This is a genomic window from Leucobacter sp. gxy201, from assembly GCF_051043335.1.
Lineage (GTDB): Bacteria > Actinomycetota > Actinomycetes > Actinomycetales > Microbacteriaceae > Leucobacter.
This window is the reverse complement of the sequence record NZ_JAMXWS010000002.1, coordinates 228,483-285,742: the sequence shown is the minus strand read 5'-3', so window position 1 is coordinate 285,742 and position 57,260 is coordinate 228,483. Positions and strand designations below refer to the sequence as shown.

Sequence of the window (57,260 nt, the reverse complement as noted above, 5' to 3'; positions counted from 1 at the left end):
ACCGGTGATGGGCGGCGCGGGTGAAAGCTACGCGCCAGGGATCGCCGCTTCGATCTCGTCGAGCACGCGCAACGAGGCGATGCTGTCGGCCGGGGTCAGCAGCTCCGACTGCGTGAGACCCGCGTCGATCGCCCGCGCGACTGCAGCGGCCTCGTAGCAAAGCCCGGCGGTCTGCGACTGCGGCTCGAAGCTGCGCGTCACGCTCTCGGAGCCGTCGGCGGCCGTGAGGGTGAGCTCGCTCGGCGCGTAGAACGGCGAGCCCACCGCGAGGGTCGCGCGCGAGCCGGCGATGAACGCCGCCGTGGGCGTGCGGGTCTCGAGCGTGGTGTAGAGCTGCGCGCTGCCCGTCGGGTACTCGAGCGCAAAGGCGGCGTCGGCGACCACGCCGGTGAAGGCGCGGCGGCCGGTCGCGGTCACCGAGCACGGGGCTCCGCCGAAGACGAACGACGAGAACGCGGTGAGGTAGACGCCGAGGTCGAGCGGCGAGCCGCCGCCGAGCGCCGGGTCGAAGAGCCGCCCCGCGGGGTCGGGAGCGAAGTATTCGCCGAGGTCGGCGCGCAGGTGGCGCACTTCGCCGAGCGCCCCTGTCTCGAGCAGCTGCCTGATCGAGTCGGCGACGGGCAGAAAGCGCGGCCACATCGCCTCCATCGCGAAGAGGCCGGCATCCTGGGCGGCGCGCGCGATCTCTTCGGCTTCGGCGGCGTTCATCGCGAGCGGCTTCTCGACGAGCACGTGCTTGCCGGCGTTCAGCGCGGCCAGCGCTCCCTCGCGGTGGAAGACGTGGGGCGTCGCGACGTACACGACGTCGATGCCGGGGGAGGCGAGCATGGCCTCGGTGCTGCCGTAGGCGCGGTCGATACCGTGCTTGTCGGCGAAGGTACGAGCGCGGGCCTCGTCGCGCGACGCGATCGCGGCGACCCGCTGCGTCGAGTGCCGGGTGAGCGAGCTCACGAACTGCTCGGCGATGCGGCCCGGCCCGATGACGCCCCAGTTCAGCACCGGCGCCGTCTCGGGCGCGGGCGTGCGCGGGTCGGGAATGCGCAGTGCATCGGCGGTCGTGGGCGCTGCTGCGGTCATGGGGCTCCTTCTCGGGCGCGTGCGGCACCTCGACAGGGATCGCCGAGCGTGTGGATCCCTGTCGGGAATCGCGGCGGCGACGAGTTCGGTGCTCCCTCTTGCATCCAGGTTAGAGCGCTCTAAACTGGAGTGTCAACACACCTCGCGCAGAAGGAGCGGATCCATGCACATCGGCGTTCTGACGGACAGCCTGGCCGAACTCGGCCTTGACGCGGCGCTGGCGCACTCGCGCGACGTCGGTGCCACGACCGTCGAGTTCGGCGCGGGCACCTGGTCGCCCAAGCCGCACATCGACGCACCCGCACTGCTCGCTTCGCCTGCCGCGCAGGGCGAGCTGCTGCGCAAGGTCGAAGACCACGGGCTCGCGATCTCGGCGATCAACGCGAGCGGCAATCAGCTGCACCCGACCGAGGCAGGCGCCGACGGCATGACTCGCGACGCCGTGCGCCTCGCGGGCGAGCTCGGCCTCGACACCGTCGTGCTCATGTCGGGGCTCCCGGCCGGAACCCCGGGCGACCGTATGCCGAACTGGATCACCACCTCGTGGCCGCCCGAGACGACGCAGATGCTCGAGCACCAGTGGAACGACATCGCCCTGCCGTACTGGGCGGAGTTCGCCGACTTCGCGCGCGCCCAGGGCGTCACAAAGCTCGCCGTCGAGATGCACGCCAACCAGCTCGTCTACAACGTGCCCTCGGCACTGCGGCTGCGCGAGGCGGTCGGCGACATCGTCGGCGTGAACTTCGACCCGAGCCACCTCTTCTGGATGGGCGCCGACCCGCTCGCCGCGATCGCCGAACTCGGCGGCGCGATCCAGCACGTGCACGCGAAAGACACCCGCATCGAGGAGTCGGTCGCCGTGCGCAGCCGCCTCGAGGGGCTCACGGTGCACCACCCGGCTGAGCGCTCCTGGAACTACGTGACCGTCGGGCGGGGCCACGATGCAGCCTACTGGCGCTCGTTCGTCGCGGCGCTGCGCGCGGCCGGCTACGACGGCGCGCTCTCGATCGAGCACGAGGACGTCGCGGTCGGCGGCGCCGACGGCGTGGCCGAGGCGGCCGCGGTGCTGCGCGAAGCGCTGGCGTAGGGGCGCCGGCGGCGGCTCGGGTCGCCGGCAGTGCTCCACCGGCGACAAGGGGGCGCGAATTGGGGTGACTCCCGCGAAAACACCCCAATTCGCGACCCCTTGTCGCGCGCGCCGATCCCGAGAAACAGCGGCGGAAGAGGGATCGGGCCGAATCCGGCCTAGAGCTCGACCGAGCAGCCGAGTTCGTCGCTCTCGCGCGCCGCATCGAGAATGGCGACCGTGTGCAGGGCCTCCGCGAGGCGCACGGGCGGCTCCTCGCCCGCGGCGAGTGCGGCGTGCAGGCCGCGGTAGTAGTCGGTGTAGTCGCCCGCGACCGGCGCGATGCGGCGCGACCCCGCGGCCGTCGCGAGGGTGCCCCAGCGCTCCTCGGCCTCGACGCCCCAGTCTTCGGCGGTGTTCGGGCGCAGCCCCGCGAAGGTCTGGTCGACCTGCACATCGTGCATGCGCGACGCGTACGATCCCTCGCTGCCGTAGACGATCATGCCGCGTTCGTCGCGCAGGCCGAGCCGGCTCGACGACACCTGGCTGAAGGCGCCCGACTCGTGATGCAGCGCGATCGAGAAGCCGCAGTCGACGCGGCCGCCCGGCACGTCGAGCCAGTCGAGGTGCGCATCGACCCGTGCGACCGGCCCGAACAGCTGCGTCGCCTGGTCGACGACGTGCGCGCCGAGGTCGCGCAGCAGGCCGCCGCCGACGGCGATCTCGCGCGACGCGGGGTCTGCCTGGTCGAGCACGAAGTCGGCGCGCATCGGCGTGCCGATCTCTCCCGAGGCGACCACTGCGCGCAGCGTCAGGAAGTCGGTGTCCTGCCGCCGGTTGTGGAAGACGGTGAGGCAGGTGCCCGCGGCAGCGGCGGCGTCGACGAGCTCCTGCGCGGTCGCGAGATCCGGTGCGAAGGGCTTATCGGCGACGACGTGCACGCCGCGTTCGAGAGCGCGCAGCACGAGCTCGCGGCGGGTGCTCGGCGGGGTCGTGATCACGACGGCGTCGACGCCCGCATCGATCAGATCGTCGAGCGAATCGAAGGCTCGAAGCCCCGGCACGTCGGCCGCGAGCTCGGCGCGGCGCCCGGCCGACCGTGTCACGACGCCGACGATCTCCCACTCGGGCGCCGCCTGGATGAACGGCAGGTGGAAGATGCGCCCTCCGGCGCCGTAGCCGACGAGTCCGATACGCATGAGCTCTCCTGAGGGGTCGATCCGGTGATATGAGTTCGAGTATTCGACAGGGATCAGTGACGCGGCGTCATGATCCCTGTCGACCACACTAGAGCGCCGCGTTCGCCTCGCGCAGCACCTGCGATGCCACCTCGAGGCCCTCGATGCGGCCGAGCGACACGTCCTCGTGCTCGATGTTGACCCACATCCCGGGGTCGATGTCGCGCAGGGCGCTCAGGAACTCGGTCCAGAACGCGGTGTCGTGGCCGCGGCCGAGCGCCACGAAATCCCATGCCGACTGCTTCGGCCACTCGTTGGCCCACTCGTCGCCGCCGAGGTTCGTGCGGGGCTCGTCGGCCGAGAGGCGGCGGAACGAGTTATCGAGCACGCCGTTGAGCTGCGCGAATTCGGGGTTCACGCGCACATCCTTCGCGGCGGCGTGGAAGACGAGCTCGCCGAGGTGGCGCACGACGGCGACGGGATCCATCTGCTGCCAGAACAGGTGCGAGGCGTCGAGCTCGACGCCGACATGGGTGGCGCCGGTGAGCTCGATGAGCTTGTGCACGTCGGCCGAGTTGAACACGAGGTTCTGCGGGTGCAGCTCGAGCGCGACCTTCACGCCGTGGTCGGCGGCGAAGCGGTCGATCTCGCGCCAGAAGCTCGCCGCGATGTCCCACTGGTAGTCGAGCACGTCGAGCGCGGCCGAGTTCCAGGCGTTCACGACCCAGTTGGCGACGGTCGCGCCGGGCTCGCCACCGGGCAGGCCCGACATGGTGACGACGCGATCCTGCCCGAGTCGGGCCGCCAGCTCGATCGAACGGCGCACGTCTGCGGCGTGCGCGTCGCCGATGAGCGCCTTCGGGTGCAGCGGGTTGCCGTTGCAGTTGAGGCCCGCGATCGAGACGCCGGTGCCCTCGAAGAGGCCGAGGTACTCGTCGCGGGCAGTGTCGGAGGCGAGGATGTCGTCGCGGTTCGGGATGTGCACGGGGGCGAGGAAGCCGCCCGAGTTGATCTCGATGCCGGTGAGGCCGAGGCGCTGCACGACCTCGATCGCCTCGGGCAGGCTGCGGTCGTGCAGAATCGCGTTGTAGACGCCGAGCTTCATGTCCAGTTCTCCCTAGTTCTCAGTTCTCAGTTCTCGACCGCGACGGTCGCCCCGCCTCGGGCTGCCGACTCGGCGACCGCTGCGAGGAACTCCATGTTGTGCACGCCGTCGGCGAAGGTCTTGCAGCGCGGCAGCGATGCTTCGACAGGGATCCCTGCCACTTCTTCGAGGAACGCGCGCGCCTGGTGCACGAAGAGGTCGTTCTGGCCGACGCCGACGCCCGGCGCATCCATCGCCCAACCGCCCGCGTAGTGCGGGTGCGCGGGGCCGAGCGAGACCGTGCGGTAGCCGGCGACGTCGTCGCTCCCCTCGCCGTCCTCGTGCAGCATGACCTCGATCTCGCCGGGCACGCGCTGGCTCCAGCGGGCGGCGCCCTTCGAGCCGAACACCTCGAGGTACAGGTCGTTCGGGTGGCCGGCGGCGACGCGCGACACCTCGAGGGTGCCGACGCAGCGCTCGAACTCGGCGTTGAACGTCGCGTAGTCGTCGTTCTCGACCGGGGCGAGCTCGTCGCTGACATTGCCGCGGGTGTGGCCGACGATGGCGCCGAGGGGCTTCGGGCGTTCGGCGATCGAGGTGTGGAAGCGGCCGCCCGAGACCGAGCGCACGTCGCCGCAGAGGTGCTCGGCGATGTACGAGAGGTGGCTGCCGACGTCGCCGAGCGCGCCCGAACCGGCCGGGCCCTGGTAGCGCCAGCTCATGGGGGCGTCGGGGCGGCAGCCGTAGTCGGTCCAGTAGCGGCCCGAGAAGTGCAGGATCTCGCCGAGGCGGCCGTCGTCGATGAGTCGACGCATGAACGCGATGCCGGGTGCGCGCAGGTAGCTGTAGCCGATGCGCGCGATCGTGCCGTTCGCTTCGGCGGCGCTCGCCGCGTCGGCCATGGCGCGGGCATCGTCGATGGTGTCGCTGAGGGGCTTCTCGCAGAGCACGTGCTTGCCTGCGGCGAGCAGCGCCTCGACGATCTCGCGGTGCAGGAAGTTGGCGACGACGACGCTCACGACCTGGATCGAGTCGTCGGCGACGATGGCGCGCCAGTCGGCGTCGTGGCGCTCGAAGCCGTAGCGGGCGGCGGCCTCGCGGCCGAGCTCCTCGTTGATGTCGGCGATCGAGACGAGACGGATTTCGGGGAGCGTCGGCTTGTAGACGGACGCGGCTGCGCGGTAGGCGGCGGCGTGCGCCTTGCCTGCCATGCCGGCTCCGATGACGGCGACGCCTAAGTGTGCGGCCATGGTGATCCTTTCGGGGGAATTCGGGTGCTTCGGATGCGGTGGTGCTGCCGGTGCGACGCGATGATGCGGCGGTGTCGTTCGCCTTGCTGTGACTGCGTTGGAGCGCTCCATTGAGTTTACGGTAACCTTGACCTCGACCGGTTGTCAATGCGAAACACCGCAGCGAATTCTGAGAGCGAGGGAACGATGCGAAAGACGCCCACGATCTACGACGTCGCCGAGCGCGCGGGCGTCTCGAAATCGCTCGTGTCGCTGGTGCTGCGCGGCTCCCCGAAGGTGAGCGACGAGAAGCGCGAGGCGGTGCTCGCCGCGGTCGACGAGCTGAACTACACGCCGAGCCGCCTCGCCGCCGGGCTCGCGGGCACGCGCACCCGCAGCGTCGGCGTGGTGATCGACGACTTCGAGAACCTCTGGTTCGCGAACGCGCTCGCGGGCCTGCGCTCGGCGCTCGCCGCCGACGGCTACAGCCTGAGCGTCGCCGACGCGGCGCTCAACGCGCATCTCGGGTTCGACCCGCTCGAGGCGTTCCGCGCCCTGCGCGTCGACGGCGTGGTGCTCGCGGGCGAGGCTTCGGCCGACGCGGTGGCGCGCCTGACGGTGCCCGCGGTGGTGCTCGGTACGCGAGCGATCGAGGTGCCGCACGCGCCGGTCATCGCGAGCGATGAGGAGCACGGCGGTCGGCTCGCGGCCGCGCATTTCGCCGAGCTCGGGCACCGCGAGATCGTCTGCGTCTCGGCTCCCGGGGCGAGCGCCGCTGCGCGCGAGGCCGGCTATCTCGTCGAGATGCGCGATCGCGGGCTCGCGCCCCGGGTCGTGCGGGCCGATCAGACGAGCGAGGCGGCGGCACGCGCCGCGGCGGCCGTGCTGTTCGACGAGGCCGCGGTGCCCGGTGCGGCACCCGCACCGACGGCCGTGTTCGCGGTCAACGACCCGATGGCGGTCGGGGTGATCGGCGCGGCCAGGGATCGCGGGCTCACCGTGCCCCGCGACCTCTCGGTCGTCGGCTACGACGATTCGCCGCTCGCCGCCTACGAACTGATCTCGCTGACGACGGTGAGCGGCGATGTGCGCGAACTCGGCGAGGCCGCCGGGCGGCGGCTGACGGATCTGATCGGCTCGCGGCCGGGGGCCGATGCCGTGCGCGCGTCGAGCGCTCAGCAGCTGTTCGAGCCGCGGCTCGTGGTGCGCGGCTCGACGGCGGCGGTTGCGGCCGACCGCGGCTGAACTCGCCGACCTCGGTCGAGTTCGCCGACATCTGTCGAGTCCTCCGGTCTCGTCAGAGCACTCCGGTTCCCGCGCATCACGAATCCATGTCGTGGAGCCGAATGAACCACCGGTGCCGCGCGGGTGGGCCATATGGCTCCACGGCTCGGTCGTGTGCGGGCGTCGAGCGTTCGACGGGCGAGGAATGTCGCCCGGAGCGATTCTGGGAAGTGTGCGTGGAGATCCCTGGAGAGAAAAGACCGTGTTTCGCCACTGTTCGGACCGGTCCAATCCTCTTATACTGAACGCGGCAGAATGTCTGCACATACCAGGCGCTGAACTCCGCGCCGCGCTCACCGCAGAGAAGAATTCAGAGGACCCGCCATGACGCAGCAGCCCATCCGCTTCGGCCTGATCGGAACCGGCCGCATCGGCCAGGTCCACGCCGCCAGCATCGCAGCGTCGCCCGACGCAACGCTCGCGTGGGTCGCCGACCCCTTCATCTCGGGCGCGCACAACGTGGTCGAGCGCTTCGGCGGCACTGCGACCGATTCGCCCGAGGAGCTCATCGCTTCGGGCGAGATCGACGCCGTGCTGATCGCCTCCCCGACCCCGACCCATGTCGACCTCATCGAGGCGTCGGTCAAGGCCGGCCTGCCGGTGCTCTGCGAGAAGCCGATCGACCTCGACATCGCGCGTGTCGACGCGCTGCGCCCCCTCGTGCAGTCGAGCGGCGTGCCGGTCGCGCTCGGCTTCAACCGCCGCTTCGACCCCGCCTTCGCCGAGGCCCGCGCCCGCGTCGCGGCCGGCGAGGTCGGCGCGCTCGAGCAGCTCGTCATCATCAGCCGCGACCCCGCGGCGCCCCCGGCCGACTACGTGAAGGTCTCGGGCGGCATCTTCCGCGATATGACCATCCACGACTTCGACATGGCGCGCTTCTTCGTCGACGATATCGTCTCGGTCAGCGCGACCGGCACGCAGACCTTCGATGCCGGCGCGCGCGAGCACGGCGACTACGACACCGCGGTCACCACGTTGCGCGCCGCGTCGGGCGCCATCGTCACCATCGTGAACTCGCGCCACAGCTCGGCGGGCTACGACCAGCGCATCGAGGCGTTCGGCGGCCAGGGCATGCTGCAGGTCTCGAACGAACCGTCGACGCTCGTGAGCTTCTCGGGCGCCTCCGCGGTCGAGGCGAAGCGCCCGTACCCCGAATTCTTCCTCGAGCGCTACGCCCGCGCGTACTCCGACGAGCTCGCCGAGTTCGTGAAGCTCGCTCGCGGCGAGGCCTCGACGAGCCCGACTTTCGAAGACGGCCGTGCAGCGCTCGTGCTCGCCGATGCCGCGCAGCGCTCGGCGACCGAGGGCGTCGTCGTCGCGGTCGAGTTCTAGTATCCGGCCTGCGGCCGCACGGCGGCGCGTCGTCGGCCGCACGCGCAAGGGGCTTCGGCCCCGTGCCACAATGAGGGGGTGGCGGCGAAAGCGGTAGACGACGGGCGTGCTGACGGACGTCGCGGCCCGCGGCGCCCGACGATGCAGGACGTCGCCGACCGGGTCGGTCTCTCGCGGCCGCTCGTGTCGATCGTGCTGCGCGGCGCCCCGGGGGCGTCGGATGAGTCGCGCGAGCGCGTGCTGGCTGCGGCGCGCGAGATCGGGTACTACCCCGACGACTCCGCGCGAATGCTGCGACTGCGGCGCAGTCGGCGGCTCGGCGTGCTGTTCACTATGCGCCAGCCGTTCGAGGCCGACCTCGTCGACGCGCTCTACGCCGAGGCCGAACGGCGCGGCTACACGCTCGCGCTGAGCCATATGGGCCCAGGCAGGCCGCAGCGCACAGCGCTCGACGAGCTGATGGGGCAGCGCATCGAAGCCCTGATCGTGCTCGCGGCCGAAGACGAAGCCGGCACCGTGACGCAGCTGCCCGACGCCATTCCCGCGGTGATGCTCGGCGGCCCGCGTTCGAACGGCGACGAGCACGACGATGTGCGCGTCGAGAACGAGGCGGGCATCGCTCTCGCGGTCTCGCACCTGACCGGTCTCGGGCACCGGGATATCGTCTACGTCGGGCCGGCCGAAGGCCCGAACGCCGTCGAACGGCTGACGGGCTATACCGCCGCGATGGCAGAGGCCGGGCTGGCGAGCCACATCGACGTCGTCGAGAGCGGGTACACCGAGGTCGGCGGGAGCCGCGCGGCTCAGGCGCTGCTCGCGCGGCGGGTGCGGCCGACGGCGCTCATCTGCGCGAACGACCGCTGCGCGTCCGGGGTGACGAGTATGCTGATCCGCGCGGGCGTCGCGGTGCCCGAGGGGATGTCGGTCGTGGGGTTCGACGACAGCAGCGCAGCGCGCCTCCCGTACCTGGATCTGACGAGCGTACGCCCCGACCCGGCACGTATGGCGGCGCTCGCCATCGACGCGGCCGAAGCGCGGATCGAGTGCCCCGAAAGCAGCGCCGGCCCCGTCCATCACCGCGTGCCGGTGACGCTCGCCGTGCGCAGCAGCACGGGGCCGGCGCCCGCGAACTGACCGCCCGGTCATCTCGAACTGACCGTCCCGTGGCTCTCGTCGAGGTCGCGCCCGCGGCCTGCATGGGGGTGGTTCGCGGCCGGTTTCGGCGTGTCGCGAATCCACTACTAGCACGTTCTAGTTTTCGCTGCTATCGTCGCTCTCGAACACGGCGAGACCTGCTTTACGGCATGCGGAGTCCGTGATGCATCGCTACGAACCAGGAGACTCGCCATGACCGACGCGACCACCCATGCGAAGACCGCAACCCCCGTCCGTCTCGGCCTCATCGGCTCCGGGTGGATCGGAGCCTTCCACGCCGAGACGATCGCGCAGCGCATTCCCAGCGCCGAACTCGCGGTCGTCGCCGACCCCGTGCCGGGCGCCGCCGAGCGCGTCGCCGCACCGCTGGGCGTTTCGAAGACCGTGCTCGATGCCGCAGAGGTGTTCGCCGATCCCGACGTCGACGGCGTGGTCATCTCGTCGCCCGCGTTCACCCACGCCGGCCTCGTGGTCGCAGCCGCCGAGGCGGGCAAGGCCGTGTTCGTCGAGAAGCCGATGGCGCTCACTCTCGAAGACGCCGACCGCGCGATCCTCGCCGCGAAGAACGCGGGCGTGCCGCTGCAGACCGGTTTCAACCGTCGCTTTTCGCGCGACTTCGCGTCGGCGCACCAGATCGTCGCCGACGGCGGCATCGGCACCCCGCAGCTGCTGCGATCCCTCACCCGCGACCCCGGCATCCCGAACCCGGGCGCGGTGAAGCCGTGGACCATCTTCCTCGAGACCCTCATCCACGACTTCGACACGCTCAACTGGTTCAACGCCGACGCCCGACCCGTCGAGGTGTTCGCCGTCGCCGACGCGCTCGCGTACCCCGACTTCAAGCAGTCGGGCCTGCTCGACACCGCCATGGTCACCATTCGCTACAGCAACGGCGCACTCGCGAGCGCCGAGGCCAACTTTTCGGCGGCCTACGGCTACGACGTGCGCGGCGAAGTGTTCGGCTCGGGCGGCATGGTCACCGCCGGCGACGTACGTGCGACGAGCACGCGCCACTACTCCGGAGCCGGCGCTGCAGCACCGACCACGCGACTCAACATCGACCTGTTCCACCAGGCCTACACGGATGAGCTCGTGTCGTTCGTCGACGCGATCCGAAACGGCGGCCCAGTCGCCGGAGCCACCGGCGCAGATGCCCGCGCCGCGCTCGTGATCGCCCTGGCCTGCATCGAATCGGTCACCCGGGGCGCCCCGGTCGCGCTCGACGACCGCGGCGCGGTCATCTGAGCTGCTCATGAGAGCTGTCGACACGAGAGAGGGATCACCGAAGATGAGCTACCGCCTCGCCGCCTGCGCGGAGATGCTGTTCCTGGACCTGCCGATCGAGGAGCGCGTGCGCCGCATCCACGAGCGCGGCTTCCTCGTCGAGATCTGGGACTGGAGCAATAAGGATCTCAAGGCGCTCGCCGCCACAGGAGCCGAGTTCTCATCGATGACCGGATACCTCCGCGGCGACCTCACGACCGTCGAAGGGCGCGCCGAACTCATCGCCACCGCGAAGCTCTCGCTCGAGGCGGCAGCCGTCATCGATTCGCCGCGCCTCAACCTGCACGGCACCGGGCTCGGCGAGGGCGGCCTGCCGGTCGTGCCGCGCGAGAGCGTCACCGGCGAGGACTGGGTGCGCGCAGCCGACACGCTGCGCGAAATCGCTGCCCTGGGCGAATCCGCGGGGCGCACGTTCGTGCTCGAGAATCTCAACCTCGCCGTCGACCACCCGGGCACGCCGTTCGCCCGCGCAGCCGACACGCTCGCGCTCGTGCGCGGGGTCGATCACCCGAATCTGCGCCTGAACCTCGACCTGTACCACGCGCAGATCGGCGAGGGGAATCTGATCGAGCTCGTGACGGAGGCGCTGCCGTGGATCGGCGAGATCCAGGTCGCCGACGTGCCGGGGCGCTGCGAGCCGGGCACCGGTGAGATTCGGTACGAGGCGGTCGCCGCGGCGCTGCGCTCGCTCGGCTACTCCGGCGTGATCGGGGTGGAAGCCTGGGCGAGCGGCGACCCCGACATCGCGCTCGATGCGTTCGCGGCAGCGTTCGCGGCGTAGGCTCGGTGCTGGACGAGAAGCCGGGCAGTCGAATGAGGGAGAGCGCGTGATGGACGAGCAGAAGCAGCAGCGCATCCTGCGCATCGTCGTGTTCAGCATGCTCATCATCGGTGCGCTCGGGTTTCTGCTCTACTTCGCGCAGGGCGGTGAGATAGCCGGCGACAACGGCATCTTCCAATTCTTCCAGGCGCCCGCCGACCCGACGGTGCAGCCCGGCGGCGCCCCCGCGGGGGAGTAGAACGGCCCAGCTGGCCAGTCGGTGCTCAGGATCGCGCGCGGAGAGCATCACCTGACCAGCTGGAGGGTGCGCGTGTACTTGTAACGACACAGGATGGAGCGCGCACCGGTGATTCGGCGATGGACGAAGGTTCACCGCCGAAGCTCGGGATCAGGCGATTTTCGCCCTAGTGCCGCTTGCTGCGGACTGCAATGCGGCGTGCACAACCCCCATCATCTGGGTGGCCGTCGCGAAATCCGTGTCCATCGGGCGGCCGGCCGCGACGCAGCGGAGGAACTCCTGGATCTCGGCAGTGAAGGCCTCCGCATAGCCGGTGCCGACGCCCGCGCCCGGCATTGCCGCGACCTCAGCGAAGTAGGGGTGCTCCGGCCCGGTAAAGACGCGGCGGGCGCCGTTGTAGGCAGAGTCGCTCCCAGAGTTCTCGAAGATGTGGAACTCGCCTGAGGAGATCGAATCGAACTTCGCGCTGCCTCGTGAGCCGATGATCTCGACTCCGAGCGAGTTCGGCGTGCCCGAAGCGATGCGACTGAGAGCGATCTGCCCGACGGCACCCGATGCGAATTCGACCGACAGCAGCGCGGTGTCGTCATTCGTGACGGAGCCCGTCTCGGTCGATGCGGAGGCTCCGTGACCGATGGTGCCCTTGGCCGGTACGGGGCGCTCGGTGATCACCGTGCGCAGGGTCGCGTTCAGTACCTCGGTGATGGGTCCCGCGACGAAATGGAGGGCGTCGATTGCGTGGGCGCCGATATCGAGCAGCGCTCCGCCGCCCGACTGCTGCTGCGAGTAGCGCCAGGAGAGCGCACCCGCGGGGTCTGCGGCGTAGTCGGCGTAGTACCACCCGCGTACGGTGTGGATCTCGCCGAGACGACCGTCGCGCACGGCAGCGGCGAGTGCTGCGAGGCCGGGCAAGCGTCGGAACGAGAAGCCGACTCCGGTGACGGCGGTGGAGGCCTCGGCCAGCGCCTGAAGCCGAGCGGACTCCTCGGCGGTGGTACCGATCGGCTTCTCGGCGAAGAGGTGCTTGCCCGAAGCGATGACCTTGGGCAGTACTTCGGCATGCAGGAAGTTCGGCAGGGCTACACTGACCACGTCGATGTCATCTCGCGCGATGAAGGCGTCGACATCGGACACCGCCTCGGTGAACCCGTAGCGATGGGCGACGGACTGCGCGAGCGCGAGGTTCGGGTCTGCGATCGCGACCAGCTCGACGTCGATGTCAGCGGCCGGGGTCATCATGGCGTTACGGTAACCGAAGGCGTGGGCCTGGCCGGCCATGCCGGCTCCGATCACGCCGACGCGGATGGGCTGTGACATAGGTGGTCTCCTCTGAGAAAAATGACGGGGTTCTGATGGTGGCGATCTGAAGGGTGCTGCGTGCATCGGCTTGAGATCGATCCGATGCATTGAGGGGTCAGCGGAAGCGTGCGGGCGCGCCGCACTCCGCGATGTAGTCGTGGGTGCGCTTCGCGATCTGCAGCGGGGCGGTGAAGTCGCCGACGGGATACATGTCTTGCTCGATGACCGCGAAGATGCCGGGGTTGTGTTTCGCGGCCGCCTCGAGGATGGGTGCATATGCGGGCACGCCGAGGGGCGGCTCGACCATGACACCCTGCGCGACGGCGTCGACGAATGAGATGTCGTTCTTGAGCACGTGGGCGAGCAGATCGGGCTCGACCTGCTTGAGGTGGAGGTACCCGACACGGTCGGGGTGCTCAGAGATGACGCGCATGTTGTCGCCGAAGTAGTAGGCGAGGTGACCGGTGTCGAGGCAGAGGTTCGTGTACCGGGGGTCGGTGTTCTCGAGCAGGCGGATCACCTCGAAATGCGAGCCGACCGGACTCTCGGCATGCGAGTGGAACTGCTGCTTCAATCCGTATTCTTCGAGGAGGCGTCTGCCGATCTCGTCGTGGCCCGCAGTGAACGCCTGCCACTCCTGGTTCGTGAACTCGCGGGCGCCCTGCACTGTTCCGTCGGATCCGCGCTCCCACATTTCGGGGAGCGCGATCACGTGTTCGCCGCCGAGCGCGGTGACGAGCTTTGCGACCTCGCTCACGGCGAGCCAGGCCTTCTCGGTCTCGTTGCCTCCCCGGTGGAGCCCAGTGAAGACCGTTCCCGCAGAAAGCTCGAGCTCGTGCGCGTCGAAGTCATCCCGGAGCTTTGCGGGGTCGGTGCCAAGGTAGCCGTAGGGGCCGAGTTCGGTCCAGTGGAAACCAGCCTCGGTGACCTCGCGCAAGTACTGTTCGGGGCCCGGTTGCGCCGGATCCACGGCGTTCCACACTCCCCAGGAATCGGGGGCGATGCCGATGCGGGAGGCGGTGTCAGGCGTGCTGGACATTGGGTACGGCTCCTTCGCCATATGGGTGCGGTTGACGATTGCGATGCTAGAGCGCTTTAGTTTTTGATGTCAAGCGTGATTTCTGGTTGCCGCGAAAGGTGTGGGTGTCGTCGTTGCTGCTTTTGGGTAGTTGATAGTGGATTGTTTGTAAATAAATGCCTGATAAGACATGAATAAATGACGAATTCTCGCCAGGCTAATGACTGTGGAGGGTGCTGAGCGGATCGCCTGATTGCATGGTGGAGAGAAAATGGTACTTGACGAAGCGAACTAAAGCGCTCTAGTTTTAGTTCGACGGAACGAAGCTGTTCCGCCCACATAAGCGACAAGGAGGTCACGGTGTCTCAGAAATCACGCCGTGTAATGACCGCGGCACTGCCGCTTTCTTTGGCTGCCGCGCTCGCGCTCACCGGGTGCGGTGCCAGCGGATCGTCAGTAGAGGGAAGCCCCGATTCCGGTGATCTGAACGTTCAGGTGTATGGCGACTGGCCCTTCGTGCAGGCTGCAGCCGACTCGTTCATGAAGGAGCACCCCGACGCGAAGATCAAGGTCGGTGGCATCACGAACGAGCAGATGCGCGAGTCCGGCGGCCGGCTGTTCACCTCGAGCGATGCGCCCGACGTCGTCTCGTACACGTTGCAGGACGCCTACATGGAAGACTGGATCGCAGCCGGCGCGCTGCAGCCCCTCGACGATGTGTGGAAGGAGAACGACCTCGAATCGGTCGTCAGCGGCACGACCGTCGACCTCGCAACTGCCTCCGACGGCAAGAAGTATTCGGTGCCGGTGGCACTTACGCTGCTGCCGTACGTGTACATGGATACCGAGCAGTGGGCGAGCTTCGGCGGCGCGGCTCCCGACCCCGAGACGCACACCTTCGCCTCCGTCGACGAGTTCAGCGATTCTCTCCAGGCTGCGAAGGATGCAGGGCTCACCCCGCTCTCGGTACCCGGCAACCCCTTCGTTGAATACCTCTTCGGGTCGCTGCTCCAGACCTCGTGCGGCACAGACCTCTACACCGAGATCTCCACGAACTGGCAGAAGGGCGGCGAGAAGAGCGCTGAATACACTGATCCGTGCGTCGTCAATGCGCTCGAGCAGCTGGGCGAATGGGGGGAGAAGGGCTACTTCGCCCAGGGCGTTGACAGTCTGACGTTCGAACAGTCACAGACGCTCTTCGACACGCAGAAGTCGCCGACCTGGATCATGGGCAGCTGGGTACCGCCGGTCTACGAGCCCGAAGGCTTCACTTGGGATTGGGCGCTCTTCCCCTCGCTCGGCGATGAGCCCACCGCGCACGGTGTTTCTCTAGACTCGTTCCTGGTGCCACAGGGGGCGAAGAACCCCGAGCTTGCGAAGAGCTTCATCTCGTACCTCACTTCGAAGGCAGTCGTCGAGGACGGGATGAACAAGGTCCCGGCCCGCGAGGATGTCGACCTGTCGAAGGTCATCGAATCCCCGATTCTCACGAGCATCGTCGAACAGTACCAGACGGCGCCGCAGGCGCCCGGCTGGTTCACGATGCTGCCCGCCAGCGTCGAGCAGGAGTTCTCGGAATCGGTGGTTTCCGGTGTGATGTCCGGTCGCGTCAGCGCGAAGGATGCCGCAGCTGCGCTGCAGGACGCCGCGAGCACGTATCGCGAGCAGCACTCCTAATCCGTCAGCCGCGAGACCGGGGGAGCGGTGCGAACCGCTCCCCCGGGAAGGGTCATCATGTCTACAACACAGGTCAAAGCGAAACCGCGAAACCCGAAGTCTGCCGAAGGCCGGTCCTCCCACGGGGCTTCTCAGAAGCTGTTCTGGTCGTTCACCGCCCCGGCCATCGTGCTCGTGGTTCTGTTCACGATCTGGCCGGCGCTTACGTCGATCCCACTCATGTTCCAGCGTTGGCCCGGCTACGGAAATGCGCAGTGGATCGGGTTCGATAACTTCACCCGACTTTTCACCGATCCGGATGCGCTCTGGGCTCTGCTGAGGACCTTCGCCCTGACGGTGCTCGCAGCGGGCGGCACGGTCATTCTGGGTACGGCGTTCGCCATTGCGTTCCATCGCAAGATTCCGCTCTCGAACACTCTCAAGTTCATCATCTTCCTGCCCGTCATCTTGCCGCCGACGATGTACGCGTTGGCATGGAAGAACGCGCTCGATCCCGAGCTCGGGTGGGTGAACCCATTGCTGCAGCAGATCAACCCGGCATGGTCGCCGCACTGGTTGAGTGACCCGAACCTGGTGCTCTGGGTCGTGACATTCATCGCGACGATCCAGTACGTCGGCATTCCGATGATCCTCATGGTGTCGGCGATGAACGATATCCCTGAGTCGATCAATGAGGCAGCCACGCTTGACGGGGTGAATGCTTGGCAGAGGATCTGGAAGGTGACGCTGCCCATGACGAAGGATGTGCTCGTCGTCGTGATTGGTCTGCAGATCATCGGCAACTTCAAGCAGCTCGATACTGTCTACGCACTCACGCAGGGCGGGCCGAGCAAGGCGTCCGACATCCTGTCGACGTTCATTTACCGTGAGGGCTTCACCCTCGGAGACTTCGGATACGCGAGCGTAGCCGGGTTCGTCGGCACCATCATCATCGTCGCGGCGTCGATGGCATACACCCTCTTCTTCCGTCCGTCGAAGATCAGCAACCAGTAGGGAACGGAAATGAGCACGATCACTCACACGCAACTCATCTCCTCCGCGAATGCGGGCAAAGCAGCAACTCGCAGCCGACGCAAGCCTCGAGGCCCCTGGGGGTGGGTCGCGACCGTCGTCGTCGGCCTCTACGCGATCATGACGGTGCTACCGACGATTACCATCCTGCTCGGCTCATTCAAGGAGTCGAAGCAGATCGTCGCCGACCCGTTGGGTTTGCCGACCACCTGGGTCTTCGATAACTACGTGCGCGGGTGGGAGGGCGTTGCGGTCGGCGAATCGATGTCGCTTTACTTCCTCAACACGGCGCTCTTCTCGATAGCTGCCGTCGGGGCAAGTGTGATCGCCGGTACGATGGCCGCGTACGCGATCGCGCGCAAGACCGGCCCGATGTCGGCAGCCTTCGAACGTCTCTACTATGTGCTGTACGCGCTGCCGTTCCTGGCAGTGATCATTCCGCTCTTCAGTGTCACCGGTGACTTCGGCATCCGCAGCAACCCGTTCATGATCGGCCTCGTATTCGCTGCGGGCTGGCTTCCGCTCAATGTCGTGCTCATGTACGCGTTCTTCGCGTCGTTCCCCAACGACGTGATCGAGGCCGCGAAGGTCGACGGTGCCTCGGAAATCCGCATTTTCTGGACGATCGCCGTGCCGATGTCGAAAGGCCCGATTCTCAGTACCGTGCTGCTGAGCTTCATCTACGCCTGGAACAACCTGTCTCACACGCTGCCATTGCTCGTCGACCCGGCGAGCACGACGGTCGCGCCCGGCCTGCTGCTCTTCAGCGCTCAATACAGCGTCGATATTGGAGCGCAGATGGCCGGCCAGATCATCAGCATCATTCCGCTCGTGTTGGCCTACGCGCTAATGCACAAGCACATCATGGAGAGCTTCCGCGTCGGCTCGTTCCGTTAGAGACGCTCGCTGGAAACCGCAACACGATTCTCCGGGGCTATGCGGCGCGGAGAGGAAAAAGGAACAACACGACATGGGAAACCTCAACTGGGACTTCACGAGCCGACGGGTGCTTGTCACCGGCGCCGCCTCGGGCATCGGATACGGCGTCGCAAGCCTCTTCGCCCGATCGGGGGCTCGAGTAGCAGTGCTCGACCGCCCCGGCGATGCGCTCGACGCGGCGGTGGCCTCGCTCTCGGAAGCGGCGCAGGAAGCGGTTATCGCGATCCCTGCCGATCTCAGCAGCCTCGACGAGATCGAGCGCGCGGCCGGCGAGGTCGAACAGCGCCTGGGCGGCTTGGACACCCTCGTGAACAACGCCGGCGTGGGCAAGGAGATCGCACTCGTCGACACCGATGACGCGCACCTCGACTTCGTGCTCGACGTGAACCTGCGAGCTGTCATCGCGCTCACGCGCGAGCTCGTGCCGGCGCTCATCCGGTCGGGTGATGGCGCATCGGTGATCAACCTGGCGTCGCAGGCCGCGAAGGTCGGTAACCCCGGTATCACGGTGTACAGCGCGAGCAAAGCCGGGGTGATCGGCTTCACGCGATCCCTGGCGGCGGAGCTCGCGCCCCAGGGAGTGCGGGTCAACTCGGTAGCCCCGGGCACTGTGCTCACGCCGATGATGGAGAACAACATCCGCCACACCAGCGAGGAGCGGGGCATCAGCTACGAGGAGGCCTACGGCGTGTGGGCCGCGCCCATTCCGCTCGGCCGGATGCAGGGGCCGCAGAATATCGCCGCGGCGATCGCCTTCCTGGCATCGGATCTCGCGTCAGAGATCACCGGCGAATCCCTCAACGTCAGCGGCGGGCTGGTGACCGTCTGACTTCGCCGACACAGGCCAAATGTAAGCTAGTCAATCTGAAGAAGAACAGCGGCCCCGACCATAGGCTGCGCCGGAGGGCACGATGGCACGGACCACAATGGAGGACGTTGCGAAGCGCGCGGGAGTATCGCGGGCGCTCGTCTCATTGGCGTACCGCAACCTTCCCGGTGTGAGCGAGGCGACGCGGGAGCGTATTCTCGCGGTCGGACGCGAGCTGCGCTACTCTCCGAACCGTGTTGCGGCGCGGCTCGCGAGCAGCAGCGGCGACACGATCGGCGTCTTTCTGCAAGATCTGCACAACGACCTCTATGCCGACGTGTTCGACGGTGTTCGGGAAGTCGCTGACAGGGAGGGTATTCCCCTCGTGCTGACAGTAGGCGAGCTCGGTGGCAATCGCGATCGTTCCGCGCTCGAGACCCTGAAACAGAGCCGGGTCGATGTCGCCATCGCCATCGGGCTCCTCATGTCCGATGCGGAGGCGAGTGAGGTGGCGAAGGATTTGCCCCTTGTGGTCGTCACGCGGAAGATCGATGGCATCGACAGCGTGTACTCCGATGATCTCGAGAGCGGTCGCCTCGCTACCGAGTACCTTATTCGCATGGGGCACCGACGGATCGCATTCCTCGCGAATCCGCCCGACGACGGCTACCGGGGGCGGCGCGACGGATACTTCGCGGTAATGGAGCGGGCGGGCCTTCCTCCTCGGGTGGTGCAGAGCGAATGGTCCCGCGAAGCTGCGGCCCGCGATATTGGAGAGGTGCTCGACTCGGTCGAGCGGCCGACGGGGATTTTCGCGCATAACGACCAGGCAGCGCTCGGAGTGCTCGACGCCCTCGCGGCTCGCGGACTGCGCGCAGGGGTAGACGTATCGGTGATCGGGCACGACAATACAGCGGGAAGCCGGCTCCCCGGTGCGGCGCTGACCACTGTCGACCTGCATGGCTTCGAACTCGGGCGTCGAGCTGCGGAACTCGCCCTGAGTCGGATTGCCGAACCAGCGAGGCACGCCGAGGACTCACCGTCGAGGCCGACGCTCATCAAGCGCGAGACCACGGCATCGTACGTTCAGCCGATCACGGGGTCTCCTGAGGCGTCGCTGAATCGCGGGTGACCCCCAGTTTCGGCTCGCCGAGCGCTCTGGACCGGTCCACGCGTAGACTGGTGCGCGGACAGCGGCGCGGCCGCGGCGATGGAGGCGTGGACGTGAAGACAGAGCAGGAAACGGGCGGCACCGAGCGCAAGAGCGCACCCATGACCGCGCCGACGCCGGTGCCCGCTCCCGCGCGCAAACGTCCCCCCACCATCCGCGACGTCGCGAGCGAGGCCGGCGTCTCGAAATCGCTCGTCTCGCTCGTCTTCAACGGCGGCGAGAACGTCAGCGAGGAGCGCCGGCAGCGCGTGCTGCTGGCCGCCGAGCGCCTCGGATACCGCCCGAACCTCGTCGCGCAGTCGCTCTCGGCCGGGCGCCGCGACCTCATCGCCATCCTCGTCTCGAACCTGCACAACCCCCTCTTCGCCGACATCGTCGCCGCTGCGAAGGCCCGTTTCGGCGAGGCAGGGCGTCGCACCATGATCGTGAGCGCGCAGGTGGACGATGGCAGCGGCGAGACGGTGCTCGACCGCGACAACCTCGCGGTGTTGCGCGACCTGCGCCCGTCGGGCCTGCTCACGATCGGCACGATCCCCGAGTTCAGCGGGCTCGCCGAGCTCACCCACACCGTGCCGACGGTGGTCGCGAGCGCGATCGACGCGACCGACGACACCGTCGCGACGGTGCGCACCGATGATGCGGCAGGGATCGGCCTCGTCGTCGACCACCTCCTCGAGCAGGGCATCAGGCGCATCGTCTTCGTCGGCGGCGACGGCGGCACCGTGTCGGCGTCGCGCGAGCGGGCGTTCCGCGGTATCGCGGAGCAGCGCGGCCTCGGCGCCGACGCGCGCGTCGAGCGCGCCGACTTCACCGAGACCGGTGCCCGCCTGGCCGTCGAGCGGCTGCTCGCCGAGAAGCGCCTTCCCGAGGCGATCGTCGCGGTCAACGACCTCACCGCCGTCGCCGTCATCTCCGCGCTCGAGGCGGCGGGCGTGCCGGTGCCGGGCGGGTGCCGTGTCACGGGATACGACGATACGACGCTATCGGCGATCCCGCGCATCTCGCTCACCAGCGTCGACCCCGACAACCGCCGCATCGGCCGCGAGGCCGCCGAAACTCTACTCGCTGCCGCCTACCCGGCGGCCGGTGCCCCGGGTACTGGCGCCGCCGCAGGCCCCCATCACGAGGTGCTCATCGAGCCGAGCCTCGTCGTGCGCGGCTCGTCCGTCGCCGGCTGACACGTTCGGTCGCTACCCGTCGGCTACCGTCGGTGCCGGTGGGCGACTGTCGGTGCCGGTCGGCTACCGTCGGTGCCGGTGGGGGCCTCGCGGCGGCCTACCGGCTCCGACCTCGTCGACAAAGGGTCGCGAATTGGGGTTCGCGCCACTGCGAGACCCCAATTCGCGCCTCCTTGTCGCATCGAGCGCCCGCGGCCGCGCCCGCGCCCGCGCCCGCAGGGGCAGAAGGGCAGCGGCAGCGGGCCTCAGCTGACCCGGCGGTTGGCCTCGGCGAAGCAGGCGAGGGCCGCATCGCGCGCCTCGGCGAGACCCCGCTCGAGCGGCAGCGAACGGTGGCGATCCGAGAGCATCTCGACGCCCCACGGCCCGTCGAACCCGGTCGCGCGCACGGCGTCGATGAAGGCCGGCACGTCGAACGACCCCTCGCCGGGCAGCAGACGCCGGTGCACGGTGTCCTCGAAGAGCGTGCCGACCGGTTCGGGGGCGCCGTCGTTGAGCTCGACCGAGAAGACGTATTCGCCGGGCACGCGCTCGGCGATGACCGTGTAGTCGGTGCGCGGGCGGGCGACGTGCCAGATGTCGATGCACAGGCCGCCGGCCGGGTTCGCGACCTTCGTGACGAGGTCGATGCCGTCTTCGAGCGACGGGCCATGGGTCGCGAAGGGGAGGAACTCGTAGGCGACGCGAGTGCCGTGCTCGGCCGCCTCGGTGGCGAGCGCGTCGAACGCGGCGGCGAAGCGGTCGTCGTCGACGGGGAGCCCCGCGGTCTCGGGGCCGATCTTCACGGTGCGCGCGCCGAGTGCTTCGGCCGCCGCGAAGAGGTCGCGCCGCACACGGTCGGAGGTCGCCCGCCGTTCGTCGTCGGCCCACCAGTGCTCGATGAGCTCGAGCTCGACGTGCTGCATGCCGTGGTCGTCGAGCCGCTGCCTCAGCTCGGCGAGCGTGCCGCGTTCGAGATGCGCCATGAGGTCGGTGTGCGCGAGACCGAACCCGGCCCATCCGCCGGCGGCCGCGGCGGCGATGCGATCCTCGATCGGGATCGGGCTCCGATCGCGCTCCGGCCCGGGCATGGCGGTGCCCGCCGTGGTCCAGCAGGTGGCGAGCAGGGCGGGCGTTGCGGTCATGGTGCTCCTTCGCGTCGGGTCTCGACCCAGTGTGCCATGGGCGGTTGACGGAACCGGCGCGACATGCGTACAATTTGGACCGGTCCAAGTTTCAAGGATGAGAGAGTGAACCCATGAGCGCACAGGGCACGCAGCACACGCAGGACACGCGTGAATACGGCAACTACGATCTGCTGATCGGCGGGGAGTGGCGGGGCGCCCAGGGCGGCGCACGCGCCGAGGTGCTCTCGCCGTTCGACGGCCGCGCGATCGGCGAGGTCGCCGTCGCCACCGTCGCCGACGTCGAGGCCGCGGTGACTGCAGCGGCCGCCGGCGCCGCGAAGTGGGGCCGCACCCCGGCTCACGAGCGCGCCGCCATCCTGAACCGCGCCGCCGATCTCGCCGATGCGCGCGCCGACGAGATCGCCGCCGTCATCTCGGCCGAGAACGGCAAGCCGCTCACTGAGGCCCTCGGCGAATCCCGCCGCTCGGGCGCGATCATCAGGCTCTCCGCCCACGAGGGCACCCAGCTGTACGGCGACTCGCTGCCGCTCGACGCGAACCCCGGCACGGGGCAGGACAAGCTCGGCTTCACGCTGCGCCAGCCCGTCGGCGTCGTCGTCGCCATCACCCCGTTCAACTACCCGGCGTTGCTCGTTCTGCACAAGGTCGGCCCGGCCCTCGCGGCGGGCAACGCCGTCATTCTGAAGCCGGCGGGGGCCACCCCGCTCACGGCGCTCGCGCTCGCGCAGGTATTCGTCGATGCCGGCGTGCCCGAGGGGGTCATCTCGGTGATCACGGGCTCGGGCGGCGTGCTCGGCGACGCGCTCGTCACCGACCGCCGCGTGCGCAAGATCTCGTTCACCGGTTCGACCGGGGTGGGCGAGCGCATCGCCTCGATCGCCGGCGTGAAGAAGCTGTCGCTCGAGCTCGGCGCGTCGTCGCCGACCGTGATCCTGCCCGGCGCCGACATCGAGAAGGCAGCCGCGGCGGTCGCGGCGGGCGGCTACGTCAACGGCGGCCAGGTCTGCATCTCGGTGCAGCGCGTCATCGTGCACCGCGACGTCGAGGCCGATCTTCTCGATGCCCTGCAGCCGAAGGTGGCGCAGATCAAGATGGGCGACCCCTTCGCCGAGGGCACCACGCTCGGCCCGCTCATCTCCGAGCGCGAGGCGCGCCGCGTCGAGAGCAGCATCGCACAGGCCGTCAGCGACGGCGCGCACCTGCTCACGGGCGGCGAGCGCGATGGCGGCTTCATCTCGCCCGCGATCGTGACCGGCGTCGACACCCGCCAGGCCTTCGCGCAGGAGGAACTCTTCGGCCCCGCCGTCGCCGTCACCACCGTCGACGGTTTCGACGCCGCGATCGACGCCGCTAACGGCACCCCCTACGGCCTCGCCGCCGGCGTCTTCGGCGGAACGCTCACCGAGGGCATCCGCGCCGTGCGCGAGATCGAGGCCGGCTCCGTGCATCTCGGCTGGACGCCGCTGTGGCGCGCCGACCTCATGCCCTACGGTGGCCTGAAGGCCTCGGGCTACGGCAAGGAGGGCGTGCGCTCCACGGTCGAGGAGATGACAGAAGTGAAGACCGTCATCATGCACGGCTGATTTCTACAGGGATCGCGGATCGCGGACGCGGTTGACGGAGTTTCGGGATGCGCGCCTCATCCATCCGCGGGGTGCGAACACCCCGCTCCCGCCAGACCCGGCCAAGTCGCGCATGTGCGAATCCCACCGGACGCCAGACCTTCAGCATCGTGCATGAGCACGGGCTTCGAGAAAACGCAGAACAACAGTAAGCAAAGGAGCATCTTCATGGTTCAGGGAACCTCCGGGCAGACCGTGCGGCTCACGGTCGCGCAGGCCATCGTGCGCTTCGTCGCAGCGCAGTATTCCGTCGCCGACGGCGAACGCCGCCGCTTCGTGCCCGCGGCGCTCGGCATCTTCGGCCACGGCAACGTCGCCGGCTTCGGCCAGGCGCTCGCCGAGAACTCCGACTCGCTGCCGTTCGTGCAGGGTCGCAACGAGCAGGCGCTCGGCCACATGGCCACGGGCTTCGCGAAGGCGTCGAAGCGCCGGCAGACTCTCGCCGTCACGGCGTCGATCGGCCCGGGCGCCACGAACCTCATCACCGCCGCGGGCCTCGCTACCGTGAACCGCATCCCGCTGCTGCTCTTCCCGGGCGACACCTACGCGACCCGCCGCCAGGGGCCGGTGCTGCAGCAGCTCGACCTGCCGGGCACCCCCGACGTGACGGTGAACGACGCGTTCCGCCCCGTGTCGCGCTTCTTCGACCGCATCAACCGCCCCGAGCAGCTGCTCACGGCGCTGCCGCAGGCGTTCCGCGTGCTCGCGAACGCCGAGGAGACCGGCGCGGTCGTCGTGTCGCTGCCGCAGGACGTGCAGTCGCACGCCTACGACTTCCCGGTCGAGTTCTTCGCCGAGCGCGACTGGGTGATCCGCCGCCGTCTGCCCGATGTCGTCGAGGTCGCGCAGGTCGCCGAACTCATCAAGCACGCCGAGCGCCCCCTCGTCATCGCGGGCGGCGGCGTGCACTACGCCGACGCGCAGGGCGTGCTCACCGGGCTCGCGAAGCGCACGCTGCTGCCGGTCAGCGAGACCTTCGGCGGCAAGGGCGCCATCACCGAGGACGGCCCGTGGAGCGTCTTCGGCATCGGCCTCGAGGGGTCGCCGACCACCAACCGGCTGGCCGCCCGTGCCGACCTGATAGTGCACATCGGCACTCGCCTCACCGACTTCGCGACAGCATCGCAGTCGCTGTTCGCGAACCCCGACGTGCGGTTCGCGTCGATCAACACCGTCGAGCACGACGCCGTGAAGCAGGGCGCCACGGCCGTGCTGGCGGATGCGAAGCTCGCACTCGAAGCGCTCGACGCAGTGCTCGACGGGTATGCGATCCCTGCAGCTTGGGCCGCCGAGGTCGAGCAGGCGCGCGCCGACTGGCTGCCCGCGCGCGATGCGGCGCTCGACCCGTACACCCGCTTCCCGAAGGAGCAGCACCCCGAGCTGCTCGATACCGACGCGGTGCTCACCCAGGGCCAGCTCATCGGCCTCATGCAGCGGCACTCGCGCCCGGGCGACACGATCGTCGCCGCGGCCGGCGGCCCTCCCGGCGACCTGCAGAAGGTGTGGGATGCGACCGACGGCCGCCACGCGCACCTCGAGTTCGGCTTCTCGTGCATGGGCTACGAGCTGCCCGCGGCCATGGGGGTGCGCGTCGCCGACGCCGACCCTTCGCACCGCGTCACCGCGTTCATCGGCGACGGCACCTTCATCATGATGCCGACCGAGATCGTCACCGCGGCGCAGGAGAAGATCCCGTTCACCGTCGTCATCTCCGAGAACCACGGCTACCAGGTGATCCGCCGCCTGCAGATGTGGCGCACGGGCGAGCACTACGGCAACGAGTTCCGGTATCGCGAGGGCGAGGGATCGCTCGCGACTTCGGACGCCGGCGTGCTCGAGGGCGACTACTTGAAGATCGACCTCGCGCAGGTCGCGGCGGGTCTCGGCGCTGAGGTGCGCACGCCCACGACGGCCGAGGAGGTCGCTGCGGCGCTCGACGAGACCCGTGACGTGCAGGGCCCGGTCGTCATCGTCGTGCCGACGATTCCGCACGCCGACCTGCCCGGTGCCGAGGCCTGGTGGGACGTCTCGCCGGCGGAGGTCTTCGACCGGGTCGACACCTCCGTGAAACTCGTCGAGTACCGCGAGGGCCTCGAGCTGCAGCGGTGGCACGGATGACCGCGGGCCCGCTCGCGCCCGGGCGCAGGTTGCGCGAGCGCTTCCTCGCGGGGGAGCCGACCATCGGCACCTTCCTCGGTCTCGGCTCGGTGACCGCCGCCGAGGTGTGCGCGGCCGCCGGCCTCGACTGGGTGCTCGTCGACCTCGAGCACGGCGGCGGCGATGAGAGCGAGGTCGGCGCGGTCGCCGCGGCGGCCGGCGCCTACGGCACCGCCACGCTCGTGCGGGTCGAGCAGCCCGAGCGCATCCGCATCGGGCGCGTGCTCGACGCGGGCGCGGCGGGTGTCATGTTCCCGCGCATCTCGAGCGCGGCCGAGGCCGCCGAAGCGCGGCGCCACCAGCTGTATCCGCCCGAGGGCGACCGCGGTGTCGCGAGTTACAACCGTGCCGCCCGCTGGACCTTGGACACCCCGGCGCTCGACGGCTCGAACGATCAGGCGATCGGCATCGTGCAGATCGAGACGCTCGGCGCCGTCGATGAGCTCGACGCGATCGCCGCGACCGACGGCGCCGACGTGCTCTTCGTCGGGCCGCAGGATCTCAGCTACGCGCTCGGCGTGCCGCGGCAGTTCGATGCGCCGGTCTTCCAGCAGACGCTCGACCGGGTGGTTGAGGCGTGCCGACGGCACGGCAAGGTCGCGGGCATCCTCGCGAACGACCGCGTGGCCGCCGAACGCTACTTCGAGCGGGGCTTCGGATTCGTCGCCATCGGGTCGGACGCGACGCTGCTCGCCGCGGCGGTGCACGCGATGATCCCCGACGGCATGGGCGTGCGATGAGCGCTGAGAGGCCGGCAGTGGCACTTGCCGCATCCCCGGTCGTCGTCGGTCTCGGGCCGGTCGACCCCGCGCTCGTCGTGCCGTACCTGCCAGAGGGCGCGGTGTTCGCGGCGAAGCCGAGCGCGGGCGATCTCGCCGAGGCGCAGGGTGCGATCGTGCGCGCGGCCTACGATGTCGATCGCGAATTGCTGACCCGTATGCCGAACCTCCGCGTCGTCGCGCGCACCGGGGTGGGGGTCGAGCGCGTCGATCTCGCCGCCGCTGCGGAACGCGGGGTGCACGTCGCGATCACCCCGGGCAGCAACGCCCGGGCGGTCGCCGAGGGAGCCTTCGCGATGCTGTTGTCGCTCGTCAAGCGCGTCGGAGTTTCTCACGCGTACGTGGCGGGCGACCGGTGGGGCCGCGACGCGGTCGCAGACCCGGTGCCCGTGCCCGGCGATGCCATCGGGAAGACGCTCGCCGTGATCGGCTTCGGGCGCATCGGGCGCATCATCGCCGGCTACGGCGCCGCCTTCGGCATGCGCGTCGTCGTGCACGACCCCTTCGTGCGGTCGGAGGAGTACGAGAACGCGACGCTCGAGGCCGCCGTGCGGCAGGCCGATGCGCTGACGCTGCACCTGCCCGGAGGCGACGGCGAACTGCTGCCGCTCGATCTGCTGCGGCAGGCGAGGCCCGGGCTCGTGCTCGTGAACTGTGCGCGGGCCGAGCTCGTCGCGGTCGAGACCCTGCGCACCGCCCTCGACGAGGGCGTGCTCGGCGGTGTCGGGCTCGACGTGTTCCCCGAGGAGCCGGCGCAGTCGCACCCGCTCGCCGGTCGCGAGGACGTGCTGCTGAGCCCGCACACGACCGGGCTGTCGGAGGCGGCGATGGCGGCCACCTTCCGCATGGCGGCCGAGGCCGTCTCTCGCGTGCTCGCAGGGGGCGAGCCGGAGTTCAGAGCCTCATAGGCCGGGCTCCGGCTCGACCCCTTGTTGACGGATCGGAAAAATGCTCGTATGCTTTGGACCGGTCCAATCCTCGTGGATCCCTGATTCAGCGAGGGGGATCAGCGGCTGCGATCGGGTGCGATTGCGAGCCTCGGTTGTTACCCAACCTTTACCCGCCGGGTATCAGGGCGAGGTATTTGTGGGGTAATCTCATGAACAGAAGCGCAAGCTTTGTAACGACATTAGTTCTAAACACACGATGGAGTGAAGACGATGAAGTCACGTATGGCCCGTTGGGGCAAAGTAGGACTCGGAGCGCTCGCCGCTGCAGGTGCGCTCGCGCTCGTGGCGTGCGGCACCCCCGCAGGCGCGGGCGGCGCAGGCGGCGGTAGCGCCGCTGCGGATCAGCCGGAGCTGAAGGTCGCGCTGGTCACCCACGCGGCCCCCGGCGACACCTTCTGGGACACCATCCGCGCGGGCGCGGAGGACGCCGCGGATAAGAACAACATCGAGCTGCTCTACAGCTCGGACCCGGACGGCGCACGCCAGGCGCAGCTCGTGCAGCAGGCGGTCGATCAGGATGTCGACGGCATCGTCGTCACCCTCGCGAAGGCCGACGCCATGTCGGGCGAGGTCAAGAAGGCCGTCGAAGCGGGCATCCCCGTCTTCAGCATCAACGCCGGTGAGAACGAGTTCAAGGAGATGGGCGTGCTCGCCCACTTCGGTCAGAACGAGTTCATCGCGGGCCAGGCCGCGGGCGAGCAGTTCAACAACGCTGGTCTGACCCGTGTCGTCTGCGTGATCCAGGAGCAGGGCCACGTCGGCCTCGAGAGTCGCTGCGAGGGGCTCGCCGACACCTTCACCGGCCAGTCCGAAGTGCTGTACGTGCAGGGCACCGACATGACCAACGTTGCCTCGACCATCACCTCGAAGCTGCAGACCAACGCCGACATCGACGGCGTCCTGACCCTCGGGGCTCCGTTCGCGATGACCGCGATGGATTCGATCAAGGATGCGGGCTCCTCGGCGGTGCTCGCCACCACCGACCTCAACGCCGACGTCTACAAGTCGATCAAGGACGGCACCATCCTCTTCGGCATCGACCAGCAGCCGTTCATCCAGGGCTACGAGTCGGTCGAGGCCGTGCGTCTCTACAAGCAGGGCGGCTACGTGCTCGGCGGCGGCCAGGCAGTGCTGACCGGCCCCGCGGTCGTCAACGCCGACAACTACGAGAGCGTCGCAGCCCAGTTCGAGAAGGCTGCCGACTCCGAAGAGTCCGAGTAATCCGGGACTCCCAGGCGTAGCGAAAGCAACACATGTCTACAACAGCAGCCCCCAAGGCTGACGAACGGCTGGCCTCCGGCAACCTGTTCACCAGGTTCTTCACGAAGCCGGAGGCCGGCGCGGTCGCCGCAGCCCTTCTCCTCGCGATCCTCTTCATCGCGGTCGCGCCCCAGTTCTCGCAGCCGTCATCGATCGCCACCATCCTCTACGGCGCCTCGACGGTCGGCATCATGACCGTCGGCGTATCCCTGCTGATGGTCGGCGGCGAGTTCGACCTGTCGACCGGCGTCGGCGTCATCTTCTCGGCGCTCTCGTCGTCCCTGTTCATCTACTGGTTCGGCGGCAACGTCTGGATCGGCGTGATCTTCGGCCTCTTCACCTCGCTCCTGCTCGGCTTCGTGAACGGTTGGCTGCTGACGAAGACGAACCTCTCGAGCTTCATCGTCACCCTGTCGACGTTCTTCATGATCACGGGCCTGAACCTCGGCGTCACTCGCATGATCACCGGCGGCGTCGCGGCTCCGTCGATCGCGCAGTGGCCCGGATTCGAATCCGCAGCCGCCGTGTTCGCCGCCGACATCCCGCTCTTCGGCATCTCGGTGAAGATCACGGTGCTCTACTGGATCCTGCTCGTCATCGTGGCGACCTGGATTCTGCGCCGCACCCGGATCGGCAACTGGATCTTCGCCGCAGGCGGAGCTCCCGACGCCGCTCGCGCCGTGGGCGTGCCGGTCGCGAAGACCAAGATCGGCCTGTACATGGGCGTCAGCTTCTGCGCGTGGCTGCTGGGCATGCACCAGCTCTTCGCGTTCAAGACCGTCCAGTCGGGCGAGGGCATCGGCAACGAGTTCCTCTACATCATCGCCGCGGTCGTCGGCGGATGCCTGCTCACGGGCGGCTACGGCTCCGCGATCGGCGGCGCGATCGGCGCCCTCATCTACGGCATGGCGCTCAAGGGCGTCGTGTACGCGGAGTGGAACCCGGACTGGCTGAAGTTCTTCCTCGGTGCGATGCTGCTCGGCGCCACCGTGCTGAATCTCTGGCTGCAGCGCCGCGCAGGCAAGGGAGGCAAGAAATGACCGAGACAGCAACCAACCGGGTGCCGCTGGTCGAGCTGCGCGACGCCGAGAAGCGCTACGGCAACATCATCGCCCTGCGCGATGTCAGCCTGAAGGTCGCCGCCGGCGAAGTGATGTGCGTGCTCGGTGACAACGGCGCCGGCAAGTCGACGCTGATCAAGATCATCGCGGGTCTGCACCAGCACACCGGCGGCGAGTTCCTCATCGACGGAGAAGCGGTCAAGCTCGACTCCCCGCGCGAGGCTCTCAACAAGGGCATCGCGACGGTGTACCAGGATCTCGCGGTCGCCCCGCTCATGCCGGTGTGGCGCAACTTCTTCCTCGGGTCCGAGATCACGAAGGGGTGGGGGCCGTTCAAGCGGCTCGACATCGACTTCATGAAGAAGACCGCGAAGCAGGAGCTGCTCGATATGGGCATCGATCTGCGCGATGTGGATCAGCCGATCGGCACCCTCTCGGGCGGTGAGCGCCAGTGCGTCGCGATCGCGCGTGCGGTGTACTTCGGTGCGAAGGTGCTCATCCTCGACGAGCCGACCGCCGCCCTCGGCGTGAAGCAGTCGGGCGTGGTGCTGCGCTACATCATCCAGGCGCGCGATCGCGGGCTCGGCGTGATCTTCATCACGCACAACCCGCACCACGCCTACCCCGTAGGCGACCGGTTCTTGCTGCTCAAGCGCGGCCAGAGCATCGGCTACCACGAGAAGAGCGAGATCTCGCTCGAGGAGCTCACCGGTCTCATGGCCGGCGGCGCCGAGCTGGAGCAGCTCGTGCACGAGTTGCGCAGCGTGGGTACGTCGACGGATGCCGTTCGCACGATCCGCGACGAGATCGAGGGCGACGAGGCGGCCGGCGTCGGCCGCGTCCAGGTCACGGAAGCCGTGACCGTCGTGCCTCCCGAGGAGCTCGACGGCAAGTAGGTCTTGCCGCTGCTCGTCAGCAGGGCGCTCATCCGCAGGGATGGGCGCCCTGCTGCGTTGTGCGGGCGAGCGCCCCACCCGGTTTCAGCCCGGCAGGATCTTGAAGGAGCGCAGCCGGTCGCCGGCGACGGTGGCGATCGCGGTGCTCTCGCCATTGAAGACGCGGCTCTTCCAGCCGAAGCGCACCTCGATCTCGTCACCATCGACGGTGGTGCCGAGCACCGTCATGTGCGCGCCGGCGCCGATCGCATCGGTCGCGGCCCAGCTGCGCAGACCGTCAGGGCCGTTGAGCACGCGCCCCCAGTCGTCGACGAAGCCGTCTGCGGTGAACGCTGCGACGAACGCGTCGGTGTCGGCGCTGTTGATCGCGTCGACGAAGGCCTGGAGCGGAGCGGGAGTCGTGTTGCCGTTCATGCGGCGATCATAGGGTCGGGGCCTGCGAAAGCGGAAGCCCCTGCGCGGAATCACTGAGGGCGGATCCGCCCCGCGCCGGACGACGCCACCGACGGGGGAGCGGTCGAGGCCCGCAGGTGCAGCGACGGCGCGAGCAGCGTGCTGCGCGGTTCGACAGGCCGGTGGCCGGGGCCCGCGGCAAGCGCCTCGAGCGCGTACTCGGCTCCGATGCGACCGAGCGTGCGCGCCTGCTGGTCCACGCTCGAGAGCGCGACCCCGGGCAGGGCGGCCGCGCGGGTGTTGTCGTAGCCGATGACCGAGAGCTCGCCGGGCACCGGGATGCCGAGTTCGGCGGCCGCCGTGAGCACGCCGAGCGCGGCGATGTCGTTGTCGGCGAAGATCGCGGTCGGGCGGTCGGCCGCACGCAGCACGGCGGCCGCGGTCTCGGTCGCGTCGGCGAGCGAGAACCCGGTGTCCTGGATGAGCGGTCGGAGACCCGCGGCGCGCATCGTCTCGCGGTAGCCCGCGCGCCGCTCCGAATAGTGGGGGGCCACCGGCGGCATCAGATGCAGGATGCGGCGATGCCCGAGATCGATGAGGTGCTGCGTCGCCAGGGATCCCCCCAGCCGGTCGTCCGCGGCGACCGAATCGATGCCGGGCACGAGCCGGCTGACGACCACGAACGGCGTCGACGCGGCGAGCGAGGCGAGCTGCGCATCCGAGAGCATGCTGCCGGAGACGATGGCCGCGTCGACGCGGGCGCTCAACAGGCTCTCGACGGCGGCGAGCTCATCGCCGCGCTCGGGCCGGGCGGCGGCGAGCACGAGCTTCTGCCCGGGAGCCCCGGCCTCGACGGCCCCCTCGGCGGCGCCCGGTTCTGCGCCGCCGAGCGCGTCGCGCACGCCCTCGGCGATCTCGATGAAGACTTCGTTCGTGAGGTCGAGAATCGACAGGCCGATCGTGTTCGTGCGCTTGGAGGCGAGGCGGGCGGCGATCGCGTTGTGGCGGTAGCCGAGGCGCGCGCCGGCGGCGAGCACCTTCTCGATCGAGGCGCGGCTGGGGCCTTTGGCGCCGCGGTAGACGAGCGACACCGTTGCACGTGAAACTCCGGCCTCGCGCGCCACGGTCTCCATGGTCGTCGCCGAGGCGGGGGCGGCCCGGTGCGACTCGGTCATGCGGCTCCCTGCTCTCTCGCGGCGTCTGCGGCGATTGCGCGCCGCCCTCAGACTATCCGGCGACCGGTGCGACCGGCACGGCACGGCCCGAGGCGGAGCTGTCGAGCGCTGCCTGCACGACGCGCATCGGGTGCACCGTGGCCGCGAAGGTCGTGTCGATGGGCCGGCCGAGTGCGACGGCGGCCACGAACTCCTGCACCTCGGCCATGAAGGCTTCGCCGTAGCCGGTGCCCGTGCCGCGTGCGCGCATCGGCGACACCTCGCTGTAGTAGGGCATCGCGGGGCCGGCGATGACGCGGCGGGGGCCGTCGTCGCCCGGGCGGGCGCCCTCGAGCTCGTAGATCGTGTACTCGTTGTACTTGCTCGAATCGAAGGACACGTGCCCGCCCGAGCCGAAGACCTCGATGCCGAGCTCGTTCGGCTTGCCCGCTGCGATGCGGCTGATCTGCAGCGACCCGACGGCGCCCGACGCGAAGCGCACGGTGAGCAGGGCGGTGTCGTCGTTGGTGACGGGCGCGGTCTCGGTGTCCGAGACGGTCTGCGTGTGGCCGATGCCGCCGGTCGCGATGGGGCGCTCGGTGATCCGCGTGTCGAGCAGCGACGCCGAGACCTCCGAGATCGGTCCGAGGATGTGCGCGAGCGCATCGATGGCGTGACTGCCGAGGTCGATGATCGCGCCGCCGCCGCTGCGCTGCTGGTCGAAGCGCCAGGTGTGCGCGCCGCGGGGGTCGAGCGCGTAGTCGGCGTAGTAGTGGGCGCGGGCGAACGTCGGCGTGCCGATGCGGCCCTCGGCCACGGCGCGGCGGGTCGCTGCGAGCGCCGGGATATGGCGGTACGAGAAGCCGACGGCGGCGACGACGTCGTGGCGCTGGGCGACCGCTGCCAGCTCCTCGGCTTCTGCAGCCGAGACGCCGAGCGGCTTCTCGGCGAAGACGTGCTTGCCCGACTCGATAATGCGCGCGAGCACGTCGCGGTAGACGAAGTTCGGCAGGGCGACGCTGACGGCGTCGATCGACGGGTCGCTCAGGATGTCGTCGACGGAGGCTGCGGTGCGGGCGAACCCGTAGCGCGCCGCGATCTCTTCGGCGAGTGCGGTGTTCGGGTCGACGATCGTGTCGAGTTCGACGCGCACGCCCGCGAGGGAGTCGGCCATGGCGGCGTTGCGGTAGCCGAAGGCATGGGCCTGACCGGCGAAGCCGGCGCCGACAACGGCTACTCGAATGGTCTGTGTCATGCGCGTGTTCCTCGTCTCATGGGGGAAGATAGGGGTAATCGCTCAGTAACTTAGAGCGCTCTAAGTAAGTATTAGAACGCGGATCGACCCCTCGTGTCAATCGTGGGGTCGGCACGGTCCGCGTCGGCGTCGGCGGCGAAGGAGCATGATGGCGCGAAGAATCACGGCGGGGCATCGAGTGCTCATCGCCGCCCTGGTGTGCGGCGGCTTCGGCATCGGCGTCAGCGAGTTCATCGTCATGGGCCTGCTGCCGCAGATGGCCGCCGACCTCCTGCCCGAGCTGTATGCGGCGAACACCGAAGCGGCGCTCGCGGCCAGCGGGGGAGTCGCCGCGGCCTACGCGCTGGGCGTCGTCGTCGGGGTCGCGGTCACGCCGCTCGTCATCCGGCGGCTCTCCGAGCGCTCGGCGCTGCTCGTCTGCGCCGGGCTCATGCTGCTCTGGACCCTGCTCCTGGCCCTCGCCCCGACGCTGACGGTCGCGCTCGCCCTGCGCTTCCTCGCCGCGCTCACGCATGCGAGCTACATCGGCGTCGGCGCGATGGCGGCCGCCCACATGCTGGGCTCCAACAACTACGGCCGCGGCAGCGCGATCGTGCACGGCGGCCTCGCCGGCGCGAATCTGCTCGGGGTGCCGGTGCTCACGGCGCTCGGCGCCAGCTGGGACTGGCGCGTCATCATCGCCGCTGCGGCGCTGCTGTTCGCGGTGCCCTTCGTCGCGCTGCTCGCGATCTCGCCCGCGAGCGACGTCGGCTATGTCGTGGCCGACACGGGCAGCGCCTCGACCGACGGTGCGCGCAGGCGCCTGCGAGGCGCGCTCTTCGTGCTCGTCGGCGCCGCCGTGCTCATCGCGGCGAGCGGATTCGCGATCGTCACCTACGTCGCGCCGGTCGTCGACTGGGCCCAGGGCGGCCCGGGGAGCGGCTGGCTCAGCGCCGCGACCGGCATGCTCGCCTTCGGCATCGGCATGAATCTCGGCAACTTCGTCGCGGGATGGTTCGCCGACCGCGCGGCCGGGCCCGCCTTCGTGCTCTCGGCCGCAGCCGGAGCGGTGGGGGCGGTGCTGCTCATGCTGCCCGTCGGCAGCCTCGGCACGGCCCTCGCCCTCGCGCTGGTCGGAGCGGTGCTCGGCGGCACCGGCCCCTCCGGGCAGGTGCTCTACATGCGCGAACTGAAGCGGTTCCCGCGTCTCGCCTCGTCGCTGCCATCGGGCGTCGGCAACCTCGGCAGCTTCGTCGGCTCGCTCGCCGGCGCGGGGCTGCTCGCCACGGGCGGGGTGGCTGCGCTGCCGGTCGGCTCGCTCGCCCTCGTCGTGATCGGGCTGCTGTGCTTCGCGGGGCGATCCCTGACGAGAAAGAAGTAGCCCGAACCCCGCGATTCGCTTGACATCTCGGCGCCCGGGTTCTTACAATTTGGACCGGTCCATATTGCGCTCGCGACGCGCAGGGAATCATCTCAGGGCCCAGGGATCACCGCCGATGCACGGTGCCGCGTAGACGCAGGCACTTCGAGAGGAAGAAACGATCATGCAGATCAACGAAGACGGCACCACGACGGTCGGCGTCGGCCTCATCAGCGTCGGCTGGATGGGCCAGCTGCACAGCCGCGCCTACGCGAACCTGCGCTACGCGTACCCCGACCTGAAGATCCGCCCGCGCCTCGTGCACGCCGCCGACCCGGCGCCCGCCCGCGCCGAGGAGGCCGTCGAGGTGCTCGGCTACGAGAAGGCCTCGGCCGACTACCACGAGGTGCTGAACGACCCCGAGGTCGACGTCGTCTCGATCTGCGCCCCCAACTTCCTGCACGCCGAGATCGGCATCGCCGCCGCGAAAGCCGGCAAGCACTTCTGGATCGAGAAGCCCGTCGGTCGCGGCGAGGACGAGACCCGCTCGGTCGCCGAAGCCGCGGCAGAAGCCGGCGTCGTGTCGTCGATCGGCTTCAACTACCGCCACGCGCCCGCCATCGAATACCTGCGCGAGCTCGTCGCCGAGGGCAAGCTCGGCCGCATCACCAATGTGCGCGGCCAGATGTTCGCCGACTACTCGGCAGACCCCCGCGGCGCCCTCTCGTGGCGCTTCGTGAAGGGCCTCGCCGGCAACGGCGTGCTCGGCGACCTCATAGGGCACCTCGTCGACCTCGTGCAGTACTCGCTCGGCCCCATCGCCGAGGTCACCGCGCTCACCTCGACCGTCTACACCGAGCGCCCCGAACTGCCCATGGGCACCGGCACCCACTTCGCCCTCATCGAAGACGGCGACATGAAGCCCGTCGAGAACGAGGACTACGCGGCCATGCTCGTGCGCCTCTCGGACGACGCCGCGGCGTCGGGCGCGGTCGGCACCCTCGAGGCATCCCGCGTCTCCGTCGGCCCGCGCGCCAGCTACGGCATCGAGATCTACGGCACCGAGGGCTCCGCGCACTGGGACTTTGAGCGCATGAACGAACTGCACCTCTCGGGCGGCCTCGAGACCTCGAACCAGGGCTACACCCGCATCATGGCGCGCCCCGGCATGGGCGACTTCTCCCGCTTCCAGCCCGGCGCCGGCACCTCGATGGGCTACGACGACCTCAAAGTCATCGAAGCCAAGAAGTTCTTGCAGGCCGTGCTCGGCCGCGAGGCGCTGAACTCGAACATCCAGGATGCGCTGTCGGCCGCCCAGGTCGTCACCGCCGCCGAGCGCTCCGCCGAGACGCGCGCCTGGGAGCAGAGCGCCCCCGTCGCCGGCACCACGGCCTCGCTGCAGAACGACCGCTGATCCCTGTAGCATCGCCGTCGACGGCACCACTCGTACCTCACTCCCCACCGAATCAGGAGTCAACATGAACGTTCGCATCGCCTCGGCGCCCATCAGCTGGGGAGTCATCGAGGTACCCGGCTGGGGGCTGCAGCTCGACCGCGGTCGCGTGCTCTCGGAGATGGCATCGCTCGGCGTGACCGCGACCGAGTTCGGGCCCGAGGGCTTTCTGCCCGACGCGCCCGCCGAGCGCGCCGCAGTGCTCGCCGAGGCCGGCATGACCGCCGTCGGCGGCTTCTTCCCGATCGTGCTGCACCGCTCGGACGCCGACCCGCTGCCCGCCATCGAGCGCGAGCTCGAAGCCTACGTCGCCGCCGGCGCGAGCACCATGGTGCTGTCGGCCGTGAGCGGCGCAGCAGGCTACGACGGGGCCGCCGCCCTCACCGACGCCGAATGGGAGACGCTGCTCGCGAACCTCGACCGCGCCCTCGACGCCGCGGCCGCCGTCGGCGTCGTCGCCACGCTGCACCCGCACCTCGGCACCGTCGTCGAGGCGCCCGAGGCCGTCGAGCGCGTCATCGCCGGCTCGCGCGTCGGCCTCTGCCTCGACACCGGCCACTACACGCTCGGCGGCGGCGACCCCGTCGCGTTCGTGCAGCAGCACGCCGCCCGCATCGTGCACGCGCACCTGAAAGATGTCAGCCTCGAGGTCGCCGCCCGCGTGCGCGCCGGCGAGATCGACTACCGCGAAGGCGTGCGCCAGGGCATGTACCAGGCGCTCGGCGAGGGCGATGCGCACGTCTCCGAGATCATCGAAGCGCTCATCGCCGCCGGCTACAGCGGCTGGTACGTGCTTGAGCAGGATACGGTCGTCGAGAACGAGGCCGACGCGGTGCGGGCCTTCGAGAACGCCCGCCGCAGCGTCGACTTCATCAAGGCGGCGGTTGCCGCATGAGCACGACTGCGCCCGGTACCGCGTCAGCGTCGATGCGCATCGGGCTCCTGGGCGCCTCGCGCATCGCGGAGGAAGCGATCACCATCGCGAGCCGCGAGACCGGCGACGTGCGCGCCGCGGTCGCCGCGCGCGACCCCGAGCGTGCGCGCGAATTCGCGACCGAGCACGACTACGACCGCGTGCACGACGACTACGAGGCGCTCCTCGCCGACGATTCGCTCGACGTCGTCTACGTCGGCCTGCCGAACGGCCTGCACGCCGAATGGACCGTGCAGGCGCTCGCCGCCGGGCGCAACGTGCTCGTCGAGAAGCCCTTCGCGTCGAACCTCGCCGAGTTCGACGCCGTCGCGGCGCGGCTCTCGCGTTCGGCGGGCTGGGCGTGGGAGGCCTTCCACTACGTCGACCACCCGCTCTTCGCCCGCATCATCGAGATCGTGCGCTCCGGCGAGATCGGCGAGCTGCAGGCCGTGCACGCCCGCATGGCCATGCCCGCACCCGACTCCGCCGACCCTCGCTGGAGCTTCGACCTCGCAGGCGGCGCCCTCATGGACGTCGGCTGCTACGCCATCAACGGGCTGCTGGCCTTCGGCGAGGCGTTCGGCCTGCCGCTGACGCTGCAGTCGGCATCGGCCACGGCGGGCGAGGTCGACCCGCGCATCGACACGTCGGTCGACGCGATGTTCGCGCTCGGCGGGTTGCCCGCGACGATGTTCACCAGCATGGTGCACGAGGGCTGGGACTTCAGCTTCGAGGTCGTCGGCAGCGCGGGCTCGGTCTTCGCGCCCAACTACGTGAAGCCGCAGCAGGACGACCGCGTGATCGTGCGCGGTGCTGGTGCTGGTGCTGGTGCTGGTGGTACCGGTGCTGGTGCTGGTGATTCGGAGCGCGTTGAGCACCTCGGCACCCGATCGAGCTACATGTACCAGCTCGACCACTTGCGCGCCGCCATCGCGAACGGCGAGCGCGACGCGGCCGTGCTCGCGCGCTCACGCCGCACCATGGAGCTCATCGACGCCGTCTACGAGGCGAGCGGCCTGCCGCTGCGTCCGAGCCGGCTGCTCGGCTGAGCGCCGGGCCTCGGCGATCCCTGGAGTGGCCGTCCCGCCTCGGCTGCACACGACCCGAACTTCGGCTCTCACCCGTATTTCGGATGAGAACCGGTGATTTGCTCCGAAGTTCGGGTGAGAGCCGAAGTTCGGGCGACCTGACACCCCACACGACTACGAAGGAGTACTCATGCAGCAGCTGATGCAAGACAAGGTTCTGCTCGTCACCGGCGGCACGCAGGGCCTCGGCCTCGCGATCGCCGAGGCGGCGTTGCGCGAGGGCGCGAGCGGAGTCGCGATCGTCGGCCGGAGCGCCGAGAAGGCCGAGCGGGCCGCCGCGCAGTTGCGCGAACTGGCGGCGAACGAGTCGAGCGACCTCGCCGCCGCGGGAGTGCTGCCGATCGTCGCCGACATGGCGGCCGCCGGCGAGGCCGAGCGCGCCGTCGCCGAGACCATCGCGGAGTTCGGCCGCATCGACAGTCTCGTGAACGCCGCCGGAGCGACGAGCCGCGGCACCCTGCTCGACACGACGCGCGAGCTGCTCGGCGAGCACCTCGCCGTGAACCTGGTGGCGCCGTTCATGACGATGCAGGCCGCCGTCGCCGATATGAAGGGGCGCGGGGCACCCGGCACGATCGTGAACATCGTCTCGATGGCGATGCACGGCGGTCAGCCCTACCTCGCGCCGTACACGGCATCGAAGGCGGGCCTCGCAGGCCTCACGAAGAACGTCGCCTTCGCGCACCGCTTCGACCGCATCCGCATCAACGGCCTCAACATCGGCTGGACGGCGACGCCCGGCGAAGCGGTGACGCAGCAGACCTTCCACGGCGCGGCCGACGACTGGCTCGCGGAGGCGGCTGCCGCGCAGCCGATGGGCAAGCTCGGTCAGCCCGACGAGATCGCCGACGCCGTCGTCTTCCTGCTGAGCGATCGCAGCGGCGTCGTGACGGGGTCGCTCATCGACTGGGACCAGAACGTGCCCGGCGCCTACGACCAGTAGGCTCGCGGCCCCTGCCCCTGCCCCTGCCCCGCCCCGTCTCCGCTTCCGCTCTTACGCGCCCACGCTCCTCTTGCCCAGACAAAGGGTCGAGACTTGGGGTTTTCGCGCGCGCGGACCCCAGATCGCGACCCTTTGTTTGACCGATCGCGGGAGCAGAAGCCCTCGACGTCGCATTCGAAAGCCACGCGCCAGTATGGCTATACTTCTGGCTATACTGGCGTCATGTCGACCTACAGCGTGTTCGAAGCGCGGAACGGCCTGTCGCGGCTGATCGCCGAGGCCCGCTCCGGGGCGGAAGTGGTCATCGCGAACCGCGGAGAGCCCGTGGTGAAGCTCGTGCCGGTCGCGCCCGCTGCGCCGGATACATCGGGGGTCGCGGCCGCGGCATGGCTCGCGGCGCATCCGCTCCCGGCGCGCCTCGCGCGCCCCGCCGACGAACTCGACGCGCAGATCGCCGAGACCCGGGAGTCATGGGAGTGATCTACCTCGACAGTTGCATCGTCATCTACGCGGTCGAGGACGCGGGCGAGCGCGGTTCACGAGTGCGCGGGGCGCTCGCCGCCGCCGAAGACGTCGTGGCGGTGAGCCCACTCGTGGCGCACGAGTGCCTGGTCGGCCCCTATCGCGCGCGGGATCTCGAGCTGAGGGACCACTACCTCGAGTTCATCGACCGGCTCGAGCGGGTCGCACTCGATACGGACGTGTTCCTGCGGGCGGCCGAGCTCCGTGCGCACACCGGATTGCGCACGCCAGATGCCCTGCACCTCGCGGCGGCACAGCATGCGGGCTGCGCTGAGCTGTGGACCAACGACCAGCGGTTCGCGAAGGCCTCTCGCGGATTGGCGCGCAACATTCTCGAGGGATGACGTTCCGGCGCAAAATGCCGGAGGGCGTATCTATTCGCGACGGGTCGGACGTGCCGAACCTGTCAGAGAAACGGTCCGGACGCTCGGTCGGCGGAGACCGTACGGAGCGCGCTGCGGGCGCGCATTCAGCCCTCCGCCGATAGGGGAGCGGGCGAGGTGGTGCTTCTCGGCGCGAAAGAGATGATCGGTCCCGCGACAGGAGTCCTTAAATACGCCTGCATCGTTTCCAATTCGTGACCGAGTTTGTTTTGACAAAGGTATCGACGAGGATACATAATCTTAAACGTACCTTCTCCGGTACATTTAAGCTCGGACAAGGAAGTCTTTGTGACTACGACGATTCTTATTCCCGAACCCCAGGAGGCGGGGCAGCAGCCGAAGATGTCTCGGCGGCGTGCTGCGGCGAAAGCGCCGTTGGGGTACCGTCTTCGCCTCTATATGCAGAACCCGGTCGTCACGATCGGCGTGCTCGCGCTCATTCTGTTCGCCTATTTGATCATCGCCCCGATCGTCTCGTTGCTGATCGACGGGGCCGTGGTGCATCGCCAGGACACGATGATCACGCAGCAGGAAGAAGGCAGTCTCACTTCCTACTATCTGTGGCGGGTATTCGCTTCGCCGCAGGCGGCTTCGATCTTCTGGGAGCCTCTCGCCAATACGCTGACCATCGCGCTGTGCAGCATCGTGCTCGCCCTGGCGGTCGGCATTTCAGCCGCGTGGCTCATGGTGCGCACCAATATGTGGGGTCGCAAGTGGTTCGCGACCGCGCTGATCGTGCCCTACATGCTGCCGGCGTGGACGTTCGCACTCGCGTGGGTGACCATGTTCAAGAATCGGACGACGGGCGGTCAGGCCGGTTGGCTCGAGAACCTCGGAGTCGTGGTGCCTGACTGGTTGTCGTACGGCAAAGTCCCCATCATCTTGATTTTCGCTGCGCACTTCTCGCCGTTCGTGATCATGCTCGTCGGCAACGCGCTGAAGCGGTTTGATTCGACGCTCGAGGAATCGGCGAAGCTGCTGGGCGCTTCTCGAGCGAAGGTCACCTTCACGGTGGTGCTCCCGTTGCTCAGGCCCGCGCTGATCTCCGCTGTCACACTGATCTTGGCGAAGGTGCTCGGTGAATTCGGCGTGGCCTACGTGCTGGGCCTGCCGGTGAACATGAACGTCCTCGCGACGAGCCTCTACCGCAATATCTACAGCGATCAGAAGGGTTCGGCCGCAGTCATCGTCGCGGTCATCGTGCTGATCGGTGCGATCTCGCTGTGGGTCGACATGCATTTCCTGCGTGAGGCGAAACGGTTCGTCACGATCTCGGGCAAGAGCGGCTCAAGCAATACCGTCGCGAAGCTCGGGAAGTCGCGCATCTTCGCAACGCTCGGGTGCACGGGCCTATTCCTCATCAGCGTCGCGATCCCGCTGATCGTGCTGGCGCTGTCGACGGTGATGAAGCTGCCGGGCGTGTTCCGGGCCGAGAACTTCACGTTGTCATTCTGGACCGGCCGTGATCTGTCCACGATAGGTTTCCCCGATGGGGTGCTGTTCAACTCCGAGGTGTGGGGTGCGGCATGGAACAGCCTGTGGATCGTCGGCCTCGCGGCGATCATGGCCGGCGTCATGGGACTGATCGTCGGGTACGTCATCGTCCGATCGCAGTCGAAGTTCGTGTCGGGCTTCCTGCGGCAGATGGTGTTCTTCCCGTACCTCGTCCCCGGCATCGCGTTCGCCGTCGCCTACCTGTCGCTCTTCGCCGTGCAGCGGGGCCCGATCCCTGCGCTCTACGGAACCGCCGCCATCCTCGTGCTCATCTACTTCACCGAGCAGATGCCGTTCGCCTCGCGTGCCGGGATCTCCGCGATGATGCAGCTGGGCTCCGACCCGGAAGAAGCCGCGCAGATGTCGGGCGCGGGCTGGTGGCGCCGCTTCTTCACGATCGTGCTGCCGATCCAGAAGGGCGCGCTCGCGACCGGCATGGTGATGGCGTTCATCTCGGGGGTGAAGAGCCTGTCGCTGGTTGTCATCCTTGCCGTGCCCGGAATGGACGTGCTGACGACGCTGTCGATCCGGCTCCTCGATGTGGGCTACTCGCAGGCCGGTAATGCGGTCGTGCTGCTGGTCGCGGCGATCGCGTTCATCGGCACCTACACAGTGCAGAAAGTAATGAAAACCGATCTTGCTCAGGGAATGGGAGGCTGATATGCCCACGATCACACTTGACGGTGTCGTCAAGAACTATGGCGGAGACACCAATGCGGTCGAGGACCTCGACCTCACTATTAACGACGGCGACTTCATGTGTCTGCTCGGGCCCTCGGGCTGCGGCAAGACGACGACGGTGCGCATGATCGCGGGTCTTGAGAACATCACCGACGGCAGAATCGCGATCGGTGACACCGTCGTGGACGAGCCGAAGGCGAACAGGTTCGTGCCGCCCGAGAAGCGGGATATCGGTCTCGTGTTTCAGAGCTACGCGCTGTGGCCGCACCTATCGGTCGCGGACAATGTGGATTACGGGCTGAAGCTGCGCAAGGTGTCCAAGGCGGAACGCGCCGAACGCGTTACGAAGATGACGCAGAAGCTCGGTATCGCCCCGTACGTGGATCGATATCCGGCCCAGCTGTCGGGCGGACAGCAGCAGCGGGTCGCGTTGGCGCGCATGCTCGCCGTGAACCCGCAGCTGATGCTGCTAGACGAACCGCTCTCGAATCTGGATTCGCGTCTGCGCCTGGAGATGCGAGCCGAGTTGAAGCGCATTCATGAAGAGTTCAATGCAACGGTCGTGTTCGTCACACACGATCAGTGGGAAGCGATGACGCTCGCGACCCGGGTCGCGGTGATGAATCAGGGCGTGCTGCAGCAGGTGGGCTCCCCGATGGACATCTACGACCGTCCCGTGAACCGTTTCGTGGCGAACTTCCTCGGAGTGCCCCCGATGAACTTCATCGAGATGGGCGAGGCATCGCCGCAGCAGGCTCACGCTGCTGTGTTCGTGGAAGCCCACGGTGTTGCTGCCGGTGGGATTGGTTCGGTGGGCGTGCGCCCCGAGACGCTTGCGGTCGAGCAGCCGAACCCCGCGCGGGTGCCGGGCGGGCTGGTACTGCCCGGCCGGGTGGAGTCGGTGATGCCTACTGGCGGTTCGTGGACGGTCGAGGCTTCGGTGGGCGGTCAGCGGGTGTACGCGACGACATTGCAGCGGGGCGAGCTGCAGACCGGTGACGACATCGAGCTCGTCGCGAACGGCAGCCAGGTCCATGTGTTCGATACGAATGATCAGCGAGTAGAGGTAGCCCAGTAATGACGAACATCCAAGAGCTCAGCGAGTTCACGCTCCGTATCGCCCGCGAGGCCGGAGCGATCGCGATGGAGGGATTCCGTAACCGGGACCTCGGCATCGATGTGAAGGCCGATTTCCACGACATGGTCACGAAGTACGATCGGGCCTGCGAGGAGCATATCCGCGGCGCGATCTTGACGGCGTACCCGGATTCCACGATCGTGGGCGAGGAAGAAGGCGCGAGCGAAGGATCGGGCCCGCTGTCGTGGCATATCGATCCGATCGACGGCACGGCGAACTTCGCTCGCGGGATCGCGATGTGGGCCGTGAGCATCGGTATCGCGCTCGACGGGGAGATGGTCGTGGGGGTGGTCTACGACCCTGCGAACGACCACATGTTCTGGGCTGATGATCGCGGTGCGTTCCTGAACGACGAGCCGATGCACAGCTGGGGGTTCCCCGCAGCCGAGCAGGCGACCGTCGTGATGAACTATCCGCTGCCTCGCGATCTCGTTCATTACCCCGAACTCGCACTCGAACAGTTCGCCTCGGTGACGAATCAGTTCGCGCAGGTGCGCGCGCTCGGCAGCAGCTGCATCACCCTGTGTTGGGTCGCTGCCGGATGGGTCGACGCGACCATTTCATTCGAGGCGCATTCATGGGATGTCGCCGCGTCGGCGTTCATCATCCGTCAAGCCGGCGGCATGTATTCCACGTACGGTGATGGCGAGCGCCTGCCGGAGCGCCGCGACTATGAGAACCCGCACTACTACGCCACGATTCCCGGCGGTGATTACCCGATCCTCGAAGAGATCATGCGCACCCAGAGCAAACGGCCGCTCCCGGTCGGGTACTGAGATTTCATCACCTACAACCTCAACAGAAAGACAGTAAGGAGCTCGAAGATGAGTAAGACGATGACGCGACGCCTGGGGGCCTCCGCCGGCCTGCTGCTGGCCCTCGGGCTGGGGGTGACCGCATGCGCCCCTCCCGGGGTAGACGGTGGCGGCGAGGCGCAGAAGGACGAGAAGCAGCAGGTCGAATTGCAGCCCGATGAGACGAAGGAGGGCTTCGACCTCGATGAGCTCGTCGCTGCGGCGCAGAAGGAAGGCCCGATCACGGTCTACGACGAGACCGGCAAGGTCACGCAGATCACCGAAGCGTTCACCGAGAAGTACGGCATCGATGCCGAGGGCGTGAAGATCGAGACGAACGCGATCGACAAGGTCAAGCGCGAGCACGACTCGGGCAACATCATCGCCGATGTGCTCGCGATCTCCGAGCCGCCCGCCTTCTACTCCGAGCTGCTGCGCGACGGCATCCTCACGAACTGGGTGCCGGGCGACGTCTATGACAAGCTGCCCGAAGACGCTCGCTACCCGTACCTGACGAGCGGAAACTGGCTGTGGTGGATGTACAACTCGGAGACGTACGGTGACACCTGCCCCGTATCGAACATCTGGGAGCTCACCGATGACGAGTGGAAGGGCAAAGTCGCGATCCCTGATCCTGAAGCGCGGGCGATGTATACGAACATCTGGAACCAGTCGGCGCGCGACCATGCCGATGCGTGGGCGAAGGCCTACGAGGAGCACTACGGCGAACCGCTCGAGACCGAGGAGGAGACCGCGTTCCACGAGTGGCTGAAGCGTCTCGCCCCGAATGCGGCGGTGTTCAAGAGCGACGAAGAGGTCTCGGAGGCCGTCGGCGCGCCCGGTCAAGAGGCGCCGCCGGTCGGCCAGACCTCCGCCGCGAAGCTCCGCAACAATGATGAGAAGGGCTATCAGATGGCCCCCTGCGCAGGTCTCGACCCCTACGTCGCCGGGCCCATGCCGCAGACGATGGCCTACGCATCGAAGTCGAAGAGCCCGAACGCTGCGAAGCTGTACATCCACTTCGCGACCTCGCAGGAGGGCATGGAGTTCATCATGCCCGACGGCAAGCGCTCCTACAATCCCGATGTCGTCGCGCCCGAGGATGCCTACGGGCTCGATCCGCTGATCGCCGACGAGGCGCAGCCCTTCAGCACGGAGTATCTCGAAGACGACTATAAGAACACCGTTTTCTGGCAGGACTTCTGGCGCTCGAACCGCTGACCTCGCCGATGATGGTTGTGGCGGGGTCGGAAAGCGGCCCCGCTACAGTCTCACATGAGTACGTCGAAGTACTCGGCTGGAAGAAACCCCCGCTGATCATTGATCGGTATCGAAGCCGAAAGGGACATGGCGTGAGAGCAGTATTCGAAGAGACCTTTCGGCCTGTGGACCATACGAGTTCCATTCCGTTGTATTTGCAGATCGTCTTCCAGTTCGACCATGCCCTGCGGTCGGCCAGGCTCTCGCGCGATGCCCTGCTTCCATCCGAGAACGAGCTCTGCGCCGGGTTCGGAGTGGCACGGTCGACACTCCGGCGAGCGATGGGCAAGCTTGAGGAGCGCGGCATCGTGGCGCGCGAACGCGGTCGTGGCAAGGGCACACGGATCGTGCACGCTGCGCCGATCAGCCGTACACCGGGCAGCTTCGCCACTCTCTTCGACGCGATCTCGGCATCGGCCAGGAAGCCGCTTTCGAAGGTGCTGACCTTCGAGGAGATGACAGTCGATGATGAGTTTGCTGAACTGAGCGAGTTCCCGCCGGGGGCCTCTGTCGTGCATATTCTGCGTCACCGCAGCGCGAACGATGAACCCGTCGCCGTGCTCGAGAACTGGGTGCTCTCCGAGTACGTGGCGTTCGAGCCGGAACGACTGGAAACCGAGAGCATGGAAGCACTCCTCCGCGAGAGCGGTGTGCGCATCCACCATGCCGAATTCGAGTTCCGGGCGGTTCTCGCGATGGGCGACACGGCGCGATTCATGGGCATTCCGGAGGGTACACCGGTGATTCAAGAAGAACGCCGTTCGTTCAACTCCAGGTGTCAGTACGAGTATTCATCGCATCATAATCACCCCGAGAACGATCGTCTTCGAGGGATCGCCTCGCCGTGACGCGTGAAGAGGGGGCCGCAAGCGGTGCAGAGCAAGGAATCAGGAAGGGCTCAATGCCGAGTATGGACACTGTTGCACTTCGAATTTCTGCTGAGATTGCGGCCCGCGACGGCGCAGTCGAAGCTTTAGCCGGCTTTCGGCTTCCGAATCTCGCGGTCTCCGAGAAGAGCGACAAGCACGACCTCGTCACCGAGTACGACTCCCGCAGCGAAGAGACGATTCGCCGGGTGCTGCTGGAGCGCCACCCCGGCTCGGCCGTGCTGGGCGAGGAAGGCGGCGCCATCGGTGCGGAGAACGCCCGTCTCGTCTGGCACGTCGATCCCATCGACGGCACGGCTGCCTACGCGACCGGTTTGGCGCTCTGGTGCATATGCATCGGAGCCGAGGTCGACGGCGAGATCGTGGCGGGTGTGGTCTACGACCCGGTTGCCGAGCAGATGTTCTCAGCGGATGAGGGCGGAGCATGGCTCAACGGCACGCAGGAGCTGCATGCTCGCGGGCGCACCGAGCCGGGATGCGCTACGGTGATATCGCACTTCCCGTGGCCGCGTGATCTCGTCTGGGCGCCTGACGAAGCCATGCAGCAGTTCCGGCAGATGACCGAGGATTTCGCTACGGTCCGCTGCCTCGGTAGCGGCGCTATGGGTATGTGCTACCTCGCTGCCGGGTGGGCGGACGCCGTACTGAACCTCGGCGCGAATTCGTGGGACGTCGCGGCAGGGGCATTCATCCTCCGCCGGGCCGGAGGCGAATATCGGGCCTACGCCAACGGCGAACTCGTCGACCCGAGGCGCGACCACTACTGCGGAAACTACGTCGGAACGGTTGCCGGCGCACGTTTCCCCGCACTCGATGAGCTGGTCCAGTTCCAGAGCGGCCGTGACGAACTCTGACCTCAAAACCACCTGTGCCGGCGGAGCTCCATCACTCCATCGTCGCTCCGTCGGCACAGGTTCCTCTCGAGCGCTTCCTCGGCATCGTCCCCAGGCCCTGGCGGTTGGTCGGTGGAAGCGCCAGCGCCGAGAACATAGAACTTCTGGAGCGCTCCAAGTTCTGCTTGAGCGAGAGCCCACCAGCGGCTAGATTCGAATCGAACAGTTTGTCAGCACAAACGGGACGCACCGGTGACCCGGTCGCCGCGCGAAGGAGCACCACCATGAGAATCGGCATCATCGGCACCGGCGTGATGGGCGCCTTCCACGCCCAGTGCCTGCACTCCGAGGTCTCGGGGGCGACGGTCGCAGCCGTCGCCGATGCCGATATGGAGCGGGCCCGGGCCGCGGCGGCCGCGATCCCCGGCTGCCTCGCATTCGACAACGCGCAGGATCTCATCGACCACCCCGACGTCGACGCCGTGCTCATCGCGTCGCCTGATTTTCTGCACGCCGAGCAGACTCTCGCCTGCATCGCCGCGGGCAAGCCGACGCTCTGCGAGAAGCCGCTGTCGTATTCGGTCGAGGACGCGACCCGGGTCGTCGACGCCCACCGTGCCGCGGTGAACGGCGGCACCGCTCTCGTGCACCAGGGCTTCATGCGCCGCTTCGACCCCGATTACCTCGCGCAGAAGCGCGAGGTCGCGAGCGGCGCGCACGGCCGCCCCGTCATGGTGCACTCGATCGGCCGAGGGGTGACCTCGGGCCCCGGCGCCACCGACGAGACGGTCATCTTCAACTCGGCCATCCATGATCTCGACCTCGTGCCCTGGCTGCTCGACTCCCCGGTCACCGAGGTGAGCTGGCACGCCCCGAGCACCCCGTCGAGCACGGCGGGCGTGTTGCGCGACCCCTTCCTCCTCCTGCTGCGCACCGCCGACGGCGCGCTCTCGACCGTCGAGGTCTTCCTCAACGCCCGCTACGGCTACGACATGCGCTGCGAGGTCGTCTGCGAGACCGGCACCGTCGCCATCACCGAGCCGCACCGGCTCGCCGTCGCGACCGGGCTGTCGACGCGCACGGGCATCCCCGAAGACTTCCGCCCCCGCTTCGCAGAGGCCTACCGCCTCGAGCTGCAGGAGTGGGTGACCGCGCTGAACGAGGGCCGCGCGCCGACGCTCGCCACGGTCGAGGACGGCGCGATCGCGACCCGGGTCGCCGCGGCCGCGGTCGCGTCGATGCGCAGCGGCGGGGCGTTCGTGCAGGTCGAGGACACCCAGGGATCGGCGGTTGCCCGATGACCGCGAGCGCCGCGCCCGCCGGCACTGCGCTCTCGGGCTCCTCGCCCGCTCGCGTCATGCCCCAACCGCGCGTGCCCGACCCGCTGGCCGGCCCGGTCAAGCGCTGGGCCGTTCTCGGCACCGGCTGGATCGCCGCCCGCTTCGTCGAGGCCCTGCAGCAGCACACGAACCAGCGGGTCGTCGCCGTCGGGTCGCGCAGCACCGCCCGCGCCGAGGAGTTCGCGGCGGAGCACGGCATACCCGAGGCCTGCGGCAGCTACGAAGACCTGGTCGCCGCTGACGTCGACGTCGTCTACGTCGCGACCGGTCACCTCGAGCACCTCGCGCATGCGACGCTCGCGCTCGAGGCCGGCAAGCCCGTGCTCGTCGAGAAGCCGATGACCCCGCGTCTCGCCGACACCGAACGCCTCGTCGCCCTCGCCCGTGCGAAGGGGCTCTTCGCGATGGAGGCCGTCTGGACGCTGGCGCTGCCGCGCTATTCGGTCGTGCGGCAGATCATCGAGAGCGGCATGCTCGGCGAACTCGTGCAGGTGTCGGCCGAGTTGGGCGAGCGTCTCGTCGACCACCATCGGGCGATGGACCCGGCGCAGGGCGGCGGCGCCATGAACGACATCGGCAGCTACGTGATGATGTTCGCGAACGAGATGCTGCCCGGCGTGCAGGTGCGGTCGGCGAGCGGGCCGCGGCACGCGAGCGGGGCGGTCGGCCAGTTCCATGCGCTGCTCGAGACGAGAACCGGTCGGCAGGCCGCCGTCGCCGCGACGATGCTGGCCGACACCCCGACCCGCGCATATGTCGCGGGCGCCGAGGCGACCCTCGTGCTCGACGGGCCGTTCTACCAGCCCGGCCCGGTCGTCGTGCGGTTCCACGACGGCGGCGAACTGCGCTACGACGAGCCCGCGCTCGCGCATACCCAGCTCTTCTGGGAGGCGCTCGAGGTCGCGCGCTGCCTCGACGCGGGTCTCGCCGAGTCGCCGCTGCGCCCGCTCGACCGGACGCTCGAGACGGTCGCCCTCATGGAGCGGGCGCGCGAACTCATGGGCGATCCGCTGCCGTAGCAGGGCCTGCCGCTCGGCAAGGATCGCGTCTCGGCAGGGATCGTCGCGCATGCTGCGACCCCTGCCGAGCACTGGTTACGAGACGCGCAGCCCGGTCTCCGCGTCGAAGAGGTGCAGGTGCGACGCGTTCGGCGTGAGGGTGACGACCTCGCCGGCGACGGGGTGGTTGCGGCCGTCGACGCGCGACACGATCTCGATGCGCTCGGAGGCGCCGGCGATGTGGCCGTAGAGGTAGCCGTCGGCGCCGAGCTCTTCGACGAGATCGATCTGCACCTGGATGCCGGGGCCGCCGGCCGGGCCGACGACGAGGTCTTCGGGGCGCACGCCGAGGGTCGCGGTCGATCCGGTGGTCGCGGCGAGGGTCGCGGCGGGCACCGGCAGGAGCGCGTCGCCGAGCTTCGCGCCGTCGGCGGTGAGGTCGACCGGCAGCAGGTTCATCGACGGCGAGCCGATGAAGCCCGCCACGAACACGTTGTTCGGGGTCTCGTAGAGTTCGCTCGGGGTGCCGACCTGCTGCAGCTTGCCGGCGTTCAGCACGGCGATGCGGTCGCCCATGGTGAGGGCCTCGGTCTGGTCGTGGGTGACGTATACGGTCGTGACTCCGAGACGGCGCTGCAGGGACGCGATCTGGGTGCGGGTCTGCACGCGCAGCTTGGCGTCGAGGTTCGACAGCGGCTCGTCCATCAGGAACACCTGGGGCGAGCGCACGATCGCGCGGCCCATCGCGACGCGCTGGCGCTGGCCGCCCGAGAGCGCCTTCGGCTTGCGGTCGAGGTACTCCTCGAGGTCGAGCATCTTCGCGGCCTCTTCGACGCGGGCCCGGCGCTCCTCCTTCGAGACGCCGGCGATCTTCAGGGCGAAGCCCATGTTCTCGGCGACCGTCATGTGCGGGTAGAGCGCGTAGTTCTGGAACACCATCGCGATGTCGCGATCCTTCGGCGGCGTCTGCGTGACGTCGCGGTCGCCGATGGTGATGCGGCCCGAGCTGGCCTCTTCGAGGCCGGCGAGCATGCGCAGCGTGGTCGACTTGCCGCAGCCCGAGGGCCCGACGAGTACGAGGAACTCGCCATCCGCGATGTCGAGATTGAGGTCGTCGACCGAGGGCCTCGTGGCCCCGGGGTAGACGCAGCTGATATTTTCGAACGCAACAGTTGCCATGATTTTCCTCCACCGGCAGGTACGTGCCGGACGATCCGTAGTGAAGTGAACGGCGGTCTATGCGGCCGCCGCGGCCCGTCGTTGGGCCGGGTTCAGGTTAGCACTTTCTCCAGGGATCGCCGAGACTCATTTCTCCATGAGCTGGGCGGCGAGCTGCAGGAGTTGCGGCTCCGAGCCGCGGCGTCCGATGAGCTGCGCGCCCATCGAGAGGCCGCCGGGCAGTTGCAGCGTCGGCACGGCGATCGCGGGGAGGCCCGCGACGTTGACCATCGAGGTGAAGGGTGTCCATTCGCACTGTGCGCGGTAGTCGTCTTCGGGGGCGAGGCGCATGAACGCGCCGATCTCGGGCGGCGCTGCGGCGAGCCCGGGTGTGAGCACGGCATCGTACTCGCCCCACTGGGTGCGGAAGTCGGCGGCGATCTGTGTGAGCGTGGCGGCCGCCGCGAAATGCTCTTCGGTGGTGCGGGCGAGGGCGCGATCCCTGAAGAATCTCGTGAAATCGGTGAGTAGGATATCGGCACCCTCGGGGAGTGGCAGCAGGGAGAGCCCGGCCATCCAGCAGTGCCCGAAGATCTCGGGGTAGCGCGGGTCGTAGGTGAAGCGGGCGTCTTCGACGTGGTGTCCACGGGCGGCGAGGCGGTCCGCAGCGATGCGCCATGCTTCGCGTGCTTCGGGGGAGAGCGGCGTCGGATGCGCCGCCTCAAACGGCGATGCGGTGCTGAGGCCGATGCGGAGGCTCGTGAGTGCGTCGGCGTCGCGCACACCGGACAGGGTGGCCGCGGCGCCGCGGCCCTGTTCGCCTCGCATGGCGTCGTAGAGCATGGCGGCGTCGAGGGCGTTGTGTGCGAGGGGGCCCGAGACGACGAGCCGTGGCGCGCCGAAGGCGTCGACCGGGCCCTCGGCGAGGTCGGTCTCGATCGCACCGAGGCCGGGCTTTAACCCGACGAGGCCGCACGCGAGGGCGGGAATACGCACGGAGCCGCCGCCGTCATTCCCGGGAGCCGCGGCGAGAATGCCGCCCGCGACAGCCGCGGCGCTGCCACCGGATGAGCCACCGGGTGTGCGCGAAAGATCGAGCGGGTTGCGTGCGGGGGCGGCGACGAGGTTCTCGGAGTAGGCGTTCAGGCCGAGTTCTGGCACCTGGGTTTTGCCGAGCGAGATCGCGCCTGCCGCTCGCAGCGCCGCGACCCCGGGGGCGTCGTTCTCAGCGACCGTGGTTGGCATGGCGGCGGTGCCGTAGCTCGTTGGGGCCCCGGCCACCTCGAGCAGATCCTTGTGTGCGAGGGGGAAGCCGTGGAGCGGCGGCAGCTGTGCCCGAGCATCGGGGGAGGTCGCCGCGAAGCGTGTGTCAGCGGCGCGCGCCTCTTCGAGGGCGCGTTCGGCAGTGAGGGCGATGAACGCACCGAGTTCGGGCCGCGCTGCGATGCGCGCAAGAGTCGCTTCGGCGGCCTCGGTTGCGGTGATATCGCCGCTGCGCAGGGCGTCGCGGAGTTCGATCGCTGATCGGGGCAGTTCGTTCATGGCTCCACTGTATTGACCGCGCCGTCGCGCGTCACGGTTTTCTCGTGCCGCGGGGCTGCTCCTGGTCTGTTCGGGGTGGCTTCTGGTCTGTTCGGGGCCGCCCTGGGGTGCCCCGGTCTGTCCGAAGTCGCCCGGTGCCGCCCCGGGCCACCCTAGTCAAGACACGCCGACTTCGTTAGACTTCAGGGTCAGGACTTGCTGTTATCGCTCACAAAGATTGTGAGCGATAACAGATCCGGGATAGTTCCCAGCCGCGTCGAGGAAGACATTCATGAGCGTCCCCCTAACCCAGAGCCGACCCAGCTTGCAGCGGGTGTCGTGCCGTGCTGTGATGCCCAGCGCCACGTCGACATATGTCGACGTGTGCCGAGAGGCCGTGCGCCTCGCCGCGCCGCGCTCAGGTGTGCCGCTCGTCGCACTGCGATGCGGTGTGTCGCGATGCGGTGTGTCGCGATGTGCCGCGCCGCAATATGTCGCCGCGCCAAGGACAACTTGCCAATTGCATCCCCGGGCGAAGCGCGCTCCGTGACCGAGCGTCCTGCGCCCGCCGCCACTCGCGCGGCTTCTGGTGACCGCGGCTGCTGTTGCGCGGCCGAGCCAATGATCCACACAGTGAATAGGAGAATCAAGTGGAATCAATAACTGGACGCCGGTATCGGCCTCAAGGGCACCTGGCGCGTACTGCGTCGCTGCTCGGTGTCGGGGCGCTCATCGCTTCGTCGTTTACGGCCGGAAGTTTCGGCGCGGCGGCCTTCGCGGAGTCGATCGAGATAGTGCCGAACGGCACGTTTGAAAGTGGAATAGCAGGCTGGACAGCGCCGTTCGGTGGCACGTTAGCCGCGAGTGCTGACGCCAAAACAGGGCAGGGAGCGCTTGAGATCAGCGAACGGACGGGCTTCCAGTCGGGCCCGGCCGCCACAGTGACAGGAAAGCTCACGACCGACGCGAGCTATAACCTGTCGGTTTCTCTGAAGTACGCAGCTGCAGAAGGGGCACCGGAAACGCAGGATTTCAATGCGGTTCTGTGTACCTCATCACGAAGCAAATGCGATGTTGTGTCTTCGGTGACCGCAGCGGCTGGTGAATGGGCCACCATCACCGAGACCTTTACACCGCTTGCCGCAGAGTACGATGTGCTGTTCCTCGAAACCCCGTGGAACACGAGTGTGCAGTCGTTTGTTATCGATGACTTTTCACTCAGCGCGGGTGGCGGTGGCACCTCTGCGGCTGAGCCTCCGGCGGTTCCCGGCAATCTTCTTCCAGACGGCCGATTTGCGTCAGACTTCACGGGCTGGTCATCGACCCGTGGTGGCATCCTCGCGCTCAGCGATGACGCAGCGAGTGGCGCTCACTCCCTGCAGGTGAGCGAGCGCGAAAACACGCAGTCGGGCCCATTTGCTAGCGTCGCTGGCGCTTTAGAAGTGGGTGCAAGTTATCGGATGAGTGGAAAGCTGAAGTACGACTCCGGTAATGCAACGCAGCAGTTTAATTTCACGTTCTGCCCGTCAAACTTCAACGGCTGTGCCGACTATGGTCACACCTTCAACCAGGGTGAATGGGGTGCGTTCGCGCAAGAGTTCACCGCGGAGGCCAAGCACGCAGCGGCCGACTGGTTCTTTGTAGAGACGCCCTGGGGATCGAACGCGCTGCAAGATTTCAAGGTGGACGAGCTGTCGCTGGTCAAGATCGCCGATGCTCCGCCAGCACCTGAGTTCACCACTCTCGAGAAGGTGCAGACTAAACCGATCGGCGACCACAATCCACTCGTGGGCCACAAGTTCGGTGCCGACCCGCACCACCTTGTGTATAAGGATCGGCTCTACATCTACTCGACGGATGACACCCAGCAGTACGAGGCGAACTCGAAAGACGAGAACGGGCTGCCCACCCAGTCAAACGGATACGGGGCGATCACGCGTTTGAATGTGATGTCGACAAGCGACATGGTCAACTGGGTCGACCACGGTTCGATTCCGATCTCCAGGGCTGACGGGGCACTGCCCTGGTCCAGCAACTCGTGGGCACCCGCCGCGATTGAGAAGGACGGGAAGGTCTACCTGTACTTCTGCGACAACGGCAGCGGAACAGCTGTGACCATTGGCGGCTCACCGCTCGGGCCTTGGACTGACCCGCTCGGCAAGAAGATCATTCCCGACACGGTCTCCGCAGACTACATCGCTTCGGGTGGCTTCCCCGCCGGCATGTGGCTCTTCGACCCTGAGGTGTTCATTGACGATGACGGCCAGGGATACCTCTACTTCGGCGGCAACTCACAGATCGGCACGGAGCCGAATGTGCAGGGGCCGCAGAACCCGAAATCGACCCGCGTGGCGAAGCTGAAAGACGACATGGTCACCCTCGATGGCGATCCGGTCGAGATTGACGCCCCCGGCATGTTCGAGGCATCGAGCATGTTCAAGCGAGACGGCAAGTACTACTACTCGTACTCTTCGAACTTCCAGGTGGAGGCGGAGCCGGGCAAGTACCCGGAGCGTGGAGCGATCGCATACATGATGACCGACGATCCAATGGATCTGAGCGCATCCAAGTATGCGGGAGTTGCCTTCCAGAACCAGGGCACGTTCTTTGGTGCAGGCAATGGTGGCAATAACCATTCCGACATGTTCAATTACAAGGGGGAGACATACCTGACGTACCACGCGCAGACGCGCGGCGCAGCATGGGCTGAGGCCCTTGGTACTCCGGGTGCGACCCAGGGCTACCGTTCGGTGCACATCGACAAGCTCGAGTTCAACGAGGATGGCACGATCAAGCCTGTTGAGGGCACGCGCGCCGGTGTCGAGCAGGTCGAGAGCTTCGACCCGTATCGCACCTTTGAGGCTGAAACGCTTGCCTGGCAATTGGGCCTCAGCATGGACAAGACGGAGGTCGAGTCTGCAGAGTTCCCGGAGCACAATGGCAGTGGCAACCTGGTGCTATCAAGCGTCGATGACGGTGATTTTGCAGGGATCGCGGGAGTGGACTTCGGAACTGGCGCAAAGAGCGTGTCGGCGAAGGTCAAGCCGCTCGTCGAAGGTGCCAGCATCCAGGTGCGTCTCGACAATGTCGACGGTGCCGTTATCTCCGAGATTCCGGTCACGGGCGCGGTAGGCGAGTGGACCACGGTGACGGCCGACGTGACCGGCGCTGAAGGGGAACACGATGTATTCTTCGTCTTCGAGGCCCCTGAGGGCGTAGACGGCGAGACTGACTTGGTCGAGGTCGACAACTGGGCTTTTGCCGCAGTCGACGATTCGAACAACGGCGGTGCTGACGGCGGTAACGGCGGTGCTGATGGCGGCAACAGTGGTGCTGATGGTGGCAACGGTGGTGCTGATGGTGGCAACGGTGGTGCTGACGGCGGCAACGGTGGTGCTGACGGCGGCAACGGTGGCAGCGCCGGTGGTGGTGTCGCTGATAGTGGCGGGGCCTCGAGTGGTGCCGATGGTGTGAACGGTGGTGTTGGCAGTGCTGGTGCTGGTGCTGGCAGTGCCAGCACTGGGGCTCACGGTGACACCGTTTCTGGTGTCCAGGGCACCGGAGATCGGTTGGCCGCGACCGGTGCTGATGGTGCGGGAGGCGCTGCTGTTGCTGGCGGGGCGCTCGTGCTTCTCGGGGTGGCCGCGTGGCTGCTGCGTCGTCGGCGTGTGAACCGGGCATAGGTTCCGGGGGTATAGCCGAGGTGCCGGTGTGGTCATCGCTGCGGTGACCGCACCGGCACCCGCGCACTTTCGGGTCGGGCCGGTTTGAGGCGGTGCCGGAAGGTATGTGATCTGCCAGATATATGTTCGACACGCCGCGGAAGCGGCATATATCGGGCTGATCACTTTTTTTGGTCGAGGCCGAGGTCGAGGTCGAGGTCGAGGTCGAGGCCGGGGTTGAGACCGGCGGCGGGGCCGGGGCTGGGGCTACCGGGGCCGGCGGCGGGGCTGAGGACGGCGGCGGGATGACCGAGGCCGGCGGCGATCCCTGTTGCGAATGATTATCAGTAGCCGCTATCTTGGAGTTCTGACCATTGAGATCGATTCTCATTTAGAAAGCTCCTCATGACTGCACCTTCGCGCATGCGAACCCTCCGGCGCCCCGCGCCGCTCGCCCTGCCCGCCCTCGCGCTCGCCGCGGCACTCGCGCTGAGCGCCTGCTCCGCCGGTGACGGCACGTCGGGCGCCGCTCCCGACGATCGCCTCTCCGTCGTCGCCACCACGACCCAGCTGCACGATTTCGCCGCCCGTATCGGCGGTGACGACATCTCGCTCACCGGCCTCCTGTCGCCGGGGGGATCGGCGCACCACTTCGACCCGAGCCCCGGCGACCTGCTCGCGCTCGGCCAGGCCGACGTGCTCATCGTCAACGGCGCCGGCCTCGAGACCTTCATCGACAGCGCGATCGAGGCGTCGGGCTTCGACGGCGAGATCATCACGGCCTCGGAGGGCCTCGATCCCGAACTGCTCGAGCATATCACCGCCGAGGGGGAGAGCGCCGACGCGCACGAGTCCCATGACGCGCATGCGGACGAGCACGCCGACGAGCACGCCGGAGGACAGTCCGGCGATCACTCCGAGGAGCCGACCGGCGACGATGCGCACGACGGGCATGCGCACGACGGTCACGACCACGACGGTCACGACCACGGCAGCATCAACCCGCACATCTGGACCTCGCCGCGGAACGCCGAGGGAATGGTCTCGATGATCGCCGGCGATCTCGCCCGCGTCGACCCTGCGCACGCCGACGACTACACGTCGCGCGGCGACGCCTATATCGCCCAGCTCGGCGAGCTCGACGCCTGGGCCGCCGCGCAGTTCGCGCGCGTGCCCGAGGCCGATCGCGTCATGGTGAGCGGGCACGATTCGCTGCGCTACTTCCTCCACGACTACGGCATCGGTTTCGCCGGCGCCATCCTGCCGAGCTTCGAGGACAACGCCGAGCCGAGCGCCGCCGACATCGACGCGCTCGTCGCCGAGATCGAACGCCGCGGTGTCAAAGCGGTGTTCGTCGAGAGTTCGATGAGCCCGAAGCTCGCGCAGACCA

The 57,260-nt window shown here is 68.1% G+C and carries 49 protein-coding genes (1 of these 49 only partly in view); 37 read left to right on the top strand and 12 right to left on the bottom strand.

All coding sequences use genetic code 11. From position 1 onward, the window contains the following. Positions 1–27: 27 nt before the first annotated feature. Positions 28–1,077 (bottom strand): Gfo/Idh/MocA family protein, encoded by a 1,050-nt coding sequence (locus tag NHL51_RS04180; protein WP_434141911.1) that lies wholly within the window; start codon positions 1,075–1,077, stop codon positions 28–30. Between the two features lie 163 nt (positions 1,078–1,240). Here NHL51_RS04180 and NHL51_RS04175 point away from each other — a divergent pair, with 163 nt between their 5' ends. Further along, positions 1,241–2,164, top strand: coding sequence for a sugar phosphate isomerase/epimerase family protein (locus NHL51_RS04175; protein WP_434141910.1), 924 nt, complete (start codon positions 1,241–1,243; stop codon positions 2,162–2,164). A 158-nt stretch (positions 2,165–2,322) separates the two neighbouring features. Here NHL51_RS04175 and NHL51_RS04170 read toward each other — a convergent pair whose 3' ends face one another. From NHL51_RS04170 to NHL51_RS04160, 3 genes are all read right to left on the bottom strand, one after another. Then, the gene (locus NHL51_RS04170; protein WP_434141909.1) at positions 2,323–3,342 is read right to left on the bottom strand and encodes a Gfo/Idh/MocA family protein; all 1,020 of its coding nucleotides are present in this window, start codon (positions 3,340–3,342) and stop codon (positions 2,323–2,325) included. An 88-nt stretch (positions 3,343–3,430) separates the two neighbouring features. Further along, entirely contained in the window at positions 3,431–4,426 is a 996-nt protein-coding gene (locus tag NHL51_RS04165) for a sugar phosphate isomerase/epimerase family protein (protein ID WP_434141908.1), read from the bottom strand. A 26-nt stretch (positions 4,427–4,452) separates the two neighbouring features. Continuing rightward, on the bottom strand, positions 4,453–5,655 hold the full coding sequence (locus NHL51_RS04160) for a Gfo/Idh/MocA family protein (protein WP_434141907.1): 1,203 nt from the start codon (positions 5,653–5,655) through the stop codon (positions 4,453–4,455). 186 nt (positions 5,656–5,841) lie between these two features. Between NHL51_RS04160 and NHL51_RS04155 the strand changes: the two genes are divergently transcribed. The 6 genes from NHL51_RS04155 (at position 5,842) to NHL51_RS04130 (ending at position 11,708) form a co-directional block, all read left to right on the top strand. Next, positions 5,842–6,879, top strand: a complete 1,038-nt coding sequence (locus NHL51_RS04155; RefSeq protein ID WP_434141906.1) for a LacI family DNA-binding transcriptional regulator — start codon at positions 5,842–5,844, stop codon at positions 6,877–6,879. 363 nt (positions 6,880–7,242) lie between these two features. After that, positions 7,243–8,250: an inositol 2-dehydrogenase gene (gene iolG / locus NHL51_RS04150; protein WP_434141905.1), complete on the top strand. Its 1,008-nt coding sequence runs from the start codon at positions 7,243–7,245 to the stop codon at positions 8,248–8,250. 78 nt (positions 8,251–8,328) lie between these two features. Beyond that, positions 8,329–9,384, top strand: coding sequence for a LacI family DNA-binding transcriptional regulator (locus NHL51_RS04145; RefSeq protein WP_434141904.1), 1,056 nt, complete (start codon positions 8,329–8,331; stop codon positions 9,382–9,384). A 213-nt stretch (positions 9,385–9,597) separates the two neighbouring features. Then, positions 9,598–10,650, top strand: coding sequence for a Gfo/Idh/MocA family oxidoreductase (locus NHL51_RS04140; protein ID WP_434141903.1), 1,053 nt, complete (start codon positions 9,598–9,600; stop codon positions 10,648–10,650). 43 nt (positions 10,651–10,693) lie between these two features. Continuing rightward, on the top strand, positions 10,694–11,470 hold the full coding sequence (locus NHL51_RS04135) for a TIM barrel protein (RefSeq protein ID WP_434141902.1): 777 nt from the start codon (positions 10,694–10,696) through the stop codon (positions 11,468–11,470). 49 nt (positions 11,471–11,519) lie between these two features. Next, complete coding sequence (locus NHL51_RS04130) at positions 11,520–11,708, top strand: hypothetical protein (protein WP_434141901.1); 189 nt, start codon at positions 11,520–11,522, stop codon at positions 11,706–11,708. A gap of 150 nt (positions 11,709–11,858) precedes the next feature. On the opposite strand, the gene NHL51_RS04125 is transcribed toward NHL51_RS04130, so the two are convergent. Both NHL51_RS04125 and NHL51_RS04120 read right to left on the bottom strand, forming a co-directional pair. Continuing rightward, on the bottom strand, positions 11,859–13,025 hold the full coding sequence (locus NHL51_RS04125; protein ID WP_434141900.1) for a Gfo/Idh/MocA family protein: 1,167 nt from the start codon (positions 13,023–13,025) through the stop codon (positions 11,859–11,861). Between the two features lie 97 nt (positions 13,026–13,122). Next, complete coding sequence (locus tag NHL51_RS04120) at positions 13,123–14,046, bottom strand: sugar phosphate isomerase/epimerase family protein (protein WP_434141899.1); 924 nt, start codon at positions 14,044–14,046, stop codon at positions 13,123–13,125. Between the two features lie 339 nt (positions 14,047–14,385). On the opposite strand from NHL51_RS04120, the gene NHL51_RS04115 reads away from it, so the two are divergent. From NHL51_RS04115 to NHL51_RS04090, 6 genes are all read left to right on the top strand, one after another. Continuing rightward, on the top strand, positions 14,386–15,702 hold the full coding sequence (locus tag NHL51_RS04115; RefSeq protein WP_434141898.1) for an ABC transporter substrate-binding protein: 1,317 nt from the start codon (positions 14,386–14,388) through the stop codon (positions 15,700–15,702). Between the two features lie 57 nt (positions 15,703–15,759). Then, positions 15,760–16,695, top strand: coding sequence for a carbohydrate ABC transporter permease (locus NHL51_RS04110; protein WP_434141897.1), 936 nt, complete (start codon positions 15,760–15,762; stop codon positions 16,693–16,695). Between the two features lie 9 nt (positions 16,696–16,704). Beyond that, positions 16,705–17,610, top strand: a complete 906-nt coding sequence (locus NHL51_RS04105; RefSeq protein WP_434141896.1) for a carbohydrate ABC transporter permease — start codon at positions 16,705–16,707, stop codon at positions 17,608–17,610. Positions 17,611–17,683: 73 nt separating this feature from the next. After that, positions 17,684–18,481, top strand: a complete 798-nt coding sequence (locus tag NHL51_RS04100) for an SDR family NAD(P)-dependent oxidoreductase (protein WP_434141895.1) — start codon at positions 17,684–17,686, stop codon at positions 18,479–18,481. An 82-nt stretch (positions 18,482–18,563) separates the two neighbouring features. Next, positions 18,564–19,592 carry a LacI family DNA-binding transcriptional regulator gene (locus NHL51_RS04095; RefSeq protein WP_434141894.1) on the top strand — a complete coding sequence of 343 codons (1,029 nt, stop codon included), beginning with the start codon at positions 18,564–18,566 and terminating at the stop codon, positions 19,590–19,592. A 92-nt stretch (positions 19,593–19,684) separates the two neighbouring features. After that, positions 19,685–20,809 carry a LacI family DNA-binding transcriptional regulator gene (locus NHL51_RS04090; RefSeq protein WP_434141893.1) on the top strand — a complete coding sequence of 375 codons (1,125 nt, stop codon included), beginning with the start codon at positions 19,685–19,687 and terminating at the stop codon, positions 20,807–20,809. 245 nt (positions 20,810–21,054) lie between these two features. On the opposite strand, the gene NHL51_RS04085 is transcribed toward NHL51_RS04090, so the two are convergent. Next, positions 21,055–21,933 (bottom strand): sugar phosphate isomerase/epimerase family protein, encoded by an 879-nt coding sequence (locus NHL51_RS04085; protein WP_434141892.1) that lies wholly within the window; start codon positions 21,931–21,933, stop codon positions 21,055–21,057. Positions 21,934–22,046: 113 nt separating this feature from the next. On the opposite strand from NHL51_RS04085, the gene NHL51_RS04080 reads away from it, so the two are divergent. From NHL51_RS04080 to NHL51_RS04050, 7 genes are all read left to right on the top strand, one after another. Further along, positions 22,047–23,519 (top strand): aldehyde dehydrogenase family protein, encoded by a 1,473-nt coding sequence (locus tag NHL51_RS04080; RefSeq protein WP_434141891.1) that lies wholly within the window; start codon positions 22,047–22,049, stop codon positions 23,517–23,519. A gap of 207 nt (positions 23,520–23,726) precedes the next feature. Continuing rightward, the gene (iolD, locus tag NHL51_RS04075) at positions 23,727–25,676 is read left to right on the top strand and encodes a 3D-(3,5/4)-trihydroxycyclohexane-1,2-dione acylhydrolase (decyclizing) (protein ID WP_434141890.1); all 1,950 of its coding nucleotides are present in this window, start codon (positions 23,727–23,729) and stop codon (positions 25,674–25,676) included. Beyond that, entirely contained in the window at positions 25,673–26,455 is a 783-nt protein-coding gene (locus tag NHL51_RS04070) for an HpcH/HpaI aldolase family protein (RefSeq protein WP_434142199.1), read from the top strand. Before iolD ends, NHL51_RS04070 begins: the two co-directional genes overlap by 4 nt. Positions 26,456–26,472: 17 nt before the next feature. Further along, complete coding sequence (locus tag NHL51_RS04065; protein ID WP_434141889.1) at positions 26,473–27,402, top strand: NAD(P)-dependent oxidoreductase; 930 nt, start codon at positions 26,473–26,475, stop codon at positions 27,400–27,402. Positions 27,403–27,666: 264 nt separating this feature from the next. Next, positions 27,667–28,665 carry a substrate-binding domain-containing protein gene (locus tag NHL51_RS04060; RefSeq protein ID WP_434142198.1) on the top strand — a complete coding sequence of 333 codons (999 nt, stop codon included), beginning with the start codon at positions 27,667–27,669 and terminating at the stop codon, positions 28,663–28,665. A 32-nt stretch (positions 28,666–28,697) separates the two neighbouring features. Beyond that, on the top strand, positions 28,698–29,744 hold the full coding sequence (locus tag NHL51_RS04055; RefSeq protein WP_434141888.1) for an ABC transporter permease: 1,047 nt from the start codon (positions 28,698–28,700) through the stop codon (positions 29,742–29,744). Continuing rightward, on the top strand, positions 29,741–30,661 hold the full coding sequence (locus tag NHL51_RS04050) for an ATP-binding cassette domain-containing protein (RefSeq protein WP_434141887.1): 921 nt from the start codon (positions 29,741–29,743) through the stop codon (positions 30,659–30,661). The genes NHL51_RS04055 and NHL51_RS04050 overlap by 4 nt, the downstream gene beginning before the upstream one ends. Before the next feature lie 84 nt (positions 30,662–30,745). On the opposite strand, the gene NHL51_RS04045 is transcribed toward NHL51_RS04050, so the two are convergent. The 3 genes from NHL51_RS04045 to NHL51_RS04035 are packed head-to-tail and all read right to left on the bottom strand — an operon-like array spanning position 30,746 to position 33,463. Next, positions 30,746–31,075, bottom strand: a complete 330-nt coding sequence (locus NHL51_RS04045) for a nuclear transport factor 2 family protein (RefSeq protein ID WP_434141886.1) — start codon at positions 31,073–31,075, stop codon at positions 30,746–30,748. Positions 31,076–31,125: 50 nt separating this feature from the next. After that, positions 31,126–32,229, bottom strand: a complete 1,104-nt coding sequence (locus NHL51_RS04040) for a LacI family DNA-binding transcriptional regulator (protein WP_434141885.1) — start codon at positions 32,227–32,229, stop codon at positions 31,126–31,128. 52 nt (positions 32,230–32,281) lie between these two features. After that, the gene (locus NHL51_RS04035; RefSeq protein ID WP_434141884.1) at positions 32,282–33,463 is read right to left on the bottom strand and encodes a Gfo/Idh/MocA family protein; all 1,182 of its coding nucleotides are present in this window, start codon (positions 33,461–33,463) and stop codon (positions 32,282–32,284) included. Between the two features lie 148 nt (positions 33,464–33,611). Here NHL51_RS04035 and NHL51_RS04030 point away from each other — a divergent pair, with 148 nt between their 5' ends. The 15 genes from NHL51_RS04030 to NHL51_RS03960 all read left to right on the top strand — a co-directional run bounded on the left by NHL51_RS04030 (position 33,612) and on the right by NHL51_RS03960 (position 49,550). Further along, a complete protein-coding gene (locus NHL51_RS04030) occupies positions 33,612–34,823 on the top strand; it encodes an MFS transporter (RefSeq protein WP_434141883.1) in 1,212 nt (403 codons plus the stop codon). 163 nt (positions 34,824–34,986) lie between these two features. Further along, positions 34,987–36,216, top strand: coding sequence for a Gfo/Idh/MocA family protein (locus NHL51_RS04025; protein WP_434141882.1), 1,230 nt, complete (start codon positions 34,987–34,989; stop codon positions 36,214–36,216). Positions 36,217–36,280: 64 nt separating this feature from the next. Further along, complete coding sequence (locus NHL51_RS04020) at positions 36,281–37,150, top strand: sugar phosphate isomerase/epimerase family protein (protein ID WP_434141881.1); 870 nt, start codon at positions 36,281–36,283, stop codon at positions 37,148–37,150. Next, positions 37,147–38,217, top strand: coding sequence for a Gfo/Idh/MocA family protein (locus NHL51_RS04015; protein WP_434141880.1), 1,071 nt, complete (start codon positions 37,147–37,149; stop codon positions 38,215–38,217). The genes NHL51_RS04020 and NHL51_RS04015 overlap by 4 nt, the downstream gene beginning before the upstream one ends. 169 nt (positions 38,218–38,386) lie before the next feature. Further along, positions 38,387–39,199: an SDR family oxidoreductase gene (locus tag NHL51_RS04010; RefSeq protein WP_434141879.1), complete on the top strand. Its 813-nt coding sequence runs from the start codon at positions 38,387–38,389 to the stop codon at positions 39,197–39,199. Positions 39,200–39,421: 222 nt separating this feature from the next. Further along, entirely contained in the window at positions 39,422–39,679 is a 258-nt protein-coding gene (locus NHL51_RS04005) for a type II toxin-antitoxin system Phd/YefM family antitoxin (RefSeq protein WP_434141878.1), read from the top strand. After that, on the top strand, positions 39,670–40,065 hold the full coding sequence (locus NHL51_RS04000; protein WP_434141877.1) for a type II toxin-antitoxin system VapC family toxin: 396 nt from the start codon (positions 39,670–39,672) through the stop codon (positions 40,063–40,065). The genes NHL51_RS04005 and NHL51_RS04000 overlap by 10 nt, the downstream gene beginning before the upstream one ends. Before the next feature lie 327 nt (positions 40,066–40,392). Next, positions 40,393–42,258, top strand: coding sequence for an ABC transporter permease (locus tag NHL51_RS03995; RefSeq protein WP_434141876.1), 1,866 nt, complete (start codon positions 40,393–40,395; stop codon positions 42,256–42,258). Between the two features lies 1 nt (position 42,259). Beyond that, positions 42,260–43,357, top strand: a complete 1,098-nt coding sequence (locus tag NHL51_RS03990) for an ABC transporter ATP-binding protein (RefSeq protein ID WP_434141875.1) — start codon at positions 42,260–42,262, stop codon at positions 43,355–43,357. Then, a complete protein-coding gene (locus NHL51_RS03985) occupies positions 43,357–44,193 on the top strand; it encodes an inositol monophosphatase family protein (protein WP_434141874.1) in 837 nt (278 codons plus the stop codon). The genes NHL51_RS03990 and NHL51_RS03985 overlap by 1 nt, the downstream gene beginning before the upstream one ends. Positions 44,194–44,241: 48 nt before the next feature. Further along, positions 44,242–45,432, top strand: a complete 1,191-nt coding sequence (locus NHL51_RS03980; RefSeq protein WP_434141873.1) for an ABC transporter substrate-binding protein — start codon at positions 44,242–44,244, stop codon at positions 45,430–45,432. A 131-nt stretch (positions 45,433–45,563) separates the two neighbouring features. Next, on the top strand, positions 45,564–46,319 hold the full coding sequence (locus NHL51_RS03975) for a GntR family transcriptional regulator (RefSeq protein ID WP_434141872.1): 756 nt from the start codon (positions 45,564–45,566) through the stop codon (positions 46,317–46,319). Further along, positions 46,316–47,212, top strand: a complete 897-nt coding sequence (locus tag NHL51_RS03970) for an inositol monophosphatase family protein (RefSeq protein ID WP_434141871.1) — start codon at positions 46,316–46,318, stop codon at positions 47,210–47,212. Before NHL51_RS03975 ends, NHL51_RS03970 begins: the two co-directional genes overlap by 4 nt. A gap of 263 nt (positions 47,213–47,475) precedes the next feature. Next, positions 47,476–48,492, top strand: a complete 1,017-nt coding sequence (locus NHL51_RS03965) for a Gfo/Idh/MocA family protein (RefSeq protein ID WP_434141870.1) — start codon at positions 47,476–47,478, stop codon at positions 48,490–48,492. Then, entirely contained in the window at positions 48,489–49,550 is a 1,062-nt protein-coding gene (locus NHL51_RS03960) for a Gfo/Idh/MocA family protein (RefSeq protein ID WP_434141869.1), read from the top strand. Before NHL51_RS03965 ends, NHL51_RS03960 begins: the two co-directional genes overlap by 4 nt. Positions 49,551–49,625: 75 nt before the next feature. On the opposite strand, the gene NHL51_RS03955 is transcribed toward NHL51_RS03960, so the two are convergent. Together NHL51_RS03955 and NHL51_RS03950 are read right to left on the bottom strand one after the other, a co-directional pair. Continuing rightward, positions 49,626–50,708 (bottom strand): ABC transporter ATP-binding protein, encoded by a 1,083-nt coding sequence (locus NHL51_RS03955; protein ID WP_434141868.1) that lies wholly within the window; start codon positions 50,706–50,708, stop codon positions 49,626–49,628. A gap of 126 nt (positions 50,709–50,834) precedes the next feature. Beyond that, positions 50,835–52,229, bottom strand: a complete 1,395-nt coding sequence (locus NHL51_RS03950; protein WP_434141867.1) for an amidase — start codon at positions 52,227–52,229, stop codon at positions 50,835–50,837. A 629-nt stretch (positions 52,230–52,858) separates the two neighbouring features. Here NHL51_RS03950 and NHL51_RS03945 point away from each other — a divergent pair. Next, on the top strand, positions 52,859–55,891 hold the full coding sequence (locus tag NHL51_RS03945) for a family 43 glycosylhydrolase (RefSeq protein WP_434141866.1): 3,033 nt from the start codon (positions 52,859–52,861) through the stop codon (positions 55,889–55,891). Positions 55,892–56,275: 384 nt separating this feature from the next. Then, positions 56,276–57,260: the 5' portion of a metal ABC transporter substrate-binding protein gene (locus tag NHL51_RS03940; protein WP_434141865.1), read on the top strand. Its footprint extends 185 nt past the window's final position; the window shows 985 of its 1,170 coding nt (coding positions 1–985); the start codon lies at positions 56,276–56,278; its stop codon lies beyond the right edge, outside the window.

What these genes read in the sequence shown, in the direction of transcription:
- NHL51_RS03950 (WP_434141867.1), bottom strand. Translation starts at nt 52,229, where the DNA reads ATGAACGAACTGCCCCGATCAGCGATCGAACTCCGCGACGCCCTGCGC.
- NHL51_RS04070 (WP_434142199.1), top strand. Translation starts at nt 25,673, where the DNA reads ATGACCGCGGGCCCGCTCGCGCCCGGGCGCAGGTTGCGCGAGCGCTTC.
- NHL51_RS04160 (WP_434141907.1), bottom strand. Translation starts at nt 5,655, where the DNA reads ATGGCCGCACACTTAGGCGTCGCCGTCATCGGAGCCGGCATGGCAGGC.
- NHL51_RS04100 (WP_434141895.1), top strand. Translation starts at nt 17,684, where the DNA reads ATGGGAAACCTCAACTGGGACTTCACGAGCCGACGGGTGCTTGTCACC.
- NHL51_RS04135 (WP_434141902.1), top strand. Translation starts at nt 10,694, where the DNA reads ATGAGCTACCGCCTCGCCGCCTGCGCGGAGATGCTGTTCCTGGACCTG.
- NHL51_RS04015 (WP_434141880.1), top strand. Translation starts at nt 37,147, where the DNA reads ATGAGCACGACTGCGCCCGGTACCGCGTCAGCGTCGATGCGCATCGGG.
- NHL51_RS04035 (WP_434141884.1), bottom strand. Translation starts at nt 33,463, where the DNA reads ATGACACAGACCATTCGAGTAGCCGTTGTCGGCGCCGGCTTCGCCGGT.
- NHL51_RS04170 (WP_434141909.1), bottom strand. Translation starts at nt 3,342, where the DNA reads ATGCGTATCGGACTCGTCGGCTACGGCGCCGGAGGGCGCATCTTCCAC.
- NHL51_RS04080 (WP_434141891.1), top strand. Translation starts at nt 22,047, where the DNA reads ATGAGCGCACAGGGCACGCAGCACACGCAGGACACGCGTGAATACGGC.
- NHL51_RS04010 (WP_434141879.1), top strand. Translation starts at nt 38,387, where the DNA reads ATGCAGCAGCTGATGCAAGACAAGGTTCTGCTCGTCACCGGCGGCACG.
- NHL51_RS04000 (WP_434141877.1), top strand. Translation starts at nt 39,670, where the DNA reads ATGGGAGTGATCTACCTCGACAGTTGCATCGTCATCTACGCGGTCGAG.
- NHL51_RS04175 (WP_434141910.1), top strand. Translation starts at nt 1,241, where the DNA reads ATGCACATCGGCGTTCTGACGGACAGCCTGGCCGAACTCGGCCTTGAC.
- NHL51_RS03985 (WP_434141874.1), top strand. Translation starts at nt 43,357, where the DNA reads ATGACGAACATCCAAGAGCTCAGCGAGTTCACGCTCCGTATCGCCCGC.
- NHL51_RS04005 (WP_434141878.1), top strand. Translation starts at nt 39,422, where the DNA reads ATGTCGACCTACAGCGTGTTCGAAGCGCGGAACGGCCTGTCGCGGCTG.
- NHL51_RS04045 (WP_434141886.1), bottom strand. Translation starts at nt 31,075, where the DNA reads ATGAACGGCAACACGACTCCCGCTCCGCTCCAGGCCTTCGTCGACGCG.
- NHL51_RS03980 (WP_434141873.1), top strand. Translation starts at nt 44,242, where the DNA reads ATGAGTAAGACGATGACGCGACGCCTGGGGGCCTCCGCCGGCCTGCTG.
- NHL51_RS04020 (WP_434141881.1), top strand. Translation starts at nt 36,281, where the DNA reads ATGAACGTTCGCATCGCCTCGGCGCCCATCAGCTGGGGAGTCATCGAG.
- NHL51_RS04040 (WP_434141885.1), bottom strand. Translation starts at nt 32,229, where the DNA reads ATGACCGAGTCGCACCGGGCCGCCCCCGCCTCGGCGACGACCATGGAG.
- NHL51_RS03955 (WP_434141868.1), bottom strand. Translation starts at nt 50,708, where the DNA reads ATGGCAACTGTTGCGTTCGAAAATATCAGCTGCGTCTACCCCGGGGCC.
- iolD (WP_434141890.1), top strand. Translation starts at nt 23,727, where the DNA reads ATGGTTCAGGGAACCTCCGGGCAGACCGTGCGGCTCACGGTCGCGCAG.
- NHL51_RS04105 (WP_434141896.1), top strand. Translation starts at nt 16,705, where the DNA reads ATGAGCACGATCACTCACACGCAACTCATCTCCTCCGCGAATGCGGGC.
- NHL51_RS04165 (WP_434141908.1), bottom strand. Translation starts at nt 4,426, where the DNA reads ATGAAGCTCGGCGTCTACAACGCGATTCTGCACGACCGCAGCCTGCCC.
- NHL51_RS04155 (WP_434141906.1), top strand. Translation starts at nt 5,842, where the DNA reads ATGCGAAAGACGCCCACGATCTACGACGTCGCCGAGCGCGCGGGCGTC.
- NHL51_RS04030 (WP_434141883.1), top strand. Translation starts at nt 33,612, where the DNA reads ATGGCGCGAAGAATCACGGCGGGGCATCGAGTGCTCATCGCCGCCCTG.
- iolG (WP_434141905.1), top strand. Translation starts at nt 7,243, where the DNA reads ATGACGCAGCAGCCCATCCGCTTCGGCCTGATCGGAACCGGCCGCATC.
- NHL51_RS04125 (WP_434141900.1), bottom strand. Translation starts at nt 13,025, where the DNA reads ATGTCACAGCCCATCCGCGTCGGCGTGATCGGAGCCGGCATGGCCGGC.
- NHL51_RS04085 (WP_434141892.1), bottom strand. Translation starts at nt 21,933, where the DNA reads ATGACCGCAACGCCCGCCCTGCTCGCCACCTGCTGGACCACGGCGGGC.
- NHL51_RS03960 (WP_434141869.1), top strand. Translation starts at nt 48,489, where the DNA reads ATGACCGCGAGCGCCGCGCCCGCCGGCACTGCGCTCTCGGGCTCCTCG.
- NHL51_RS04180 (WP_434141911.1), bottom strand. Translation starts at nt 1,077, where the DNA reads ATGACCGCAGCAGCGCCCACGACCGCCGATGCACTGCGCATTCCCGAC.
- NHL51_RS04055 (WP_434141888.1), top strand. Translation starts at nt 28,698, where the DNA reads ATGTCTACAACAGCAGCCCCCAAGGCTGACGAACGGCTGGCCTCCGGC.
- NHL51_RS03965 (WP_434141870.1), top strand. Translation starts at nt 47,476, where the DNA reads ATGAGAATCGGCATCATCGGCACCGGCGTGATGGGCGCCTTCCACGCC.
- NHL51_RS03990 (WP_434141875.1), top strand. Translation starts at nt 42,260, where the DNA reads ATGCCCACGATCACACTTGACGGTGTCGTCAAGAACTATGGCGGAGAC.
- NHL51_RS04025 (WP_434141882.1), top strand. Translation starts at nt 34,987, where the DNA reads ATGCAGATCAACGAAGACGGCACCACGACGGTCGGCGTCGGCCTCATC.
- NHL51_RS04060 (WP_434142198.1), top strand. Translation starts at nt 27,667, where the DNA reads ATGGCCCGTTGGGGCAAAGTAGGACTCGGAGCGCTCGCCGCTGCAGGT.
- NHL51_RS04095 (WP_434141894.1), top strand. Translation starts at nt 18,564, where the DNA reads ATGGCACGGACCACAATGGAGGACGTTGCGAAGCGCGCGGGAGTATCG.
- NHL51_RS04050 (WP_434141887.1), top strand. Translation starts at nt 29,741, where the DNA reads ATGACCGAGACAGCAACCAACCGGGTGCCGCTGGTCGAGCTGCGCGAC.
- NHL51_RS04130 (WP_434141901.1), top strand. Translation starts at nt 11,520, where the DNA reads ATGGACGAGCAGAAGCAGCAGCGCATCCTGCGCATCGTCGTGTTCAGC.
- NHL51_RS04120 (WP_434141899.1), bottom strand. Translation starts at nt 14,046, where the DNA reads ATGTCCAGCACGCCTGACACCGCCTCCCGCATCGGCATCGCCCCCGAT.
- NHL51_RS04110 (WP_434141897.1), top strand. Translation starts at nt 15,760, where the DNA reads ATGTCTACAACACAGGTCAAAGCGAAACCGCGAAACCCGAAGTCTGCC.
- NHL51_RS04140 (WP_434141903.1), top strand. Translation starts at nt 9,598, where the DNA reads ATGACCGACGCGACCACCCATGCGAAGACCGCAACCCCCGTCCGTCTC.